This window comes from Vibrio sp. R11-SG3-ISO9 (assembly GCF_059834255.1).
The window spans coordinates 115343-173013 of record NZ_JCBDGU010000030.1 but is presented as its reverse complement, the minus strand read 5'-3'; the positions used below and the strand labels follow the sequence as shown (position 1 = coordinate 173013).

Here is a 57671-nt window from a genome sequence, read left to right as displayed (position 1 = left end):
GCGAGATAGCATCTTAGATTCAATCGCTTCACCCTCTTCCATACCGCTCTGGATAAGACCAGCCATACGGTCAGATGTGAAGATACGCAGTAGCGAGTCTTCCATTGATAGGTAGAAACGAGAAGAACCTGCGTCACCTTGACGACCAGAACGACCACGTAGCTGGTTATCGATACGACGGGATTCGTGACGCTCAGTACCGATGATGTGTAGACCACCGGACTCTAGTACTTTGTCATGAACCACTTTCCAATCTGCTTTGATCTTGTCGATCTGCTCTTGAGTTGGATCTTGTAGTTTTTCAACTTCTGCTTGCCAGCTACCACCTAACACGATATCGGTACCACGACCAGCCATGTTAGTTGCGATAGTCACTGCACTTGGCGTACCTGCTTGCGCTACGATTTCTGCTTCTTTTTCGTGGAACTTCGCGTTCAGTACGTTGTGCTTAATTTTTGCTTTTTTCAGAGCGTTCGACAGCAGTTCAGATTTCTCGATAGAAACCGTACCAACTAGCGATGGTTGACCTGCAGCAACGCGCTCTTTGATGTCTTCAATGATGGCATTGAACTTGTCAGCTTCAGTACGATAAACCACGTCAGGCATATCGTTACGAACCATAGGCTTGTTGGTTGGGATAACCACTGTTTCTAAGCCGTAGATCGATTGGAATTCGAATGCTTCTGTGTCTGCCGTACCTGTCATACCTGACAGTTTTTCGTATAGACGGAAGAAGTTCTGGAAAGTGATCGAAGCCAGAGTCTGGTTTTCGTTCTGAATCTTAACGCCTTCTTTCGCTTCAACCGCTTGGTGCAGACCTTCAGACCAACGACGACCAGGCATAGTACGGCCAGTGTGTTCATCAACGATAACCACTTCGCCTTCTTCAGTAACGATGTAGTCTACGTTTTTCTCGAACAATACGTGTGCACGCAGTGCCGCATTAACGTGGTGCAGTAGGCTGATGTTGGTTGGAGAGTAAAGCGTGTCGCCCTCTTCCATTAGACCATTTTTCACCATTAGCTCTTCAACAAATTCTTGACCGTTTTCAGTCAGGTGAACCTGTTTAGACTTCTCGTCCATGGTGTAGTGACCTTCACCACGGTACTCTTCTGAATCTTCTTTATCTTGAAGTTCCAGGTGAGGAATCAGTGTGTTGATTCGAGTGTAAAGATCTGAGCTATCTTCAGCTGGGCCAGAGATAATAAGAGGAGTACGAGCTTCATCGATTAGGATTGAGTCCACCTCATCGACAACTGCGAAGAAGCGTTCACGTTGTACACGATCTTCCGCGCGGAAAGCCATGTTGTCACGTAGGTAGTCAAAACCGAATTCGTTGTTTGTTCCGTATAGGATATCCGCTTGGTAAGCCGCTTTTTTCTCAGGTGGTGCCATGTTTGGTACGTTAACACCAACGGTCATGCCTAAGAATTCAAATAGAGGACGGTTTGTCTCAGCATCACGCTTCGCTAGGTAGTCGTTCACCGTTACAACGTGAACACCCTTACTTGGAAGTGCGTTTAGGTAAGCAGGTAGAGTCGCTGTTAGTGTTTTACCTTCACCAGTACGCATCTCTGCGATTTGACCAGCGTTAAGAACCATACCACCAATCAGCTGAACGTCGAAGTGACGCATGCCGTAAATACGCTTAGATGCTTCACGTACTGTTGCGAATGCTTCTGGTAGAAGTTGGTCTAGTGTTTCACCTTTGTCTAAGCGCTCACGAAACTCAACAGTTTTTGCTTTTAGCTCTTCATCAGACAGAGCCTCAAACGTTGGTTCGTAGTTATTAATTTCTTTTACAATCTTTCTAAGGCGGCGCAGTGTTCTGTCATTGCGACTGCCAATTACCTTTGTCAGCAGCTTAGTAATCATGTGCTTGGAATCTCTTCGTTCTCAGATCGTCCGCGATCTATTTTAAATGCCGTCAGTCTCTACCAGTTGTGAACTAGTGTTAGTTACGAACCAAGGATACTGAGATAAATCTAGTACCTCTGATATTGTGTTGGAGAGTAGAGTTTTCAAGGCTTGAGTTAAAATTATTGGCATCTAGTGTAAGTAATTTTCACCTCAACGACCATTTATGAGGTCATTTGTTTGATGTGGTTTGAACTTTTATTACCAATTGCCGATGGAATAAACAACCTCAAGGCTAGCCTAACGCTTATTCCAATGCTTTATCGCACTTTAGCTTTATTACAGATACAAAAAAACCAGGCGCATTGCCTGGTTTTTAAAATCTTTGATTGCAGTTTTACGCTAAAACCATTCCTGGTTCTGCAAAGGCAACTGGAGAGCCTGCTTCTTCTTCGAATGTTGCCCATTCCCAAGCTTCTGCATCAGCAAGAACTGCACGTAGAAGTTGGTTGTTTAGGCCGTGACCCGATTTGTATGCACGGAACTCACCAATGATAGCGTGTCCACACATGTAAAGGTCACCAATCGCATCCAGCACTTTGTGAGTAACAAACTCGTTATCAAAACGAAGACCTTCTTCGTTAAGAATACGGTACTCATCAAGCACGATAGCGTTATCAAAGCTACCACCTAGAACTAGGTTCTGAGATTGTAGGTATTCGATGTCACGCATGAAGCCGAAAGTACGAGCGCGAGAAATCTCTTTAACAAAACCTTGTGAAGAGAAGTCAAACAGAAGACGCTGCTCATCAGCTTCAATCGCTGGGTGGTTGAAGTCGATCTCGAAGTCCATACGGAAGCCGTTAAATGGTACAAACTCTGCCCACTTATCACCGTCTTCAAAGCGTACTGGCTTTTTGATACGAATAAAACGCTTCGCTGCATTTTGAGTTTCCACACCAGCTTGCTGGATTAGATACACAAACGGGCTTGAACTGCCGTCCATGATTGGAATCTCAGGAGCATCTACTTCAACAATGATGTTGTCGATACCCATACCTGCTAATGCTGCATTCAAGTGTTCAACCGTTGAAATACGCACACCTGCATCGTTTACAAGCGCTGTACACAACATAGTGTCACGAACTGATGCTGGATCAGCTGGAAAATCTACAGGAGGGTTTACATCGGTACGACGGTATACAATGCCTGTATTTGCAGCTGCCGGGCGAAGAGTAAGTGTGACTTTACGACCAGAGTGGAGACCCACACCAGTTGTTTTCACAATTTCTTTCAGAGTACGTTGTCTGATCATCTGCCTGCCTCTTATCAGTGCTACAAATCACGGCCAGTATTTACCGACCGCGAATTTTACCACTAAATTGACTATAGTCAAATATTGGTTGTTTGTTAATCAGCCTGACGTCGTAAGAATGCTGGAATATCTAAGTACCCACTCTCTTTTTCTGGCTTAGGTGCTACACTTTGGCTAGCGCCTGTACCTGAAGAAACAGGTGACGTTGTTGGCTGTGGTTTCACTTGAGGTTTAACCTCAGTTTTTTCTTGCAATGGCTGTGCCACTTTCTCTTCCACTTTTGGTGCAGCTTGTACTGCGGCTTGTGGTTGAGGAGCCGAAGCCACTTTTGCTTTACCACCAGCAACTAACGTAATGTCTGGCTTTCTCTCAGTGCCAATACCTGTGGCTACCACAGTTACGCGGATTTCGTCCGTCATATCTGGGTCTAGAGAAGTACCGATTACTACTGTTGCATTGTCAGAAGCAAAGGCCTTAACTGTGTTACCTACGGTTTCGAACTCGTCTAGACGCATATCTAGACCAGCTGTGATGTTAACAAGCACACCACGAGCGCCCGCTAGGTCGATGTCTTCTAGTAATGGGCTAGAAATTGCCGTTTCAGCCGCTTCCTCTGCACGGTCTTCACCTTTCGCGATGCCGCTACCCATCATTGCATGACCCATTTCCGACATTACAGTGCGTACGTCCGCAAAGTCGACGTTAATCATGCCTGGGCGAGTAATTAGCTCAGCAATACCTTGAACCGCGTTCTTAAGAACATCGTTCGCGCTTGCGAATGCTTCTAGTAGTGTTACACCACGACCCAGTACCTTCAGTAGCTTCTCATTTGGAATCGTAATCAATGAATCCACATGTTTAGAAAGCTCTTCAATACCTTGTTCAGCAAACGCTAGACGCTTTTTACCTTCGAAGCTAAATGGCTTAGTTACAACAGCGACTGTTAGTACGCCCAGCTCTTTTGCTACTTCAGCAATCACTGGAGCGGCACCAGTACCTGTACCACCACCCATACCAGCTGCGATAAATACCATATCGGCGCCAGTTAGAACTTCTTTAATTCTTTCTCGGTCTTCGAGAGCTGCATCACGGCCAACTTGTGGGTTTGCGCCAGCGCCTAGACCCTTAGTGATGTCACCACCAATTTGGATCACGCTGCTCACGCTAGTTTTGCGAAGTGCTTGAGCATCAGTGTTTACGCTAATGAACTCAACACCTTCAATTGACTCACGTACCATGTGCTCAACAGCGTTACCGCCACCGCCACCAACTCCAACGACTTTAATTACTGCATCGTCAGACATTTCCATCATCGGTTCAAACATGTGTTATCTCCGTTTTTCCTGCAACTCAGGTTAAAACTCTTTTTGTATCCAATTACGCAATTTACCAAACAAACCTGTCATCGAAGGCGCGCTACGCTTTGGCTCGCTGTAATCACCTTCATCGTTTATTTGGCAGTCTCTTGCGTAATGAAGTAAACCAACCGCCGTAGAATGATACGGCTCTTTAACATAATCGGTTAAGCCACTAACTTCTAACGGCTTACCCACTCGAACTTGATTGCGGAAAACGCGTTCCGCACACTCTACTAATCCTTCAATCTGTGCAGCACCACCAGTTAAAACTACACCGGCAGCAAGATGATGTTTAATACCCTCATCTCTTAACTGTAGTTGAACAGTATCAATAGTTTGGTTAACAAGCCCCATTAATTCTGTATAACGTGGTTCAATCACCTCAGAAAGTGTTTGTCTTTGCAAACTACGAGATGGTCGACCACCCACACTTGGGACGTTAACTGAGTCATCCTTGCTTACGAGTTCACTCAGAGCGCAACCGTGGTTTACTTTGATCTCTTCGGCATCACTTACTGGTGTACCGAATGCGAAGGCAATATCACTGGTTACTGCATTTCCTGCATAGGAAAAGACTTCTGTGTGTCGCAGTGCACCACCGGTCCAAATGGAGATATCCATTGTACCTGCACCAATATCGACCACACACACTCCAAGTTCTCTCTCGTCTTCAGTGATTACCGCATTACTTGAGGCAAGCCCTGAAAACACGATCTGCTCTACAGTGAGACCACATCGTTCAACAGCTTTAATAATGTTTCTCGCCATATCGCTGTGGCAAGAAATCAGGTGAACACTCACTTCCATTCGAACCCCAGACAAGCCAAGTGGATTCTTAATACCCTCTTGGTAATCGATGGTGAATTCTTGTGGAATCACGTGCAGAATTCTCTGCTCGTCACCTATTTTAATTGATTTCGCGGTATGGATTGCTCGATCCATATCGTCTTGTGACACTTCCTCATCCGAGATGGTGCCCATGCCTTTTTCAATTCGGCTTGCGATGTGCTTACCCGATAGTGAGATAAATACATTGCTGATTTGGCATTCAGCCATCAGTTCCGCTTGATCAATAGCACGCTGAACCGATTTCACTACCGACTCTAGGTCGTTAACACCGCCTTTATCCATACCTCTGGATGGGCTCTGCCCAGATCCAATGATATTGATTTGACCATCAGGCAGTACCTCACCTACTAGAGCTGATATGGTTGCAGTGCCTATATCAAGACCAACAATTATGTTGTCATCTGCGGCCTTAGTCATCTGTACTCTCTTCTAACTCTTGCTCTGGAAACCAGCCTACAGCGGCTCCCGTATCATACCTGAGGTCGATGTAGCTCACTCGATTCGCTTTATCACCTAACTCGTTATAAAGCGAAATAAAGCGCTCAACACGCTCATCTAAAGAATCTTTACCTAGCTCTAGGCGAATGCCGTTGTCTAGGATGATTTGCCATGCTCTACGTTCATTCAGAACCAATGAAGTGACACTCAATCCCACGCTATTGATCAACGGGGTAATCTGACGCCACTTGGCGATCACTTCTTGACTCGAATCTTGAGGGCCATAGAGTTTGACTCTGTCACCTTCAAGTTGGCCTATATCTCCATTAAACACATCGCCGTTTTCGTTTAACAGCATGTTGCCGTTCCAAATCGCGGCAGCTTGATGCTCAGTCAGAAAAACTTTAATCGTGTCAGGCCATTGCTTACGAATAGAGACAACAGATACCCAAGGAAGTGCCTCTAAACTGTCTTGTAACACATCAATGTCTTGAGACATGAAGGTTCCAATATGTTCAAGCTGGCTAAACGCATGCTGAACATCACTGGCGGAGACATATGTTAAGTCGCCTTGAAGTACAATTTTAGAGAGGGGCAATCGTTGATCGTCCCACATCCAACTCAGAGTGGTATAGAAAAGAAACCCAATGAAAAGCACTACCAAAATCAGAAAAGAACCACCAAGGGCGTGTTTCTTTAACGATGGTAAGCTGAATAGGTGGCGGTTTTCGCTGAAAGTACTTTCTACCAAAACCCGCAGTCCCTGTCGTTGGTTCGCAATTCTATTCCCTATCTTTTCGTAATAGAGGTAAAAGCACTTACTTTAACCTATGAATTATACTGAGCAAAATCAAACTATCAAACGTTGATAATCAGATTTTTGGTTAAATTTGGGTCAAGCGCAAGAAGTGAGCGCTCGACCACAGTATGTGATAACTTATTCTATTAAGCGCTCTGCATTTTATTAATGTCTAACTGCAGCGCTTCAAGCTGTTTCGCTACGCGGCCAACATCACCTGCGCCTTGTGTTAACACGAGGTCACCGCCTTGGATAACATTGGCTAATGTCGAAGGTAGCGCAGTAATGTCTGAGACAAAAATAGGGTCGATTTTACCGCGGCCACGAATGGTTCGGCTCAACGCACGGCCATCAGCGCCAGCAATCGGTTTTTCACCTGCTGAGTAGACATCAAGCAGGATTAAAACGTCAACCTGCTCAAGAACGTTAGCAAAATCATCAAACAGATCACGGGTGCGGCTATAACGGTGCGGCTGGAATATCATCACCAGACGCTTGTCTTCCCAACCGCTACGTGCTGCTTGGATAGTCACGTCGACCTCAGTTGGGTGATGACCGTAATCATCCACCAGCATTGCCACACCTTTACCAGTTTCGTATTCACCTAAATGATCAAAACGGCGACCAGTGCCTTGAGTGCCAGCCATTGCTTTTAGAATTGCTTCATCGCTGATGTCATCTTCTGTAGCCACTGCAATCGCAGCCGATGCATTCAATGCGTTGTGGCGACCCGGGATGTTAAGTGTGATATCAAGATTCGCTTTGCCTTCGCGAACTACCGTGAATTTGCCTTGCTGACCTTCTTGGCGGTAGTTCTCAATACGCACATCAGCATCTTCAGAGAAACCGTAAGTGATCACTTGGCGACTTACTTGAGGGATAAGCTCACGTACTACAGGATCATCAACACACATGACCGCCTGACCGTAAAACGGCAGGTTGTGTAGGAAGTCGATGAAGGTCTGCTTTAACGTTTCGAAGTCACCACCATAGGTATCCATATGGTCAGCTTCGATGTTGGTCACGATGCTTACCATAGGTTGCAGATGTAAGAATGATGCATCACTCTCATCAGCCTCTGCAATCAGAATTCGACTTGAGCCTAGACGAGCATTAGTGCCCGCGCTTTTTACCAGGCCACCGTTAACGAAGGTTGGATCAAGACCCGCTTCAGAGTAAATCTGTGTAACCAGAGCCGTCGTGGTTGTTTTGCCGTGCGTACCAGCCACTGCAATACCATGACGAAAGCGCATTAGCTCTGCGAGCATCTCTGCACGACGTACAATCGGTGTGCGTGCTTCACGAGCCGCAACGATTTCTGGGTTCTCTTCGTTGATTGCAGTCGAAACGACCACCACACTTGCGTTAGCAACATTACTCGCTTGATGGCCAATGTAGACCGTTGCACCCTTGCTAACCAAACGCTCTATTACTGGGTTTTGAGCAATGTCAGAACCTGTAATCTGGTAGCCTTCGTTTAGCAAGACTTCAGCAATCCCGCTCATACCTGCGCCACCAATACCGATGAAGTGGATAGATTTCACTCGGCGCATTTCTGGCACCATTGCACGGATCTGCGCTAAGTCTTGCGTATGTTCAATCGTCATCAAATTTATCTCGTTATTTTGCTAAAGCTTGAATGGCTTTAGCGACGGTCACATCAGCGTCCAGCTTCGCCGCTTGGCGTGCCTTTGTTGCCATCGTTTTTAATTCATTTCTGTCTAGCTGAGCGATGGTGTTCGCTAGCTTTTCTGCCGTTAGATCTGGCTGTTCGATCATCAACGCAGCGCCGCAATCAACTAAGTGGTCGGCATTAAGCGCTTGCTGGCGGTCTTTATGCATGAAAGGCACAAAAATAGAGCCAACACCTGCAGCAGAGACTTCAGACACTGTTAACGCACCTGAACGACACACTAATAGATCTGCCCATGCATAGGCTTGCGCTACATCATCAATAAATTCAGTCACTTGAACATTGTTCACAGAATGAGAATTATATTGTTCAATAACTTGCTGTTGATTGTTTTTGCCCGCTTGGTGCATCACTGTGAAGCCTTCACCAAGCAGCCCCAAAGCAACTGGCAAGGTGTCATTGAGGATCTTTGCACCTTGGCTACCGCCCATAACTAGGATACGGATATCACCGTCACGTTCCGCCATGCGCTCACTTGGCTCAGGCAATGCAACCACATCTTCACGTACTGGGTTACCCACAACATCCGCACTAGGGAATGCACCCGGGAATGCTTGAAACACCTTTTTCGCGATCTTAGATAGCCATTGGTTGGTTAAACCGGCCACTGCATTCTGCTCATGCAGAACCACTGGAATACCCGATAACCAAGCTGCGATGCCACCTGGACCACTCACATAGCCGCCCATGCCAAGCACCACATCTGGCTGCCACGCCTTAATGTGTTGCTTTGCTTGAAGTATGGCATTAATAATTAGGAAAGGCGCTTTAATTAACTTAGCGATGCCTTGGCCTCGCAGTCCTTTCACCTTAATGAAATCAATCTCGATACCGTGCTTTGGCACCAGATCCGCTTCCATACGATCAGCCGTACCTAGCCAGCGAATCTCCCAACCTTGTTGTTGTAGTTTTTTCGCGACCGCTAAGCCTGGAAATACGTGACCGCCGGTACCACCAGCCATCACCAATAATCTTTTGTTCTTTTTCATGCTGCTACTATTCATTTAATTCGTTCTGATGCTCAGCATCCTGTTGTTCTATTAGGCGACATTCATGGTCAATTCGCAGCAACATAGATACCGCGACTGACATGATGATCAAGCTGGAGCCACCATAACTGATCAGTGGAAGAGTCAGGCCCTTGGTCGGTACGATACCTGATGCCGCACCAACGTTAACCAAGGTTTGAAAAGCAAACCAAATACCGATGCCAAAAGCGAGGTAACCGCTAAACACCTGGTCGTTTTCAAAGGCTTTCTTACCAATAAAAATCGCTTTGAAAACCAAACTGAAGATCAGCATCAACACCAAGGTCACGCCCACAAAACCGAGCTCTTCTGCAAGTACAGCGAATACAAAGTCGGTATGCGCCTCCGGCAAGTACTCTAGTTTTTGAATCGAGTTGCCTAAGCCTTGCCCCATCCAATCCCCACGACCAAATGCCATCAGAGATTGTGTTAGCTGGTAGCCACTACCAAATGGGTCATTCCAGGGTTCCCAGAATGAGGTCACACGTCGCACACGGTATGGCTCTATCACAATCAAGCCAACAACCGCAGCCACACCAGCAACCATGAGAGCGATAAACTGCGACAGTTTCGCACCAGCAATGAACAGCATGCCAAACAGAGTCACCAGCATCACAACCACGGTACCTAAGTCGGGCTGACCTAGTAGCAACACTGCAAAGGCACCAAACACCATAATGGGTTTTGCAAAACCACCGAAGAAGGTCTTCCTCACTTCGTCTTGCTTACGAACCAAGTAACCAGCCATGAAGATAAACAGCGACAACTTTGCCACTTCGGCAGGCTGGAGGTTGAATAGCCCCAAAGGAATCCAACGCGATGCACCGTTAACCGACTTACCAACAGCCAATACCACGATCAACAAGAAGAAGGACAATCCCAGTAGGTACATACTGTATTGAAGCCAGCGCTTCATCGGGATTTGCAATATCACACTGGATACACCCAACGCGAGCAGCAAAAAGATCGCATGGCGGAACATAAAGTGAAAAGGCTGATCGGTTAAACGAGCACTGATTGGGAACGAAGCAGACGTCACCATTACCAACCCAGTCAGCATCAGCCCAAGCGCGATCCAGACCAATTGACGATCGTAAAGCGCCTCTGGCGTAGAGCGGTTAAGCCATTGCCAAATTGAGTGGTTGAGCTGTCTCACTTTCTGCACTGGGTTCCAGTCCTTTAACGATTAAGCGTACTTTTGAGCAAGCTCGGTGAATGCATCACCCCTTGCCATGAAATTACTAAACTGATCGAAGCTTGCACACGCAGGCGATAACATCACCATATCTCCAGCGACCAGCTGTGGTGAAATGGTTTCAATAATCTGCTGCATGGTGTCAAATTTTTGTGCCGATGAATGCAGAGGCTTAAACTGGTCAGCATCTTCACCAAAACAGCACAGTTGAACGCGTGCGATATTGTTGAGTACCGGTGCAAGCTCACTGAAGTCTGCGCCTTTACCCACACCACCGACTAACAAATAAAGTGTTCCTGCACACTCTAGACCAGACAAAGCCGCTAACGTGCTGGCAACGTTGGTTGCCTTAGAGTCATTAACCCACTTCACGTCGCGCTTGTCTGCGACGACTTGGCAACGATGAGTCAGGCCGTTATATGCTTTTAATGCATCAAGACTGTTGGTGTAGTCGATATTTGCCAGTTTAAGTAGTGCTAAAGAAACCAAGGCATTTGATACATTGTGTCGACCAACCAAGGTGAGGTCTTGGCTGCGAATAACCGGCACACCATGATCAATGAGCCACTCTTCGCCATTAATCACATCAACGCCGAACTCTTGGTTATCAAAGCCGAAGCTTACGACCGGTTGTGAATCGAGCGGATAGGTTTCGCGATCATCACGGTTTACTAGAGCGTATTGCGCATGTTTGAAGATACGGCGCTTAGCATCACAGTAGTCGGCCATGCCTTGATAACGATCCATGTGATCTTCAGAGAGGTTCAAGAATGCGGCTGCCGCTAATTTAAGACTTGATGTGGTCTCTAACTGGAAGCTCGACAATTCTAAGACGTAGAGGTCGGCATCTTGTTCAAGTAGATCCAATGCAGGAACACCGATGTTGCCACCAACGCCCACCTTAAGACCAGCAGCTTTGGCAAGCACACCCGTAAGGTCTGTCACAGTGCTCTTACCGTTAGAGCCCGTGATTGCCACGACAGGCTTCTCAACCGCCCAAGCGAACAATTCAATATCACCCACAACAGCACCGCCGCGTGCCAACACAGTTTGAATCTCTGGTGTTGCCAGCGCGATACCTGGGTTTGCCACCACAAGGTCGGCTTGTGCTAACCACTCGTTTTGCCAGCTCCCAGAATGCAGAGCAACACCATCAGGCAGTGACTCTTTGCCCGGAGGATTATCGCGAGTGTCGATCACTCTCACCGTGCAGTGAGGCTGATATTTTACAAGATGTTTAACGACAGAGAGCCCGGTAATACCGAGCCCTACAACCACTACATTTTGAATATTTTGCCAAGGTTCCATTTAAACAAGACGCTCTTAATGTGGATAAAGCCCCGTATTAACGAGGCTTAAAGTGGAATTAACGAACTTTCAGAGTCGCTAGACCAATCAAAACAAGAACCATTGAGATGATCCAAAAACGCACGATTACACGTGGCTCTGGCCAGCCTTTCAGCTCGTAGTGGTGGTGAATTGGTGCCATACGGAAAATACGCTGACCGCGCAGTTTGTAAGAGCCGACCTGTAAGATTACTGATAGCGTCTCCATTACAAATACACCGCCCATAATAACCAGTACCAACTCCTGGCGAACCAATACCGCGATAGTGCCTAAAGCACCACCGAGTGCTAGAGAGCCGACATCGCCCATGAATACTTGCGCTGGGTAGGTGTTAAACCATAGGAAACCAAGGCCAGCACCGACAATAGCGGTACATACAACAACCAGCTCAGACGTAAACGGGATATAGGGAATATGTAGGTATTCAGCAAAGTTAACGTTACCCGTCGCCCATGCAATAACCGCAAAGCCAGCAGCTACCATTACCGTCGGCATGATCGCGAGACCGTCTAGACCATCTGTTAGGTTAACCGCATTACTGGTACCCACGATAACAAAGTACGTCAACACAATGTAGAGTAAGCCAAGCTGTGGCATCACATCTTTGAAGAAAGGTACAACAAGCTGAGTCGCTGCCGTGTCTTGACCGTGTACATACAGTGCAAACGCCACAACCAGCGCAATCGCTGACTGCCAGAAGTACTTCCAGCGAGCAATTAGGCCATCGGTGTTCTTACGGACAACTTTGCGATAGTCATCAACAAAACCGACCGCACCATAACCGCCAAGAACTGCCATCACAGCCCATACATAAGGGTTAGAAAGATCTGCCCACAACAGAACAGTAATGATGATCGCAGCCAAGATCATCACACCACCCATGGTTGGTGTACCACGTTTGCTGAAGTGAGATTCAGGGCCATCATTACGAACAACTTGACCGATTTGCAGCATTTGCAGACGCTCGATTAAACGAGGTCCCATCCACAGTGACAAGCATAGAGCCGTTAAAATACTCGCGATTGCTCGAAACGAAAGGTATTCAAACAGGCGAAAAAACGAAAAGTGTGGCTGTAGCAGCTCTGCAAGCCAAATAATCATGAAAAGTTCTCCTTTAAAGCAGCGGCAATTTTACTCATTCCTGCACTGTTTGCGCCTTTAACTAACAGTGTGTGCGACGCATTATTTGGCAAGCTTAACTGCTGCTCTATATGTGCGATCATCGCTTGATGCGTGGCGAAGTGAATGCCGTTGCAGACCTCACTGATCACCTTTGTATCATCACCATAAGTGAGTACATGCTCAAAAGCGAATGGGGCAGCATATTCACCGACTTGACGGTGAAGTGCAAGGCTTTCATCGCCTAATTCAGCCATATTGCCTAAAATCAGCCAACGCTGCCCTTTAAAGCTAGACAACAGTTTTGCCGCCGCCTTCATCGCAGGCACGCTGGCGTTGTAGCTGTCGTCAATTAACTTAATTTGTTCACTCAGCTGTTGAACCTCAACACGGCCCTTGACTGAGTTCAAGTTTTTTAAACCAGTCTGAATGTCATTCAAACTCGCACCAAACTGGATACTCAATGCGGCTGCAGAAAGTGCATTTGCCACATTGTGTTGACCAATGATACCTAGCTCAATAGCGATATCCCCTTGTGGGGTGTGCATTGTGAAACAGGCTTTGCCTTGATCATTAAGCTCAACTTCGTCGGCAAAGTAATCGGCCTCAGGGTTTACATCTGAGAACGTAAGCACCGACTTATCTGCCAAGACTTCTTCCCAATATGCACCACCATTGCTCTCTAAGTTGACGATAGCGGTATCTCCAGCAGAGAGGCCTTGGTAGATTTCACCCTTAGCTTGCTTTACACCATCCATTGAACCAAAGCCTTCAAGGTGCGCTGCGGCAACATTATTTACCACCGCCACTTGCGGCTTGACCAGTTGTGTCGTGTAAGCAATCTCACCGATGTGGTTAGCACCAAGCTCAATCACAGCGAAGTCATCACTTGGCTCGCTGCGCAGTAACGTCAGAGGTACCCCAATATCATTATTGAAATTGCCCGCGGTAAACAGTACTTTTCCACGCTGTTGTAAAATGCTAGCGACCATCTCTTTGACTGTGGTTTTGCCACAGCTACCTGTGATAGCCATGGTTGGCACTTCACATTGAGCATGCACCCATGCACTCAACTGACCCAACGCAAGTTTAGTATCCTCAACAACTACTTGAGTAATATTTAGGTCAAGTTTTCGTTCGACTAACAACGCGCTGGCTTGTGCTTCGACCGCTTGATGGCAAAAGTCATGCGCATCAAATCGCTCGCCAACCAAAGCCACAAACAGAGCACCACTTTGAACGGTACGTGTATCTGTAGATACCGAATGAATCATGGTCGCTTTCCCTGCTTCCGTTGATTCAATTAGTTCACCATTAACGGCCTGACAGACCTGTTCTAGTGATACATCAATCATTGTGAATACCTAATAATTGCAGTGCTGACTCTCGATCAGAGTAGTGCACAGTTTCATCTTTTAATACTTGGTAATCCTCATGGCCCTTACCTGCCAGTAGGATAATGTCATTGTTACCCGCTTGCTCAAGGGCAAACTTCACCGCTTGATAGCGGTCATGCTCAACGTATGCAGCTTGAGGCTTCTTAAGTCCCACCAGCATATCTTTGACGATTTCCGCAGGGTCTTCGCTGCGAGGGTTATCATCAGAGATAATGATCTTGTCGGCGAACTGTTCCGCTGTCTCCGCCATCATTGGACGCTTGCCTTTATCTCTATCACCGCCGCAACCAAAAATAGCCCATAAGTTGCCAGAGCAATGCACGCGCAGCGCAGCTAATGCTTTTTCAAGTGCATCTGGCGTGTGAGCATAATCGACGACGACTTTGGCTTTTTGCGGCGCTTGGAATAGTTCCATACGGCCGATCACTGGCTGTAGCTTTGGTGCACTATCAATAAGTTGCTGTTTATCAATACCTAAAGCAAGCAGTGTTGCAAACGCCACTAATACATTTGATGCATTGAATTGACCGATCAAAGGTACCTGCAGTGACCCCGTGCCCCACGCACCATCGAAATCCATACAGATGCCAGTTTCAGCATAAGCCACGTTTGAGGCCCACACCGAATTGTCGCGATCAGTCATAGGATTAAGCGACACTGCAACGGCATCGGGTAATTCAGATAACCACGCCAAACCCACCGGGTCATCGGCATTAATGATGGCGTGCTGGCAGTGATGCTTGGTAAACAGACTCTGTTTGGCTAACGCGTACTCTTCCATTGTGCCATGATAGTCAAGGTGGTCTCGACTCAGGTTGGTAAAAACACCGGCTGCGAATTTGAGTGCTTTAACTCGGCCTTGAACCAAGCCGTGTGATGAGATTTCCATTGCAGTATAGGCCGCATTTTGAGCCGATAATTCACTCAAAGTACGTTGAATTTCAATCGCACTACCCGTGGTATTTTTTGCGGTTTGCAGGTCGTCAAGAAAACCATTCCCTGTCGTGCCCATAACACCAGAGCGCTGACCAACTAAATCAAGCCACTGAGCGATAAGTTGAGTAATTGTGGTTTTGCCATTAGTGCCTGTCACGCCAATCAGCTGAGTCGCATCTGATTGATAGACTCGACCAGCTAGAGCAGAGAGCTCTTGATTCAGATCTTGGACATAAGCGATAGCGACGGCATTATGTAACTCAACACTGCCATGAACATGCTCTTCGCACGCTTGAGCAATGACAGCGCTAGCACCCAACTCGATGGCTTTATCGATAAAACGGCGTCCATCAACAGCATGGCCAATAACAGCAACGAAAATGTCTCCCGAACTTACCGCTCGGCTATCTAACTCAAGGTGCGTGACTTCGACTTCCGCCAGTTCAGCACAGTCAAATGCCCCCCAAGGGCTCAGTAAGTTAGACAGTGTTAGGCTATTACTCATATTGAATCCTGATTCGTTCTATTCTTGAAACTTGTTTTCATCAGCTGGCACATTAAGAATCTGCAGTGCACCCTTCATGATTTCTGAAAATACCGGTGCAGCAACAGAACCGCCGTAGTAGAGATCGCCCTGCGGCTCATTCACCACTACAACCAGTGATACGCGAGGGTCGCTTACAGGTGCTACGCCTGCGGTAATCGCGATATACTCATCGCTATAACCACCCGCTTCCGCTTTACGAGAAGTACCCGTTTTAGCCGCGACGCGATAACCCGGTACCGCCGCGCGCGTTGCTGTGCCGCCTTTTTGGGTTACCCCTTCAAGCATCTCTAAAACAAGCTGCGCATTATCTCTATCAATGATCTGCTTAGAAAAATCTTGCTCGTTGTTTTCAATGATATGGATCGGCTCGTAAACACCTTTATTCGCCAGTGTTGCGTAAGCATGAGCCAATTGAATTGGGGTTACAGATAGGCCGTAACCAAAAGATAAGGTGGCGATTTCAAACTTTGACCAACGGCGTCGATTCGGGAAGATACCGGTTGTCTCACCGACTAAGTTCAAGCCAGACATTTCGCCTAAGCCAACCGAGCTATAAAGCCCTAATAGAGCTTCGAGCGGCATATCCAGTGCTAGCTTCGCAACACCAATGTTACTCGACTTCTTGAGGATCATGGCTAGGTCAGCCTTGCCGACTTTGGAGGTGTCACGCACGCGGCTACCGCCGATTTGCATGATGCCATTCCCGGTGTTGATCACGGTGTCTGGGGTTGCTGCACCATTTTCGAGTGCCGCCAATACAACAAATGGCTTAACGGTAGAGCCGGGTTCCATCGCATCCGTCAGTACTCGGTTACGCATCTTAAAGCTTTGCAGGTCGGCACGGTTGTTTGGGTTATATGACGGTGCATTGACCATGGCTAACACCGCACCCGTTTTAACATCGAGAAGAATTGCAGAGCCAGAAGTAGCTCGATGATCCGCTACCGCTTGCTTGATCTCACGGTAGGCGATCGCTTGTAAACGTTGGTCTATGGTCAAGGTAAGAGGTTTACCTTGCTCACGCTCTTCTAAGGCAATATTTTCAACTACGCGACCATAGCGGTCTTTACGAATCGTACGCTTACCCGCTTCACCGGTTAACCACTGGTCATAACTGCGTTCAACGCCCTCTAAGCCGTGACCATCAATACCCGTTACACCGATAAGGTGTGCGCTGATTTCACCCGCAGGGTAGTAACGACGAGATTCCGCTTTAAGGCCAACGCCCACTAGCTTGAGATCACGAATGTACTTCGCCATCGCTGGACTCACTTGCCTTTGGAGGTAGATAAAACGACGCTTTTTATTGGCTGAGATCTTATCGATCATCGATTGACGCTCTAGCCCCAATACATCCGCAAGGGCATACCAACGATCAATCTGAGCAAGGCCATCTTTATCAAAAATGGTTTTTGGGTCGGCCCATACCGCCTCAACAGGGACACTGACAGCAAGGGGTTCATCGTTTCGATCAGAAATAATACCGCGCGCAGAAGGGATCTCTTTGACGCGAACCGAACGCAAGTCACCTTGGCGAATCAAGTTATCAGGCTCGATGATTTGAATGTAAGCAACACGTGAGACCAGTGCTGCAAATGCGAGGAAGACAAACGCAATAACTAAGTTAAAGCGCCATTTGATCAAGATAGGATCAGAGTCCTTTCCATTCACTGCGGTTGCCTTGGAAGCGGCTGCTTCGGCTTTCTTCGCAGATGCTTTTTCCTTTTTAGCGGTCATTTCAGTGAGATCACAACTTCTTTGTCTGAGTCTGGACGCTTCATATCAAGCTCTTTAATTGCAGAAGCTTGAACTCGGCTGTGTTCGGCAAGCGCAGTCTCTTCGAGCATCAGATTTCGCCACTCGTCATCCAACTGCTCACGCTCCACCAAAGCCATATCTTTCTGAGTAATAGCTTGGCGAGACATGTGTGTAGTAAGAACGACCCCCATCGCGCTAGCGAAGATAGCAATGAGCAATAACAGTGGGACACGACCCACTGAAATCAGATCAAAGAAGATAATCTTGGCTAAGTTTGGCTTGGCGGTCTTCATTAATTACAGCTTTTCGGCTAGACGAAGTACTGAGCTACGCGAACGCGTGTTTTCATCCACTTCACTCTTTGAAGGCTTAATCGCTTTACCCACAGGTTTAAGAACTGCACTGCCTAGTGCTTTAATTTGCTCTTCAGTCAGAGGCAGACCGTGTGGTACTTGAGGGCCTTGGCTCTCTTTACGGATAAAACGTTTTACCATGCGATCTTCTAGGGAATGGAAGCTGATGACTGACAGACGACCTTGCGGAGCAAGAATGCTGGTTGCACCTTTTAGCGCAGTCGCGATTTCATCCAGCTCACTATTGATGTAGATACGAAATGCCTGGAATGCGCGTGTTGCTGGGTGCTTTTTCTCTTTGAAGCTCTTTGGTGCGACATCAGAGATAAGCTTAGCCAATTGACCCGTACGTGTTAGCGGTTCGTTCTCTTCGTTCTCACGGTAAGCCACGATGCCTTTAGCAATGCGGCGCGCATGCTTGTCTTCACCAAACTCACGGATAACCCAAGTGATGTCATCTAGCTCTGCATCCATTAGCCACTGTGAAACAGGCATGCCTGAAGTTGGGTCCATTCGCATATCCAACGGGCCGTCTTTCATAAAGCTAAAGCCGCGCTCTGCATCATCCAATTGTGGTGAAGACACACCTAAATCGAGAAGAACACCGTCTACTTTACCTACTAGGTCGTAGCGCTCAGCATATTCCGCCATGCCAGAGAATGGGCCATGGATGATAGTAAAACGAGGATCATCAATTTTTTGTGCTTCAGCGATCGCTTGTGGATCGCGGTCGATACTAAATAGTCGTCCATTCTCGCCCAGTTTAGACAGGATTGTACGGCTGTGACCACCACGGCCAAAAGTACCGTCAATGTAGGTACCATCAGGTTTGATCGCCAGTCCGTCAATTGATTCGTTAAGCAATACTGAAATATGTTTGAACGCTTCTGTCATAGTCTTCTCAGTGAGTGGATTAAGCCTTTAGTTCGGCTACAAATGATTCTGTTAACGTTTTAGTGTACTGATTTCGCACGTTATCTCCACTACATTGTGTGTAGCGAGTTGGGATTTTTAACCCAAGTCTTTACAAGAAAAGCGGATTTTAAGGAAATCTAAATAATTTACGTCAATATAAAGCAAAAAACCCATCACTACTGTTAAGTAATGATGGGTTCTTGGAATAGGTGGAGTCGACATATAAGCCGGGTTCTGTTCCGCTTGCGCGGTAGTAGCCATTCGTCTAGGCCAGCAATCGCTCACTGGCTCAAGCAACCTACCCGCCTCCTTACGCGAGCAACGCAATGTGGAGGCCTATTTGGTCTTGCTCCGGGTGGAGTTTACCCTGCAACGGACTATTGCTAGCCGTCCGGTGCGCTCTTACCGCACCCTTTCACCCTTACCTGTGCCCTAAGGCCATCGGCGGTCTTCTCTCTGCTGCACTTGTCGTGGGCTTGCGCCCCCCAGGCGTTACCTGGCACCCTGCTCTATGGAGCCCGGACTTTCCTCCCCTTTGTCAGTCTCCCGAAGGACGTCAACGCCAGTCTCCCAAAGGACTTCAGCGTCAGTCTCCCGAAGGACATCAACAAAGCAGCGACTACCCAGTCAACTCCGAGGGCGGATTGTATAGAGATTAAAGAGACGTGTCTAGCGAGATCACAAATATGATGCAATCAAGGTGTTAACTGGTGGGGAATTGAGCGAAAGAGCGGATACGAGTGACGAGATGCGAAGAGAATGAGGAGTAGATGCTGGTGGCGGGATGCGAGATTCGAAAAGATCTAAAAGAAGATAAGAGTAGTGAGGTTCGAGATGAGAAAAGAGTTAAAAACAAAGTAGAGATACAGATAAACGGCTTAGTATTCGTTTATCCATATCTTAACTGCGCAAACTAAAGAAGTATTAGTTATCTAGGTGCTCTAGACCCCATTTGTAGAGTGCGTTTTTCTTCAGGTTGTAGATCTCAGCAGCCATTGCCGCCGCTTTCTTGAGTGGTAGCTCTTTAGTCAGAATAGCCAGAGTACGCGTTGCTTCGTCCGGTAAGTCGGTTGTTGCTTCTTCGCGGTGGCCGTGAATCAATAGCACCATTTCGCCGCGTTTGCGATTAGCGTCTTCTTCAATCCACTCAATCAGCTCGCCTAGTGGCATACCTTGAATGGTTTCGAAGGTCTTCGTTAGCTCACGCGCTAGAACGACTTCACGCTCAGGGCCTAAGATATCTAGCATATCCTGCAGAGAGTCTGAGATACGGTGCGGTGACTCGTAGAAAATACAAGTACGCTCCGCTTTCGCAATCTCAAGGAACTTATCTTTACGACCTTTACTCTTAGGTGGCAAGAAGCCTTCAAAACTGAAGCGATCAGACGGCAGACCCGATGCACTTAACGCAGTGATGACAGCACATGCACCTGGAAGTGGTACAACTCTCACACCAGCCTGACGACATTGTGATACAAGGTGGTAACCTGGATCACTGATTAAAGGGGTTCCAGCATCTGAGACTAATGCGATAGACTGACCCTCTAATAATTTTTCTACTAGAACTTGCGCCTTAGTTTGCTCATTATGGTCATGTAAGGCGAACGTTCTGGTGGATATATTGAAGTGAGCAAGCAGCTTACCCGTGTGACGTGTGTCTTCCGCTGCAATAACATCGACGCTTGATAATACTTCAATTGCTCTTTGAGTGATGTCTCCCAAATTTCCGATAGGAGTCGGCACAATATAGAGAGTTGGGCTCTCTGTGAGCAAGGTTTTGTTATCTGTCATTTGTTTACCATCACTTCAACGATTAATATAGATACAAATTTATACGGAATTAAAAAGAACTCATGGCAACAATGAACCATAAGAGACTCAGTGTACCACGCTTACTAACTCCAATTGCATTAGCAATTTCATTGGCGGCTTGTTCTTCTACGCCACAAGCCCCGACGCGTGTTGATATTACACTTGATCCGACACAATCGACAGAAAGTTATATGATGCAAGCCGACAGCAGCCAAGGCAGTCTGCAAAATGACTGGCTGATCATGGCACTTAAATCGTCGGTGCAAGCGGGCAAAACCGATCAAGCGACTTTGCTGATCAAGCGTTTAGCAAAGCAACCACTCACAGAAACCCAACAGGCTGAGTGGCAATTAGCGCGTGCGCAACTGCTGTTCAACAATCAGCAGACTGAACAAGCGTACCAACAACTGAATTTCCAACCGTGGTGGAAGCTACCGAATGAGCAGTGGAAAGACTATCACAACCTGCGCGCTGATATTCTTGAGGTATTGAATCAATATTTTGAAGCGAGCCGTGAGCTCACCAAGCTTGAAGAGTTTGATGACAACCAAGACCAACAGTTGATCGCTGACCGTATCTGGCAAAATCTCAGCAGCTATTCTCAATATGAAGTGTTAGCGCTGAAAACGGCGCCAGACGAAGACGTCTTGGCTGGTTGGTTACAGCTTTCTATCTACCTGAAAACTCTTAACGGTAATCTGCCTGAACTACAAAGCACACTGCAAGATTGGTTGGCGGATAACCCGTATCACCCAGCAGCGAAGTATACACCGCAAGCGATCACTGACATCTTAGCGCTAGAGATCAGTAAACCAACCAGCACTGCCCTGCTACTGCCTTTGACTGGTAAGTACAGCAAGCAGGCACAGTTGGTTCGTGATGGCTTCATCTTTGCGATGATGAACGATAAAGAGCGTGAAGAAGACGCAACGCTAACAGTTTTAGATACCAACACGCAAAGCGCAGAAGAGATCAAACAGACCCTAGTTGATAACAAAGTCGACTTTATCGTCGGCCCACTGATTAAGAGCAATATTACTAAGCTGCAGGAAGCTCAGAAAGGTCACGAAGATGCCATTCCAGCTCTTGCACTGAACATTCCCGATCAATTAGAGGCAGATACTAAGCTCTGTTACCTTGCGCTATCACCAGAGCAAGAAGTAGCACAAGCTGCTAAACACCTCTTCACGCAAGGTTACAAATACCCACTTATCTTGGCGCCGAAAGGCCGATTAGGTGATCGTGTACAAGAAGCCTTCAAAGAAGAGTGGTCGAAATACAGCAGCAACGAGGTCGCGACCTCTTTCTTCGCTGACAAACGTCAACTACAACGCAATGTGAATCAGATATTTGGCCTGCAAGAGAGTCAACAGCGCATTGCTCAGATGGATAATTTGATCGACTTGCCATTAGAAACGGAACCACGCAGCCGTCGCGACGTCGACGCGGTATACATCGTGGCGAAGAACTCTGAGCTCACGCTGATCAAACCTTTCATTGAGGTAGCTATTAACCCGGATGCGAAACAGCCTGCGTTATTCTCGAACTCTCGCAGTAACAGTGGCGATAAGCAGTATGAAGACTTAACCGGCGTTTTCTACAGCGATATTCCTCTGCTTGTAGAGGGTAAAGGCGAGCTAAACAGGCAGCTAAACGAGCTTTGGCCATCACACTCTAATGGTCAAAAACGTCTACAAGCACTAGGTATGGACGCATACTACCTGATGGACGCGCTACCACAAATGAAAGCTGTTGAAGGACACAGTATTTCTGGTGAAACCGGTGTACTGACCATCGACAATAACTGTGTGGTACAGCGTCAAATCAGCTGGGCTGAGCATGGGGCTCTTTAGCCGAACCAAACTGATACAAAAACTCAACGCCCACAGACAAGTGGGCGATAGATACGAACGCGTGGCCAAAGAGCACCTCGAAGGCCACGGACTCTCTTTAATAGAGCAAAACTTCGTAGCAAAATGTGGTGAAATTGATCTTATAATGCACCACAACCAGACTATTGTGTTTGTTGAGGTCAAATACCGAAAACAGACACGTTATGGGCATGCAGCAGAAATGGTCACCGCCAGTAAGGCGAAAAAGCTGATCAACACAGCCAATCTATGGCTGATGGAGCAAGGCATGTCGGTACACTCGACTAACTTCCGGTTTGATGTTGTGGCTATTGAAGGGCCAAGTGAACAAATCAACTGGATAGAAAATGCAATTACCCAAGGATAAACATGCTAGATAGCATCAAAGAAAGTTTTACAGAAAGTATTCAGATCCAAATCGCGGCAGCAGAAGCCCTGCCAGATGCTATTACCCATGCCGCTCAAGCCATGGTTGCAACCTTGCTTAATGGTAATAAGATTTTATGTTGTGGTAACGGTGGCTCAGCTTCGAACGCACAGCAGTTTGTCTCTTGCCTACTTAACCGCTTTGAAACCGAGCGCCCTAGCCTGCCTGCAATGGCGCTAACCGCAGACAACACTACGCTAACTGCGGTTGCAAACGACTACCACTACGAAGAGATCTTCTCAAAACAGGTACGTGCTTTTGGTCAAACTGGCGATATCCTTCTTGCTATTTCGACCAGTGGTAACAGCAAAAATATCATCAAGGCGATGGAAGCGGCAGTAACCCGTGATATGACCATCATCGCTTTTACCGGTAAAGACGGTGGTGAGATGGCAGGTCTTCTAGGCGAACACGATGTAGAGATTCGAATCCCATCGCATCGCACCGCTCGTATCCATGAAGTTCATATGGTCACACTGCATTGCTTGTGCGATCTCATTGACCAAGTCCTATTCCCAGCTCACGAGGAGTAATTGGAGTAACATGAAGTTTTCTATTGTTAAGTTGCTCAGCGTTTCACTGCTGACACTATCATTGTCCGGATGTGCGGGGCTGTTCATTGCAGGTGCTGCAACGACAGCAAACCTAGTCACCGACACTCGCACTACCAAAGAGATTTGGAATGACAATAATATCGAGTTCGAAGTTGCAGCCATCACTAACAAGGCTCCATATCGCGGTAACGTTCGAATCACTGCCAGCTCTTACCGCGGCACAGTGGTATTGATGGGCCAAGCATCAACAGAGGCAGAGCGCCGCTCATTTGAGAGTGAGGCGAGAAAAGTAGCTGGTGTGAACAATGTCCATAACCAAGTACGCGTTAAACCACCATTGAGTGTGAGTGAGATCAGCAAAGACAGCTGGATCACGACTAAGGTAAAGTCCGCTCTACTGGCCAATGCCGAACTCAATGGCATCAAGGTTAAAGTTATCACCGAAGATGGTGAAGTGTTCCTACTCGGCCTTGTGACTCGTGAGCATGCTGATATTGCAACCGATGTTGCTCGCAATATCTCAGGGGTCAAACAAGTCATTCGAGCATTCGAATATGGTGATGAGGCAACGGTGAAGGCTGAAGCGGCCGCTGAAACTGAAGCAGAAACTGTCGTTAACTAACTTCATCCAAGTATGTAGACTCCATCAAAAATCGAGTTATAAAAAAAGCAGCGAATCATCGCTGCTTTTTTAATGTCGTTCGGTTACTTGATCACTCGAAGGCTTGGTCGGCCTTTAGTTGGGCGTGGTGGTTCAGGCTCAGGGTCTGAATCTTCCGCATCAACTTCTGCCGTTGCAACACTCAATGAAGGACCTTGTTCCGGAGCTTCAAATGGCCCCTCTTCAATCCCTTCTTCAAGCACATCCATGTAAGCCTCTTCAGGCTCGAACATGGTACCAGCGCCATTTTCACGAGCGTAGATCGCTTGAACAGCATAAAGCGGTACGATCACAGAGTGAGGACGTCCACTGAAGCGCGCACTGAATGTCACCGCTTCGTTGCCAAGCTCAAGGTTGCCTACCGCACGAGGAGCAATATTCAGGATGATTTGACCATCTTGAATAAACTCTTCTGGTACACGAACACCCGGCAATGTTGCTTCAACAACAAGGTGTGGTGTCAGTTCGTTATCAACCAGCCAATCATAAAATGCACGGAGCATGTATGGACGGCGTGGCGTCATCGTTGAGATATCCATAACGATTAACGAGCCAGTCGCATCTCGCGCTCAGCTTCTGTTAGAGAAGCTAGGAATGAATCACGCTCAAATACACGGTTCATGTAAACTTTCAGTTCTTTAGAACCTGGGCCAATTAGTTCGATACCTAGCTCAGGAAGACGCCATAGTAGCGGAGCAAGGTAACAATCGATTAGGCTGAATTCTTCGCTCATGAAGTATTCGTACTCTGCGAAGATAGGAGCCAAAGTTAGTAGGTCGTTACGCAGTTTAGTACGTGCTGCTTCAGATTCTTCTGCATTGCCTTTTACAATCTTCTCAGCAACTGAGTACCAGTTACGTTCGATACGGTACATCATTAGACGGCTGTTACCACGAGCAACAGGGTAAACAGGCATCAATGGTGGATGAGGGAAACGCTCATCTAGGTATTCCATGATGATTTTTGAGTCGTATAGAGCCAACTCGCGATCAACTAGAGTGGGTACTGATTTGTACGGGTTCAGTTCAACAAGCTCTGCTGGAAGATTATTTTCATCAACCAACTCAACTTCAACACTTACGCCTTTTTCAGCAAGAACAATGCGCACCTGATGGCTATACATATCAGAAGCACTTGAGAAAAGAGTCATCACAGAACGTTTATTGGCAGCTACAGCCATGGAGCCCTCCAGTACACTTTAAATAAAAACAATGGAGGCCTAAGCCTCCATTGTACATTAACATAATTTGGGAATTAGCACGGTATTATAGCACAATTAGTGCACATCACGCCAATACTCTTTCTTCAGTAGAATCACAACGATAGTGAACAATACTAAGAATGCCATTACCCACCAACCTAGAGCGTGACGCTCAAGTTGAACTGGGTCACCAGAGTAAACTAGGAAGTTAACCAAATCACGTACAGCTTCGTCGTACTCGCCTGAACTTAGTTCACCAGAACCGTCAGTTTCAGTACCTACAACCACTTCTACCTCTTCACCATCTACGATGTGAGTTTCGTAGATTGGCGTTGGGATGCCTTGTAGCTCTTCAAGCACATGTGGCATACCAACACTTGGGAAAACAATGTTGTTTACGCCAAATGGACGAGATGGGTCTTCGTAGAAAGTACGAAGGTAAGTGTATAGCCAGTCTGCGCCACGAACACGAGCAACCAGTGTTAGATCCGGTGGCGGAGCACCGAACCAGTTTGCCGCTTGTTTCGCAGGCATTGCATTAACCATTAGATCACCAATCTTCGCTTCAGGATCGAAGACTAGGTTCTCTTTCATCAGATCCACAGGGATCTCAAGGTCGTTAGCAACTCGCTCGTAACGCTGGTACTGCGTAGAGTGACAGCCAAAACAGTAGTTCATGAACAGCTTAGCACCGTTTTGCAGTGAAGCTTGGTCAGTTAAGTCATTGTTCGCTTTGTCTAGCGGAACATTTGCGCCCGCTGCCATAGCTAATGACGGCAACATAGCAAATAAAATTACAATCCATTTTTTCATTTGAATGTCACCCTTTCTGGTAATGGTTTCGTCGCTTCATTCTTACTGTAGAACCACAGTAGTACGAAGAACATGAAGTAACCTAAGCTAAATACTTGTGCAAGTATTGTGTACGTTGGTGTTGCTGGAAGCGCACCAAGAATACCAAGCGCAATAAAGCTTATTGTGAATTGGATGATGTTAATCAAATGCAGTTTGCTACGGTAACGGTACGAACGTACTTTACAACGGTCGAACCATGGCAGTAGGAATAGCACAACAATAGATGCGCCCATAGCTACAACACCTAGCAGCTTATCAGGAACCGCACGTAGGATTGCGTAGAACGGTGTGAAGTACCATACCGGAGCAATGTGCTCAGGAGTCTTCAGCGGGTTCGCAGCTTCAAAGTTAGGCGGCTCAAGGAAGAATCCACCCATTTCTGGGTTGAAGAACAGCACATAACAGAAGAAGAACAAGAAGCCAGCAACACCAACCATATCTTTCACAGTCCCGTATGGGTGGAAAGGAATAGAGTCAATGATGTCGTATTTCTTAGTGTAATCCTTGTGGAATGGGAACTGAGTTTTGTAGTCGTCGCCCATTGTGCCTTTAGGAAGCTTAGTCTCGATACCGTCTGGGTTGTTCGAACCTACTTCGTGCAGTGCTAGAACGTGAAGAACGATAAGCAGCAGAAGTACGATTGGCAGAGCAATAACGTGTAGCGCGAAGAAACGGTTAAGCGTTGCACCAGAGATGATGTAGTCACCACGGATCCAAAGCGTTAGGTCATCACCGATAACTGGAATCGCACCAAACAGAGAAATGATTACCTGAGCACCCCAGTATGACATTTGACCCCATGGTAGTAGGTAACCCATGAAGGCTTCAGCCATTAGCACTAGGAAGATCAACATACCGAAGATCCAAAGTAGCTCACGAGGCTTTTGGTAAGAACCGTAAATCAGACCACGGAACATATGCAGGTAAACAACAACGAAGAACGCAGATGCGCCCGTTGAGTGCATATAACGCAGCAGCCATCCGTATTCCACATCACGCATGATGTATTCAACAGAAGCGAACGCACCTTCACCAGATGGCACGTAGTTCATTGTTAGCCAAATACCTGTAAGGATTTGGTTAACCAAAACTAACATTGCTAAAGAACCAAAAAGGTACCAAAAGTTAAAGTTCTTAGGCATTGGGTATTCAGATAAGTGCTTTTTATAAGCATTCATCGCGGGTATACGTTTCTCTACCCAATCTAGTAGTCCTTGCATTATGCATCTCCCTCGTCAATACCGATCAGGATCTTGGTGTCACTTAAATACATATGCTTTGGCACAACAAGGTTTAGCGGTGCAGGTACGCCTTGGAATACTCGACCAGCCATATCAAATTTCGAACCATGACATGGACAGAAGAAACCAGACTTAACACCTTGTACTTGTTCTGCGAAAGAATCAGGTAGGTAAGTTGGAGAACAACCTAGGTGAGTACAGAAACCAACCGCAACAAAGAATTCCGGCTTAATTGAGCGGAACTCATTTTGAGCGTATTCAGGTTGTTGTTCAGCTTCCGATTGAGGATCTCGAAGTTGACCACCAATGGTTTTCAAGTTTTCTAGTACCGACTCAGCACGGCGTACAACCCATACAGGTTTACCTTGCCATTCGACACGAACCATCTGGCCAGCTTCTAATTTACTGACTTCCACTTCCACCGGCGCGCCCGCAGCTTTCGCTTTGGCACTCGGATTCCATGATTTAATAAAAGGCACGGCTACAGCAGCAGCCCCTAAACCACCAACAACGGCTGTTGTTGCGGTTAGGAAACGCCTGCGACCGTTATTTAAAGGCGCGTTGCTCATCCAAACATTCTCCCATTTGCTCCTTTTGGATTGAAATTATTCCGCTTAAAGAGCATGGCTAACAAAATACGTATTTAGTTCTATTTATTGACGGCAAATGATAAATAAAACCCTACTTTTTGACAAGATAAAGCTACCTTTTTGTAACAATCATGAGGCAAAGCGCACATTGGGTTACAAAAGCTATCAAAATATAAGAAATTGGAAATAAAACGAGGGGGGAAAAGCATTTAGCGGGGAGTAGAAAAACAAAAAGCCCGGCATATAGCCGAGCTTTGAACCACAATTCCAGTAATAAAACTGGGAGCGTGTATTTTCCGGTAAAGGAAAATTAACGCTTAGAGAATTGAGGTTTACGACGTGCTTTACGTAGACCAACTTTCTTACGTTCAACGCAACGAGCGTCACGAGTAACGTAGCCAGCTGCACGTAGAGCAGGACGTAGAGTTTCATCGTACTCCATAAGAGCGCGAGTGATACCGTGGCGGATTGCGCCAGCTTGACCAGAGATACCACCACCAGAAACAGTGATGTATAGGTCAAGTTTCTCAGTTAGTTCAACTAGCTCAAGAGGTTGCTTAACAACCATGCGAGAAGTTGGACGACCGAAGTAAACATCAAGGCTACGCTTGTTGATTACGATCTCACCAGAACCTGGTTTGATGAAAACACGAGCTGCTGAGCTTTTGCGACGACCAGTGCCGTAGTATTGATTCTCTGCCATTTTCATAATCCCCAATTAGATGTCTAGTACTTGTGGTTGTTGAGCAACATGGTTGTGCTCAGCACCAGCGTATACTTTTAGCTTACGGTACATAGCGCGGCCTAGAGGACCACGTGGTAGCATACCTTTAACAGCTAGTTCAAGAGCCATCTCTGGCTTACGGTCGATCAGCTTTTCAAAAGTGATAGACTTAAGACCACCAGGGAACTCAGAGTGACGGTAGTAAACCTTACCCTTAGCCTTGTTACCAGTTACAGTAACTTTCTCAGCGTTAACAACGATGATGTAATCACCAGTGTCTACGTGAGGAGTGTATTCAGCTTTGTGCTTACCGCGTAGGCGAGAAGCGATTTCACTTGCAAGACGACCTAGAGTTTTACCTTCAGCGTCTACAACATACCAGTCGCGTTTTACAGTTTCTGGTTTAGCAACGAAAGTTTTCATGCTAATAATTACCTATTAAAAAAATTTACACTTAAGGAATACTGAGTATTCCCACTGTCTAAGAGTCCCCATTCATCACCCCTTCGAGTGTTGGAAAACTCTTGGCATAACGTGATTTAACTCATCGTTAGAGGCCCGCAGTAACGGTAGGTCGCAGGATTATAGAGAAGAGCGAAGAAAAAATCACCTCTTTTTGAACAAAATCACGATTTTTTTCTTCCATTTTCTTAATATAGAATTCCCCGCCTAACTTAGGTGCTCTTTTGCTAGATAATCATGGCTCTGCATTTCAATTAAACGTGACTGACAGCGTTTAAATTCAAACTCTAACTGACCATGAGTGTAGAGTTCCTCTAGCGCAACTTCGGCAGAAATAATCAGCTTTACATTACGTTCGTAAAACTCGTCCACTAAAGCAATAAAGCGCCTGGCTGCGTCGTCAGAGGTCGCATTCATCTGCTTCACTTCAGCCAGTAACACCGTGTGATAGATCTTAGATAACTCAATATAGTCATTCTGGCTGCGCGCAGATTGGCAAAGTTGAGCAAAGGTGCCATGCAAAACACCATCACTCGCTTCAACCACATCCAGTTGACGATGGTTAACCTCAATCTGAGTTAATACCTCTTTACCCTCACCGACTAGCTGTTGGTAATAGGTACGTAAATTAATATCCGCTTGTGCATCTAACGGGTAGTGATAAATTTCTGCCTGCTCCAATGTACGTAGTCGGTAGTCAACGCCACTGTCTACATTCAAGATTCGACAATTTTCTTGGATCAGTTTGATCGCAGGAAGAAAGCGCGCGCGTTGCAAGCCATTTCGGTAAAGGTCTTCAGGTGGAATGTTTGAGGTCGCGACCAAGATAACGTTGCGAGCGAAGAGCTCTTGGAAAAGAGTACCCAGAATCATCGCGTCGGTAATGTCAGAAACAAAGAACTCATCAAAACAGATAATATCCGCTTCTTGCTTAAACTTATCGGCGACCAACGGCAAAGGATCACTTACCTCTCCCAGCGCTTTGAGTTCATCATGAACTCGGTACATAAAGCGGTGAAAGTGGACACGCATTTTACGTGATGTTGGTAGAGCATCGCAAAAGGTATCCATTAAGTAGGTTTTACCTCGCCCTACTCCGCCCCAGAAATAGAGCCCTTTTGGTGGCGTAGGCAGTTGTGTTTTTTTACCCATTAACTTTTGAAAACGCGTCAGCTGTGGCACTGGTGCATTTTGGTATTCTTGGAATTGGTGGAACAATTGGTCTAGTGCCTGTACGGCTTGCTCTTGGGCTGGATCTCTTTGAAATCCATGTTCTTTTATATCTTGTTCGTATTTTTTAACGGGATTCATGACGACATTTCCACAATGAAATCGATATCAACCAGAGAAGGAAAAAGGGCTTCAACAGTACAATAGGCGGGGGCTCAGCGCTGTATGTGCAGCTTCAAACTGATAGCTAGCGCACACGCATTTTTCTTTATACTGCTGCGTTCTCATAGTACCATGAAGCTGCATTATGTGTAACTAAGCAGTAACAAACATGTTAAAAAACAACAATAAGGAGCTGTTATGCCTTGGATGTATGCCGTTGGCGGTTTACTAATCGGAATTATCTTAGGGGTTGCTATTTCTCGCCTCACGACTCCTGAGTACAAGAAGCAAAAGAATGTTCAAAAAGAATTAGACACAGCAAAGTTTGCACTAGAACAGCAACGCCAAGAGCTTGCCGATCACTTTGCTAAAACAGCTGAAATGTTGGATACCTTAGGTAAAGACTACACCAAGCTTTACCAACATATGGAAAAGACCAGCGCTGAGTTAATCCCCAACTTACCAGAGCAGGATAATCCATTTGTAAAAACGGCTGCTGCACACTCAGATAAGTCATCAGAGAAAGCAGACAGCAAAGTATCAACTATTGATGAACAACCAAAAGATTACGCCAATGGCGCAACCGGTTTGTTCAGCGATGAGAAGAAAGAAGTCATTGAAGCACCAGAGGTTGTAACAGCGAAAGCTTCTTAAACAACTAAATTCAATGAACTTTACAAAGGTTTTTGAGTCATAACCTTCACTTGGGTCGTATAACACTTGGCGATAGTCCAACTTTATGTGTGTTACAAGGCCTTAACTAACGAGGAGTTTATGATGAAAAAACCTTTGCTTGCTTTATCGGTACTGACTTTAAGCTTAAGTTCCATCATCACACCGATTCAGGCAACTGCGGCACTACCATTAAGTGTCGACAACCAACAACTACCTAGCCTTGCACCGATGCTTGAAAAAGTTACCCCTGCAGTAGTCAGCATTGCTGTTGAAGGTAAACAAGTTCAACGTCAACGCATTCCAGAACAATTCCAATTCTTCTTTGGCCCAGAGCAAGCACAAGAGCGCCCATTCCGAGGTCTAGGCTCTGGTGTAATCATCGATGCCAAGAAAGGACATATCGTTACCAACTATCACGTTATCAATAACGCTGACGAAATCCGCGTAAAACTGCATGATGGACGTGAATACGATGCCGAGCTGATTGGCGGTGATGAAATGTCTGATATCGCCCTACTCAAACTCGAAAAAGCCAAAGACCTGACCGAGATTCGCTTCGCCGATTCCGACAAGCTTCGCGTTGGTGATTTCAGCGTCGCTATCGGTAACCCATTTGGTTTAGGTCAAACAGTGACATCCGGTATCGTCTCTGCACTAGGTAGAAGTGGCCTCAACCTTGAAAATTTTGAGAACTTCATCCAAACCGATGCGGCTATCAACAGCGGTAACTCAGGCGGTGCACTGGTTAACCTTAACGGTGAGTTGATCGGTATTAACACCGCGATTCTAGGCCCGAACGGTGGCAACGTAGGTATCGGCTTTGCGATCCCATCTAATATGATGCGTAACCTAACCGACCAAATCCTAGAGTTTGGTGAGGTCAAACGTGGCATGCTTGGTGTTCAAGGTGGCGAAATCACTTCAGAATTAGCCGAAGCACTGGGTTATGAATCAAGTAAAGGGGCATTTGTGAGCCAAGTGGTTCCAGACAGCGCTGCAGATAAAGCTGGCTTACAAGCAGGTGATATCATTGTGGCCATCAATGGCAAGCGCATTGATACCTTTAGTGAACTAAGAGCTAAAGTCGCGACTCTTGGCGCAGGTAAAGAGATAGAACTTGGTGTCGTTCGTGATGGTAAAAATAAAACCTTCGACGTGACACTTGGTGAATCAACTAACAGCAAGACTCAAGCAGAGAAGTTGCATGAAGGCTTAGCAGGTGCAGAGCTGACCAATACCAATGACAGCGATCCGGTGAAAGGCGTGAAGGTTTCAAGTGTAGCCAAAGGCTCACCAGCTGAGGCATACCAACTTCAACCAGACGACATCATTATTGGCGTGAACCGTCAAACGGTGAAGAACCTAGCGCAGTTCAGATCAATTGTTGAGAAGAACCCTGGTGTATTGGCACTCAATATCCAGCGTGGTCCAAGAACCATTTACCTAGTGATTCGCTAATAATTAATCACCGTTATTGAGGGCAGGTTGAACAAGTTCGTATAGAACTTAATCAGCCTGCCCTTTTATTTAGACGAATCAAAATGCTATGCTTCACAAGTAACTCAAACTGGTCACCCATGTGTGGAGGCTCAATACCTTACCTGTCGAAGAGGGAAACATGCTGTCCTTTCTATTTCGTTCTATTTCCCTTGGATTAGTATCAGCACTGATTATTCTTGTGGCTTTCCCACAGCTACGACCTAACTTCGTCTCTGAAGCGGCAAGTAAGCAGGTAAGCAACATCGGCTCACTGCAACTGTCATTCAATGATGCAGTTCGACGCGCAGCGCCTGCGGTCGTCAACATCTATAGCCGAAAATACGATGAATCCGATCGTAATAAACTGCTCACTCAGGGTTTAGGCTCTGGCGTTATTGTCAGTGAGAAAGGTTACATCATTACCAACTACCACGTGGTTGCTCAAGCAGACCAAGTTGTCGTCGCCCTGCAAGATGGTCGCGCTGCTGCCGCACAGTTAGTGGGTTCAGATAAAAGAACGGATATCGCCATACTACAAGTCAGTGGTGACAACCTTCCTGTGATTCCTTTGAATCCAAATTACGAGGCTAATGTCGGCGACATCGTGCTCGCGATTGGTAACCCATATAACCTAGGCCAGACGACTACGTTTGGCATTATCTCCGCGACTGGCCGCTCGTCGATCAGTGCCGACCGCCATCAAGCCTTCATCCAAACCGATGCTGCGATCAATGAGGGTAACTCGGGTGGTGCGCTCGTCAACTCGCAAGGTGAACTGGTCGGTATTAACACCGCCTCTTTCCAACAAGCGACAGACATGGAAACTTACGGCATCTCATTTGCTATTCCTTATGGTTTAGCCAACAAGATCATGCAGAAGATCATCGCTGATGGCCGTGTGATCCGTGGCTATATCGGTATCGATGGACAAGACATCAACTCGGTTACTTCCCGTTTACTGGGCAATAAAAACATTGGTGGCATTGTAGTGCTAGGTATCGATCCTGCAGGTCCTGCTGCTGATGCTGGATTCGAGGTTCAAGACATCATCATCAGTATCGATAACACCAAAATCAATGGACGCCAGAGCGTTATGGATATCGTTACCGACCTAAGACCTGGCACAGTGGTCGATGTGGGCATACTTCGTCAAGGTGAAAGCAAAACCCTCAAGGTGACGATTGCGGAAGACAAGCGCTAGTTAAATTAAGCGAATCTACGACTAACACTAAGTAGATTGCGAACAACAAAAAACCCAGCTCAAGGCTGGGTTTTTTATTATCTATAAAGCTGTTTATCAAAAGCTGCGATTAGTCGTCACTCTCAATATCGATGCGAGTAACACGCTGTAGGCCTCTTGGCAGTAGTCCACCACGACGACCACGCTCACCGCGGAAGTTATCCAGATCAGCCGGCTTCAAGCCAAGCTTACGCTTACCCGCATACAGCGTCAGTGTTGTTCCTTGAGGAATAGCCATTAGGTGTGAGACAAACTCTTCACGCTCTTTGGCCTTCGCTGATGGGATATTGATGATCTTGTTACCCTTACCTTTGCTCAATTGAGGCAGATCTTTAATTGGGAACAACAACATACGACCTTGGTTAGTAATCGCCAGGATCTCGTTGGTCTCAAGATCTTCAATCGGACTTGGTAGCATCACTTCAGACGCTTGAGGCAAGTTCACCAGAGCCTTACCGCTCTTGTTCTTCGATAACAGGTCACTGCCTTTACACACGAAGCCGTAGCCTGCATCGGAGCCCACCAGCCATAGCTGATCGTCTTCACCCATCACAACTTGTCGGATCGAGCTGCCAGCATTGATATTCAAGCGGCCAGTAATCGGCTCACCCTGGCTACGCGCCGAAGGCAGAGAGTGAGACTCAAGCGAGTAGCTGCGGCCATCACTGCCGAGGAATACTGCTTGTTGGTTGCTCTTACCACGCGCACTCGCAAGGTATTTGTCACCCGACTTGTAGTTCAAGCCTTCTGGATCCACTTCATGCCCTTTCGCATGACGAATCCAACCTTTCTCAGAAAGCACGACTGTGATTGGTTCACTTGGCACAAGGTCGCGCTCTGTCAGTGCTTTCGCTTCTGCACGCTCAACAAGTGGAGAACGACGATCATCACCGTACTTATCTGCGTCCGCTTGAATCTCTTTCTTAATCAGAGTATTCAGACGACGCTCAGAGCCTAGTAGCTTCTCTAGCTTTTCACGCTCTTTCTCTAGCTCATCTTGCTCGCCACGGATCTTCATCTCTTCCAGCTTAGCAAGATGGCGAAGTTTGGTATCTAGAATTGCGTCTGCTTGAATCTCTGTGATACCAAAGCGCTCCATAAGCACTGCTTTCGGATCGTCTTCAGTTCGGATGATCTCAATCACTTCATCAAGGTTGAGATAAGCAACCAAAAGACCTTCTAAGATGTGTAAGCGCGCTAGCACTTTATCAAGACGGTGCTGTAAACGACGACGTACTGTTGTACGACGGAACTCAATCCACTCTTTAAGGATCTGAACTAGGCCTTTAACTTGAGGACGGTTATCTAGACCGATCATGTTCAAATTAACACGGAAGTTCTTCTCAAGATCCGTTGAAGCGAACAGGTGACTCATCAACTGATCACAATCGATACGGTTCGAACGAGGAACCACAACGATACGCGTTGGGTTCTCGTGATCCGATTCATCACGAAGGTCGTCTACCATTGGTAGCTTCTTAGCACGCATCTGGTTAGCGATTTGCTCTAGAAGCTTAGCGCCGGATACTTGGTGAGGCAGAGCCGTGATAACAATATCAGAGCCCTCTTTGTGCCAAACAGCGCGCATCTTGATACTGCCACGACCTGTTTTGTAGATCTTCTCGATATCTGATTTCGGAGAAATGATCTCAGCTTCGGTTGGGTAATCAGGGCCTTTCACATGCTCCATCACTTCCGACAGTTCCGCTTTCGGGCTATCGATCAGTTTGATGGTCGCATCGGCGATCTCACGCACGTTATGTGGCGGGATATCTGTTGCCATACCTACCGCGATACCAGTGATACCGTTAAGTAGAATATGAGGCAGGCGCGCTGGCAGCATTTGCGGCTCTTTCATCGTGCCGTCAAAGTTTGGTTGCCACTCAACTGTGCCTTGGCCTAATTCGCCAAGCAAAACCTCAGCAAACTTAGACAGTTTCGCTTCGGTATAACGCATCGCAGCGAATGATTTCGGATCATCCGGAGCACCCCAGTTACCTTGGCCATCTACCAATGGGTAGCGGTAAGAGAACGGTTGTGCCATCAATACCATGGCTTCGTAACACGCCGAGTCACCGTGTGGATGGTACTTACCCAATACATCACCAACGGTACGTGCCGACTTCTTGTATTTTGAAGCTGCTGACAAGCCAAGCTCAGACATCGCGTAAATAATACGACGCTGTACTGGTTTGAGGCCGTCACCAATGTAAGGCAATGCACGATCCATGATCACGTACATTGAGTAATTTAAATAGGCATCTTCGGTGAACTTGCGCATTGGCAATTGTTCAACGCCATCAAAAGTAATTTCGTTAGACATTCATTATACCTCGGCCAAATCACCGTTGTTTTGTAGCCATGAACGGCGATCATCAGCACGCTTCTTACCTAGCAGCATGTCCATCATTTCGTTGGTCGCTTCACTGTCATCAATCGTTAGCTGAACCAGACGACGAGTATTTGGATCCATGGTGGTTTCGCGTAGCTGAAGTGGGTTCATCTCACCCAGACCTTTGAATCGTTGTACGTTGATCTTGGCTTTCTTCTTCGATAAGCGCTCTAGCACACCATCTTTCTCATCGTCATCAAGGGCATAGAACACTTCTTTGCCACAGTCGATACGATATAGAGGCGGCATCGCCACATAGATATGACCTTCTTCAACCAAAGAGCGGAAGTGACGAGTAAACAGAGCACACAGCAGCGTCGCAATGTGTAGACCATCCGAGTCCGCATCGGCAAGGATACAGATCTTACCGTAACGTAAGCCAGATAGGTCATCGTTGTCTGGGTCGATACCCAAAGCCACCGAGATATCGTGTACTTCTTGAGATGCAAGAACTTGGTCAGCCGATACTTCCCACGTGTTAAGAATCTTACCACGCAGTGGCATCACTGCTTGGAACTCACGGTCACGAGCTTGTTTTGCTGAACCACCCGCCGAGTCCCCTTCCACGAAAAAGATTTCAGTGCGGTTTAAGTCTTGAACTGAACAATCTGTCAATTTACCTGGTAATGCAGGGCCTGATGCCACTTTCTTACGTACCACCTTCTTGCTGGCACGCATACGACGGTGCGCATTGGCAATACAGGTTTCCGCTAGCTGTTCAGCCAGTTGTGGTTTTTCATTAAGCCACAAGCTGAACGCATCTTTTACAACGCCAGATACGAACGCAGCTGTTTGACGAGAAGAGAGGCGCTCTTTCGTTTGACCTGCAAACTGAGGATCCTGCATCTTCACCGATAACACGTATGAACAGCGATCGAAGATGTCATCACCCGTTAGCTTGACGCCACGCGGCAACAGGTTACGGAATTCACAGAACTCACGCATTGCATCCAATAAACCTTGGCGTAGACCGTTTACGTGAGTACCACCTTGTTTGGTTGGTACTAGGTTCACGTAACTCTCAGTGATCATCTCACCGCCTTCTGGCTGCCAGATCACGGCCCAGTTTGCCATTTCGGTTTCTGCTGTAAACTCACCGATGTACGGCTCTTCAGGTAGTAAGGTGTAACCCTTCACGCCCTCTGCAAGGTAGTCTTTTAGACCATCTTCGTAGAACCATTTATGTTCTTCGTTGTTCACCTTATCGCTAAAGGTGATCTCTAGGCCTGGACAAAGAACTGCTTTCGCGCGCAGGTTGTTCACCAAGCGCAGCACAGAGAATTTAGAGCTGTCGAAGTACTTCGCATCCGGCCAGAAATGTACTGATGTACCGCTGTTACGCAGGCCACATGAGCCAGTAACAGTTAGGTCGGTAACAGCAACGCCGTTTTCAAATGCAATTTCATGGACTTGACCATCACGACGGACAGTAACTTCAACGCGTTTTGAGAGTGCGTTCACCACCGAGATACCTACACCGTGTAGGCCGCCTGAGAACTTATAGTTATTGTTTGAGAACTTACCACCTGAGTGGAGCTTAGTTAAAATCAGCTCAACACCTGAGATGCCTTTCTCTGGGTGAATATCGACAGGCATACCACGACCATCATCCACCACTTCTAGAGATTGGTCAGCGTGCAAGACCACTTTGATCTTCTTCGCGTGGCCAGCCAATGCTTCATCTACAGAGTTATCGATAACTTCTTGGGCTAAGTGGTTTGGCCTTTCAGTCTCAGTATACATCCCCGGACGGTGTCGAACCGGGTCGAGACCTTCAAGAACCTCGAGGTCTTTTGCATTATATTGTTCAGTCATAATACGGAGTTTACTCAAAAAATTTACGTCTGTTCGCTGGGCTCTAATTCGATATAACCGTGTTAGTTGCCGTGAACCCTCACAGCAGAGCGAACGAGCGAAAGTATTGGGGAATATAGTCTGGAAGCAGGGGTTTGATGTCAAGCACGTTCAAAAACTATGACACCAAACTATGATATTTCACCACTGACAGATGAAATAACAGGCAAAAAAGATAAGATGTTGCGGCTGAAGTTAAACCTTATAAGGCTAGAAATTCAATTATCTTTTGAGGGTAACGTTCAAAATCGACAAAGCTGTGGTCGCCGCCCTCTTCTACAGTCTGCTTCGCTCCTTGAAACTTAGCCACCGCTTGGCGGTAATCTAAAACTTCATCTTCTGTTTGCTGCAATAACCAAAAATCACTTGGCTCGGAAATAGAGGCCACATCGAGCTGCTTGAGCTCATCAATGTGTTTTTCCTCTAAAACATAATGTTCATTGGTGTATGGGTTAACCTGTTCACCGAGGTAGTCGGTCAACAACTCATAAGGTTTCACTGCTGGATTAACCACAGCCGCTTTAAACCCATAATGCGCATTTAGCCACGTCGACAAATAACCACCTAACGAACTACCCACCAGCGCAATTTGGTACTGCTCTTTGTGCTCTTCGACAACGCTCTTAAGATACGCTGCTGCCAGAGCGGGAAAGCTAGGAAGTTGTGGCGTCACTACCTTGATATCAGGACGATGCTCAGCACAGTACTCAGCCATGACATTGGCTTTGTGCGAACGCGATGAGCTATTAAAACCGTGGATATAGAGCAACATTGAAGGCTTTGTTTGTGGCGTAGCAGCTGACATTAGTAACCCTCGGCGTTGAAGTCAGGGGCAAATGCACCGCGCTCAAGTCGACGTACTTCTGTCGTAATCTCACCGTTCGGCTTCAATTCAAGCTCTCGCCAGCCCGGGCTGAGCGTATCAAGCGCAAAGTCGTCTGAATTTGGCTTGAACTGAACACAAGTCGATGGCGTCGCCATAACCTGTACACCTAGGTGCTCACGATTCATATCTTGATGCACGTGGCCACATAAAACGCCACGAACATTGTTGTGTTGTGACACGACATCCCAGAACTGATCCGCATCTTTTAAACTGTGTTGATCAAGCCAAGCACTACCCACCAGTAGTGGGTGGTGATGCAACAAAACTAACGTGTGCTTTTGCGGATATTCCGCCAATTTCTGTTCTAATAGTTCGAGCTGTTGATCGCTTAAGCGACCATGTGGCACACCGACAACTTGCGAGTCGAGCAGAATCATCTGCCAATGTTCCCCCAACAGCACGTGCTCAACACACTGTATTTGAGCTGAAGGGATAACGCTGCCCATATTGGGTTTATAGTCGTGGTTACCTGGCAACCAGTAACAAGGCTTCTCTAAAGGCTGAATGCCAGCCTCAAATTTTTGGTAAGACTCTGCGCTGTGATCTTGAGAGATATCACCAGTCGCCAGAACCGCTTCATATTCATAACCTTGGTTCACAATGCCATCGACAACAGCACGAAAGCTATCTTCTGTGTTGATGCTCAGCAGGCTACCATTACTTGGCGCAAAGAGGTGCGTGTCGGTCAGTTGCACTAACTTAATGCTGCTCTCATCTAATTTTGAAGTGTGTGATAATTCCAAAATAACAAATCCAGATACGTTACTGTTAGATCTTCAAAGTATTCAAACGTACGCTAACTCAGCGTAATAGGTGTGCGACTGATTCCATTTTTTAAACAAAACGTTAACCATTCGCCAAGAAACTTATTGAGTTGAAATTTCTCGTCTTTTTGCAAAAGTTTAGTGTTTGGGTAGTCGTATTTCGCTTTGACTCTTGAGAAGTCCCCACTGGCACACACTTCTGCAACGCGAGCGTCGTGATATAGCCTGACAGACATTTTTGGCAAAGGGAATACTGGCATCGCATCACTCTGACATATATCTATTAATGTGGTGTATTTTGTGACCTCATTCACTGTCAATTGATACACCATATTAACCGCTTGATAACAACGCACGTCGCCGACCTGATGTCCCACAGGCAGCAGCGCGTTCAATTTCGCGTAATTTGTCTCATAGACTCGCATCAATTCAGCAAGATCAACATGATACGGCTTTTTCACCGCTATATTCGGCATAGCGTTACTCTTTCCACTTTGACTGTAAATCTAGGTAGTTCAGTTGCAACCATTGCAAAGCAATAATAGTAGCACCATTTTCGAACACACCTTGCTGTACCAGTTGATAAGCTTGTTCACGACTCATCACTTGAACACGAATATCTTCACCTTCGTAGTCAAGCCCATGGACACCTTTCGCCGTGGTCGCATCAACGCAGCCAACCATTACATCCAGCTTCTCAGAGCAACCACCCGATGATGGGTAATATGAAGTGATCGGCAAGACATGAGTCACTTCAACACCAGCCTCTTCAACCGCTTCTCGACGAGCGACTTGTTCCGGTGATTCATCGGTATCGATGATTCCCGCGACAATCTCATATTGCCAAGGGTTCTCGTGCTCAAGGGCACCAACTCGGATCTGCTCGACGATCACTACTTCATCTCGAATAGGATCGTAAGGTAGCAGTGCAGCAGCATGTCCACGCTCAAACATTTCGCGTTCTATCGGCTTACTCCACCCGCCTTCAAACAACTTATGTCGAAAGGTGTACTTAACCATTTTGAAAAAACCACGAAAGAGCGTTTCTTTTGAGACAATTTCCACATCTTGTGGAGTAAACTCATGTTGTTGATTGTCATACTGTTGCATTTAGCACCTCACTAAGTGATCTTTATAGTTTACTCATTGTACGAGTTAACTACCAAGGTCTAGGTTCAACTTTTTATACAAAATTTATAATTAAATTTAAGTATCCGAAAATAAATATTGCACAAGTGGACAGTTAAATGTAAAAAAGTGCAAAGTTTCGAGTAAATTACCACCAAACTGAGTTAAACTCTGTAAAGAAAAATTCTATTAAGGCAGGAATAGGAAAATGAGAAAACTGCTTCCACTATTTATCAGTGCAGCAATTGGCAGCCTGAGTTCATCAGCTTTCGCTGATACGCTAGCCGAAGTATATGACCAAGCAAAACAAAACGATCCAACACTTCTTCGTTCAGCTGCGCAGCGTGATGCCGCTTTTGAAGCAGTCACTTCTAGCCGTAGTGCACTACTACCGCAAATCAACCTAACTGCGAACTACGACATCAACCGTGGTGACCGTGATTATGATGCAGGCAACAGCGCCAACCTCGACAATAACAATTGGGGTGTTGGTGTAGGGTTCACGCAAGAGCTTTACCAACGCTCTTCTTGGATCACACTAGACACGGCTGAGAAAACAGCACGCCAAGCTGATTCAGCTTACGCGGCAGAGCAACAAGGTCTAATCCTTCGTGTTGCGACGGCTTACTTCGAGGTACTGCGTGCTCAAGACAACCTTGAGTTCGTTCGCGCAGAGAAAGCTGCCGTTGCTCGTCAATTAGAGCAAACTAAGCAACGCTTTGAGGTCGGTCTATCGGCAATTACTGACGTACATGACGCGCAAGCGCAGTACGATGCAGTACTGGCAGACGAAGTTCTAGCTGAAAACACACTGACTAACAACTACGAAGGCCTTCGTGAAATCACAGGTCAAGAGCACTCTAACCTAAGTATTCTTGATACTGACCGCTTCTCAGCAAGCAAGTCTTCTGAGTCTGCTGTAGCGCTGGTTGAGCAAGCTCAAGAGAAAAACTTAAGCCTATTGGCTGCACGTATCTCTCAAGACATCGCGAAAGATAACATCTCGCTAGCAAGCTCTGGTCACCTTCCAAGCCTAACGCTTGATGGTAGCTACTCGCTAGCAGATCAATCAAATAGCTCTGATGATTACGATCAAGACAACCTAAACCTTGGCCTAAACCTAGTTGTGCCACTATACACTGGTGGTAACACGACCTCGCTAACTAAGCAGGCTGAATACAACTACGTAGCAGCAAGTGAAGATCTTGAAGCAACTTACCGTAGTGTTGTTAAAGACGTTCGCGCGTTCAACAACAACATCAGCGCATCGATCGGCGCACTACGTGCTTACGAGCAATCGGTAGTTTCAGCTCAATCTGCACTTGAAGCGACAGAAGCAGGTTTCGATGTAGGTACTCGTACTATCGTTGACGTACTTGATTCAACTCGTCGTCTATACGATGCGAACAAGAACCTATCTGACGCTCGTTACAACTACATCCTAAGCGTACTGCAACTGCGCCAAGCGGTAGGTACACTAAGCGAGCAAGACATTGTTGACGTAAACGCAGGTCTAAAACCAGCGAGCTAATCACTCAACACGCTGTCTGATAGAGAGCGAACTTATCGCTCTCTACATATGCAGATACAAAAATGCCGCTCATTGAGCGGCATTTTTATTTATCGGATATCAAATCAATTAAGGCGCTTATCCACGACCGCCTTTGATCGCTTCAATGATCTCTGTGGTTGAGCAGCCATCTTCAAAGTTAAGCACTTTCACTTCACCGCCTGCAGCAATCACTTCTGCACCACCAGCGATCTCTTCTGGCTTGTAATCACCGCCCTTAACTAGGATGCTCGGCAGAACTTCAGAGATTAGACGCTGTGGCGTATCTTCAGAGAAAGGAACAACCCAGTCTACTGCACCCAAGCCAGCAAGAACCGCCATACGACGATCAGTTGGGTTTACAGGACGACCAGGGCCTTTCAAGCGTTTAACAGACTCATCGGTATTTACAGCTACAATCAGGCGGTCACCTAGCTCAGCTGCGTGGTTCATGTAAGAAACATGGCCCGCATGAAGAATATCGAAACAGCCGTTAGTCATAACTACTTTCTCGCCTTTAGCGCGAGCTCGTTTCACCGCTTCAATCAGAGCAGCCTCTGAAATCACGCCGTAATCTGTATCTTGGCTACCGTGTACTGCTTCTGCTAGCTCAATCATAGAAAGCGTTGAAGTACCCAGCTTACCAACAACAACACCTGCCGCTGCGTTTGCCAGTGCACACGCCTCATCAAGAGGCTTACCTGCAGCAACAGAAGCCGCAAGTACAGAAATAACAGTATCGCCCGCACCCGTTACGTCGTACACTTCTTTCGCTTGTGTCGGCAGGTGGAACGGTTCTTGGCCTTTACGCAGTAGCGTCATACCGTGTTCACTGCGAGTAACAAGTAACGCTTCAAAATCAAATTCTTCAATCAGAGCTAAACCTTTCGCCACTAGCTCCTCTTCAGATTTCACTTTACCCGCAACTAGCTCAAATTCAGCCATGTTCGGCGTCAGCAGTGTTGCACCACGGTAGCGTTCAAAATCCGCACCTTTCGGGTCAATAAACACTGGAACATTTGCTGCACGCGCTTTCTGAATAAAGCGTTGAACATGCTCAAGCGCACCTTTTGCGTAATCAGACAGGATCACAGAGCGCACGTTCGGTAGCGCTTGTTCCATACGAGACAGAACCAACTCAGGGTCAGTGTTCTCAAATTTGTCTTCAAAATCTAGACGAATCAACTGTTGACCACGGCTCATCACACGTAGCTTCGTGATGGTTGGGTAATCTTCTAGCTCAACAAAATCACAATTAACTTTAAGTGCACTCAGTGTGTTCTTAAGTACTTGTGCAGGCTCATCTTTACCCGTTAAACCAACGATATGCGCATGGCCGCCTAATGATGCAATATTCATTGCCACGTTAGCTGCACCACCAGGACGCTCTTCGTTATTCTCTACTTTTACTACAGGTACTGGCGCTTCTGGTGAAATACGACCGGTAGGGCCATACCAGTAACGGTCTAGCATCACATCACCGACAATCAACACACCCGATTGGCTGTAGTCAGGTAGAATAGGTTTCATTAGGGATCTCCAAAAATCGAATCTGGATAGAGTCTAGCACACTGATAGTAGTGGCTAAACCATAGAAAAAGACAATGAAGCGGTTTAAGCCACCGCTTCACATTCTAGACAGTTACGCTGGTACAAGGTTCCCGCTATTCAGCGAGCATCCACTGCTGCCAAGCCTGAGTGACGAGAGCTCTCTCTTGCTCAAACTTATCCATCGCAACATCAGCATCGAGGTTAAGTAGGTTACGGTGATGAATTTCATCACGCAGTGTGGTGTAGGCGTGAGTGAGTGCCATCGCTTGTGGTTCTTCCATAATACCCTGTGACATCAAGCTCTCGAAGATGCGCACATTATCACACCAACGTGTCAACTTCGGTTTCTCATGGCTGTATCTCAGTACCAGGTATTGAGCAAGAAACTCAACATCGGTAATGCCACCATTGTCTTGTTTAAGCATAAAGCGATCGCTTTTCTTGCCGCCAAGGTGGTCACGCATTTTTTCGCGCATCTTAACTACCTCTTGCTTGAGGCTTTCACCATCACGCTCAAGACACAACACCTCATGACGCGTCTTGTTAAACGCCAATGCCAAAGGCTCATCACCATAGATCATGCGTGCGCGAGTCAATGCCTGATGTTCCCACGTCCACGCTTCACTGTGCTGGTACTCGTCAAAAGCATCGGTTGGACTTACTAATAAGCCTGATGCACCAGAAGGTCTCAGGCGCGTATCAACCTCATAAAGAATGCCTGAGGCAGTGCGAGTCGAGAAGATATGAATAATGCGCTGAGCCAATCGTAGATAGAACTGACGACCATCGATCTCTTTCTTGCCGTCGGTATAAACATGCACTGGACAGTCATGCATGAAGACGATATCTAGGTCCGAATTGTAACCTAGCTCCCAACCACCGACTTTGCCATAACCAACGACCGCAAAGCCGCGTCCATCACGATCTTTGATGTGTGTTGGCTCACCATATTTAGCCGCTACCTGCAGCCAAGCTTGATTCACACCTGCTTCTACAATCGCCTCTGCTAGATAGGTTAAGTGATCACTCACCTTCATCACAGGTAGCACACCTGCAATATCCGCCGCTGCAATTCTCAAGATGCAGGTCTGCTTAAACTGACGCAGCCCTTCCATCTGCTGCTCCATATCATCCTCAGGAATGCGCGCCAGATAATCACGCAACTCAGTTTTGTAGGACTCTAGTGGTACTGGGTTATACAACTGCTGAGGATCAATCAGTTCATCAAGCAGGATTGGGTAACGCCCTAGCTGTTCTGAGATCATTGGACTCGCGGTACACAGGCGTACCAACTGAGTCAGAGCCGCTGGGTGCTCATCGAGCAGTTCAAGGTACGTTGTTCGCGTGACGATTTTATGCAGCAGGTGCAGCACACGCGACAACCCAAACTCTGCATCTTTATTGGTATATAAAGCTTGGAACACTTTCGGCATCAAACGGTTAAGAACTTCACGTCCTCTTGGGCCTAACGTTTTCTTCGCGATATCAGCCTTAAACTGAATAATGGTATTGGCGGCTTTCTGTGGGTCGACGGCATCAATGTCTGTCTCCAAGACATGCTCAATCACATCCGGCTTATGTGCCATATCCCACAGCTCACTGAAGTGGCTCGCGATTGGATTCGCTTCCTCCTCTTCCACACCGATAAGCTCTTCAAACACCACATGAACATTAGCCATGTGCTGACGGGTCTCATCAATCAGTGCCTGCCAGCTTTCAAACTGCATCGCTACCGCCAGTTGGAGCTGCTCTTGCTCATTATCAGGCAGGGTTTGAGTCTGCTTGTCGGCCATCGCTTGCAGTAGGTTCTCTAAACGGCGAAGGAATAGGTAAGCGTCTCTGAGGTGTGCAACTTCACCTGACTCTAAAAGCTTCAAGCTGTCGATGGCTTCAAGGGTGTTCAATAGACCACGGTCTCGCAGGCTTGGTTCACGCCCACCGCGAATCAACTGGAAGACCTGCGCAATAAATTCCACTTCACGAATTCCGCCAGGGCCAAGCTTAATATTGTTGGATAAGCCACGACGACGAACCTCGCTACTGATCATCGATTTCATTCGACGCAAAGATTGAATAGCACTGAAATCAATATAACGACGGAACACAAACGGGCGCAGCATTTGGCGCAGCTCTTGATACTCAGGGTACATCTCACTCCCCATCACCCGAGCTTTCACCATGGCATAGCGCTCCCAATCGCGCCCTTGCTCTTGATAGTAATCTTCTAGCGCAGCGTAACTCATCACCAATGGACCGCTTTCACCAAATGGGCGCAGTCGCATGTCAACGCGGTAGCAAAAGCCATCAAAGGTTTGTTGGTCGAGCGCCTTGATAATGCGCTGTCCAAGGCGCGTGAAAAACTGCGCATTAGCGATACTGCGGCGTGCACCTTGTGTCTCGCCATTCTCAGGGTAGGTAAAAATAAGGTCGATATCTGAAGAGAAGTTCAACTCACCACCGCCGAGCTTGCCCATGCCGATGATCAGCATAGGTTGAGCTTCTCCCTGCGCATTACAAGGCGTGCCCCACTCTTTGCAACAGATGTTGTATTGCCACTGATAGGTTTCAAAGATCATGGCTTCAGCGAGCATTGAAAGGTGGCTGAGGCTCTGCTCTAGAGGCCAAGACGCGGTAAAATCACGCCACGCGATATAAGACATTTCGCGATTACGAAACTGACGCAACACACGCTGACCGCTCACCTCATCTTGGCATTCAGTCAACAGGTTAGCGAGTCTCTCTCGATAACCTTCGGCACGCTCTTCACACTCGAGCATTTTAGGTAGCACTTTTGCTAGCTCACTATCACGTTGCAAGCAATCGCCGACAAAACTGCTCAGCCCTAAAACGTAGTTAAGTTGCTCTTGATATTGAGGAGACCAAGTCGAAATCGCTTCGCCTTGATGTTCAAGCAGGTTTTCTAAAGCCGATTGAGAGTGCTGAGTAAGTGAAGCAGGCAATTGCATTTTTCTTCCTTGTTTGACTAAGCGCATACTGTCTCTATTTATATCAAACTTATGCCAATAAAAAACGCCCACATCAGGAATGTGGGCGTTTTATCGGATTAGAAATCAAACCTAAGCTTGTAAAGCCTACTTAGACCTTGAATTGCTTGATCTTACCATCCAGCTCTTCAGCATTGGTTTGCATGATTTGTGAGGTCTCAAGAAGCTCACCGACCACTGTGACCGAGGCTTCGACCAGCTCACGAACATTGGTTAGATTGACACTCATCTCTTCGGCGACGCTACTTTGTTGACCAGCTGCTGTCGCGATTTGGAAGTTCATATCATTGATTTGGTTTACTTGGTTCACGATGCCATCAAGCTCTGAGCCTGCGTTGGTGACCAAATCAACGCCTTCAGCTGCTTCGACAACACTCTTCTCCATCAGCTCAACCGCAGAGTTAGCACTGGTTTGCAGATGAGTGATCATATCTTGAATTTCGACCGTGGCTTGTTGAGTGCGTTGCGCTAGGTTACGCACTTCATCAGCAACAACCGCAAAGCCACGACCCGCCTCACCTGCACGTGCCGCTTCGATTGCCGCGTTCAATGCCAGAAGGTTAGTCTGCTCAGAAATACCTTGGATAGTACCCACTACGCTTCCAATTGAGTCCACACGCTCTTCAACTTGGTTTACCGCCGCCGCTGATGCTGCGATATCAGTCGAGAGCTCACTCATCTTAGACACAGAGCCTTGCACAAACTTTTGCCCCGTCAGGGCTTGGCCTGATGCTTGTTCCGTGAGAGAAGAGGCATTCTGTGCGTGCTCAGCCACCGTTTGAACCGTTGATGTCATCTCACTCATTGCAGTCGCTAGCTGATCAATCTCGTTGAACTCTTCCTGCGCTGACTCTTTGGTTTCTGACATACTGATCGTCATCACCTCGGTCAGTGCAAACAGTTCATCAGATGAAGCCACTTGCGTTTTAATCATGTCATTCAGTTGAACGCGAGTTTTCTCAAGCTCACGAGCAACATCACCGTACTCATCTTTACAGTCCATATGGATTGGCACTGACAGATTTTTATCCGCCATCGTTTTAATGGCTTCACTCAGATACTGAGTCTGGCGCAGCATCACACGTGCCGCTGCCATCAGAAGAACCACAAACACCACAATCATCAAGCCAGTTTGCCAAGCCACTTGTACTAGGTACGTTTCGTAGTGCTCTTGTGCTACTTGTGCGTTGTTCGTTGCTGCAAGCAGTGAATCATGGAATGTGCTTGCATCCCACAGCTGCTTGGCAATGATCAAAATGGTACTGAATACCATCAGCATGATCATTTTTGGAACGAGACGAACGTCAGAGATTACCCTTTCCCACGGCTTGAATGACAGTTTGGTCATTGTCAGTTCTCCATTAAGTCTTATATATTGGACGCTTCCATATCCGCGCAATAGCAACGATTTGCTAAAGATTGCGATTTATTTCGAGCTTCGTATGAATGTTAGATAGTACCAAAGACACACCCAAGCCAATGAGCTTATTATCACTGATTCTCTCTTTCTTAGCGTTATTTGTGATCTCTGGCTTATTGTTCGCGCCTATCGATAACGAATCTAAACAAGTTCTTATCGGCCTCGATTTTATAATCTGTAGTGTTTTTCTTCTGCAGCTCACTATTGATCTATTTCGAGCGGAAAGTAAAACATCATATTTAAAGATCCACTGGATAGATTTCCTTGCCAGTATCCCGATGATAGAACCACTACGCTTCGCACGTATCTTTCAGATATTACGGGTTATTTTGGTTTTACGCTCAAGCAAACGTATTTTTAGAGAGCTGTTTCGCAATCGCAAAGAAACCACACTCGCCTCCATCATTTTATTGCTAGTGCTGTTGCTCACCATTGGTGCCGGTACGATTCTATTACTTGAGCATAAACAGCCAGGGGCAAACATTACCACTGGCCACGACGCACTGTGGTGGGCGTTTGTGACGATTAGTACCGTAGGCTATGGCGATCACTACCCAGTGACAAACTCAGGAAAACTGGTCGCCTCTTTGGTGATCATTTGTGGTGTGGGTGTATTCGGTATGATTTCAGGTTTGGTGACGTCCTTAATTACCGAGCCAACCGATTTACAAAATCAAAAGCTGGAGAACAACGACAAAAAACTCGACCTTATTTTGGAACAACAGCAACAAATCCTTGAACGGTTAGATAAGCTAGAACAGCAGACAAAAAAATAGGGCGCAATGCCCTATTTTCATGTTCTATTTGGTTATTGTTAGTCTTGCCAATATGGCTCAACTTCGACGCTGATCTGACGCGTCTGCTCCATCGCATGCAGGATAGATACCTCTTGGCGAGCCAACCAACGCTCCAGTTGATCCTTCTCATCACCCTCTAACTTGTCAGTTAACGGGGCAAGCGTTCTTAGCATCAATAGGTCATCAATGCCTTGGATCATATCTGCCCACGGTAGACGGAAGCTGTTACGTTCATCAGCATCATACAAGCTGGCAAACCCAACACCTGAATATAGGTTGCGCATCAGGCGGTACTGCTGATCGATGTAAGCTTGGCTGGTCATGACACGTTCAGGCGGGAAAGCTTCCATTAGCTCAGCCCAAGTGCGATCTAATTGCTTAACCGAGAACCACTCAATGCCACGAGCCATTTGTTCACGCGCTTTCTCATCAAGGAATGGCTGCCAACCGCGCGATAGGATCCAACGGCTCAAATCAAGCAGCAAACCTGTATAACGCGCAGAGCTCAAAAGAGTGAGTAATTCTTCACGATCTGGAAGCTGCTCTTGCATCTCTTTAAGTTCAGCAACCAAGAACTTACGAGCATCTAGCTTACGTAAAACGTGGCCTTTATCTTCTAGCAAGTCTTCTAGATGGTCGTAGCTCTTAAGCCACTCTAGTTCTTGCTCTAACCATTTAAGCTCTTGGCGGAGGATCGCACTCGCACGACGTGGGACAATGCCACCATAAATAGTAAAGGTTTGACGGATAAAGCTCAGAGAATGGCTGATCTCATGCAGGGCTTCAATTGATTGGCGCTCAGTGAAGATCTGCTCATGGTAATGCCAGTGAGATAGAGCATGTTCTAGAGACTGAATAAAACAAGATTCAACCGTGTCATTCTTATCGGTATCGACCAATGCCAGTGGTTTAACTTCATCACCTTGGTAACCCTGCGCCAAGCGATAGCCTTTTGCTGCTTTGCTCAGATTGCCCAAACGCATCCCGCCCTGTTCACAGAACTGTCGCGACAGTGTGAATAGTGCATCGGCCTGTCCAGATTTAAGCTCTAACTCAACCTCACAGATTGGCTCTTGTTTGTCACCAGACTCAACAAAGCCTTGGTCAAACGCCACCTCAATCTGACTGCCATCAGGCATCCCCACCAGCCATTGTTCGCGAGTGAAGTTAGTCGAAAAAAGAGGAATCAGTTCAGATTGCAGTGTCTCGATATCCTTACCGTCTGGCCAAATATCGCCAGGGTGAAGAGATAGATTCGGTTGATTGCTATCATGCTCCGCATTGTACTCTGGTCTCTGGTGCAAACCTGCAACCACGCGACCCGCTGTTTTTACGGTTTGTACAAATACGTCATCAAAGCGTCGAATGCGCAAGCCAGTATCGTGCTCACGTAGCCAGTTGTCCGGCGTATCAAAGTAGATGTTACCTAGCTCTCGACAACTGTGCTGAAGTACCTTCGTTTCAGCAATTTTATTGCGTAAAGTCTCTGAAAATTCAGGAGAAACAAAAAACTTCAGTTCTATCTCGGTTTCCATAGTTATACCTTTCTGGGAAGATAGGAACAGGATATTGCCAATTTTAGAACTCGGCAAGTCAGAAATATCGCCCATATGATGATCTAAAACAGTTTTAATGAGAGATTGATTAGGTTAACATGCGCGACTTTATAGCCATCGCTTAACATTTCACCACGAACATGGTGTATGTTTTTTTTAAGGTTATTATTTATTAGGTTGGACAACCATGCCAGTAAATACAATTATGGGGTTATTTGCAAAGTCCCCAATTAAACCTTTGCAACGTCACGTTGTGTGTGTGAACGAATGTTGTTCTCACCTAGTTAACTTCTTTGAAGTATCTTCAAAGGGTGACTGGGAAAAGGCAGCTGAAATTCGTGCGCAGATTTCTCATCTTGAAAAAGAAGCAGACGTACTAAAACGTGAAATCCGCCTTAAACTTCCTCGCGGTTTGTTTATGCCGGTTGATCGCACCGATATGTTGGAGCTATTAACTCAGCAAGACAAACTTGCAAACCTAGCGAAAGACATCGCTGGCCGCGTTTACGGTCGTCAGCTTGTCATTCCTGCTCCTCTACAAGAGAATTTCATCGCTTACGTTAAACGTTGCCTAGATGCAGCGAACCAAGCACAAAACGTAATCAATGAACTAGATGAATTACTTGAAACTGGCTTTAAAGGCCGTGAAGTAACACTCGTTGCTGAGATGATTCATCAATTAGATGTAATCGAAGATGATACAGACGCGATGCAGATCGAGCTACGCCAACAACTAATGGCAATTGAAGCGGATCTAAACCCTGTCGACATCATGTTCTTATACAAGATTCTTGAATGGGTCGGTGGTATTGCAGACCAAGCGCAGCGTGTTGGCGCTCGTCTTGAAGTAATGCTTTCTCGATCTTAAATCAAACGTTAACTATATAACGAAGAGCACTTTTTAACCAAAACCACTTATGCGTTGAGTATTTCTCTCGCTGAGCGGTTTTTTGCGTCTAAATTTGCTCCGCTTGTTATCAAACAACTAGGTATTACGATGGATATCCTTGCTAACTACGGCACTGTCCTGATTCTTATTGCAGCAGCTTTCGGTTTCTTGATGGCTATTGGTATTGGTGCGAATGACGTTGCGAACGCAATGGGCACTTCAGTAGGCTCAAAAGCTCTAACCGTTAAACAAGCGATCATTATCGCAATGATCTTTGAATTTGCTGGTGCTTATCTTGCTGGCGGTGAAGTTACCGATACTATCCGTAAAGGTGTTATCGAGACATCTCTATTTGCACACCAACCTGACGTACTTGTATTCGGCATGATGTCAGCACTACTTGCTGCTGGTACATGGCTACTACTTGCTTCTTACATGGGCTGGCCTGTTTCAACAACGCACTCAATCATCGGTGCTATCATCGGTTTCGCTTGTGTGTCTGTTGGTACTGAAGCGGTGGACTGGGGCAGCGTTCAAGGTATCGTAGGTAGCTGGATCATTACGCCTGTTATCTCTGGTTTCTTCGCTTACGTTATCTTCGTAAGTGCTCAGCGCCTGATCTTTGATACTGAGAACCCACTGTTCAACGCTAAGCGTTTTGTTCCTGTGTACATGTTCATCACAACGATGGTGATCGCGCTAGTAACAATCAAGAAAGGTCTAAAGCACGTTGGTCTTCACCTAAGCAACACTGAAGCTTGGGTTTGGGCTGCTAGCGTTTCTGCGATCGTTATGGTTGGTGGCTACCTATACATCCAGAAGAAATTCGCTAACCGCGAAGAAGACCACAGCTTTGCTGGCGTAGAAGGTATCTTCTCTGTTCTTATGGTTATCACAGCGTGTGCGATGGCATTTGCTCACGGTTCAAACGACGTAGCTAACGCGATTGGTCCACTGTCTGCTGTTGTATCAACAGTTGAACACATGGGTGAAATCACAGGTAAGAGCACCATCGCATGGTGGATTCTACCTCTAGGTGGTTTTGGTATCGTTGTTGGTCTTGCAACACTTGGCCATAAAGTAATGGCAACAGTTGGTACTGGTATTACAGAACTAACACCAAGCCGTGGTTTTGCAGCACAACTTGCAACAGCATGTACCGTAGTTCTTGCTTCTGGTACTGGTCTACCAATCTCAACCACACAAACACTTGTTGGTGCGGTATTGGGTGTTGGTTTCGCTCGCGGTATCGCAGCTCTAAACCTTGGCGTAGTACGTAACATCGTTGCTTCTTGGATTGTAACACTGCCAGCAGGTGCACTGCTTGCGGTTGTATTCTTCTACGCAATTCAAGGTATGTTCATCGGCTAACCCTATTTCAGGGGCTGAATGCACGTCAGAAAATTGTGAGTTTCAGTAACGATATGTAAATCTCATGTCATTATTGACTCAAATACACAGAAAGGGAGGCTCAGCCTCCCTTCTTTGTTGCACCCTACCGAGAAACTAAATACTATCTGCTAACTGAGGCTGACTTATTGCCCACCCCAATTGAAATCGTTAAGGGATTTACTGTGAAAAAACTGATTAGCTTCGTTTTGTTCGCAATGCTTGCAGCCCCAGCTGCGTTTGCACAAGACCGTTATATTGCTGATAAACTATTTACTTATATGCACTCTGGCCCAAACAATAGCTACCGTATTATTGGTAGTGTCGATGCCGGTCAAAAAATCACATTCCTACAAGCAAATAAGCAAACTGGTTATACCCAAATTCAAGACAACCGTGGCCGTAAAGGCTGGGTTGAGAGCAAGTTTGTCACTTCTCAAGAGAGCATGGCACTGCGCATGCCTAAGCTAGAAAAAGAACTAGCAGAAGTGAAAGCTAAGCTGGCTAACGCTCGTCAAAGCGCAGATAGCGAAAAAGCGGGCCTAATCAGCTCTCTTGATTCTCGCAACACGCAAATTTCTGAGCTAGAGCAGAACTACAGCGAAATCAGCCAACAGCTGACAAGCGTTCAAACTGAAAACCGCGAACTACGCGCTAAGTTAGACACGCAAAAAGATGACCTACTGCTGAAGTACTTCATGTACGGCGGCGGTGTCGCAGGCCTAGGTCTGTTGTTTGGTCTGATTCTTCCGCACCTAATCCCGCGCAAGAGAAAATCACCAAACGGTTGGGCGTAATCGCAACAAATCAAAAAAGGAGCACTCATGTGCTCCTTTTTGTTTTTCTAATGTTCAATCGCTCCAGCGATTAACCTTGCCACTCATAAAGCGCTGGGATTTCGATAGCCTGCTCTTCAAACTCCACCACAATAGATTGCGGCTTCACTTCTATTAGCTGCACTTCAGGAGTTATCCAATCCCCTTGTGCCACCTCTTTGTCGTTAATTTTAACCCAGCGCCTCTCTGCACTGCTTGAGTACATATGCGTTTGCAGGTTCAGGCTTGGTAAACGACCACTTAAGCTCTGGGTATGCGACTCCAGCTGGACAGTCGGTTGAGGTCGGTATTGGTCAATGTCCACCTCAGACGGTGAATCACTGTTATCAAGAATCGACTCAATCTTGAGGGCTAACTCAGGAGACAGCTCGGTAAGATCCAGTCCTTGTAACAGGTCACCTTCCATAGCTTCATTACCTGCACTACTAGTGCTTTGCTTCACTTGCGGATTGTTTGATTCATCGGCCAGTTGTTGCGGTTCATCCTCGAAATCAACCTGAGCCAATACAGAGTCGTCTTGTTCGTTCGATACTTGTGTCTCTTGCTCATCATTGTTAACTGCTTCAGCGTTAACCGATGCATAGTTCATTTGACGAGGCAAAGCTTTCAGTTCACCCACCTGAGGTGCAGGGCGAATGCTAAACAGCTCAGAATCTGCGTTACTCACCACCAACTCAGCGTCGAGTTCTAGGGCTTCTGGAGCAGGAACCGACTCCGGCGTGACCGACTCGACCACACTTGCTGACTCTGTTAGTGCAACTGCACTCTCTTGCTCTTTAGAGGTTCGCTCTTGATAAAGCAAGCCTCCTGCAACAAGTAGCGATGGTACCAATAAGATCAATAGGCTCAACGCGATTGATGCACCACGATGCGAACGCAACTTAGGAGCTTGAGTCGACACCAGGTGCTGCTGGAACCCGGGCATTTCCGATTTTTGTAAACGGCTCATTGTTCGAGACATTACCCTCTCTCCTCATCAATGCTCATCAGGATAGGTGAATCTAACTGAGCGATTCGTTGTAGACGCGCAAGCGTTCTTTTTCCTGCAATGCCATCGACTGACATTCCTTGCCAGATCTGAAATGCTTCGACCTTACGCTTGAGCTCGTCATCAAACAGCTCTTGTCCCGTTACATTTTCTCCTAATGCTTCAGACAGTAGCAAATCAAGCAATGCGACCGCTTCTCCGGAATCCCCCTCTCTAAGTGTCTCTCTCAGAGGTTGTTTCCATATCGCAACATAATCGCCCTGCCACAAGGTTTCTAATGCTGAAACCGGGATTTGAACTAAAGATTGATTCACTAATAATTCAACCGACTCGTCAGAAAGACCATACAGCACTGCATGATAAGACTGTTCCTCAAAGGTCAGGTTTAATACTACTGGTGAGTTGAGTTGAATCAGTTCACGCAGTGTCGCTTGCCCTTCAACACACACAAACACACTCTGTGGTTCACTCAAACATAAGCCATCTCGAAGTGAAGATTGATAACCCCACAACTGATACAGGTCTTGGATGGCAGAAGCTCGACTTGTGCCCTGCGTGAGCTGTTGAGCAATATGTTCAGGCAGCAGAGGGGCTGTTGTTTCAGCTTGAATCTCTATGGGAACCTGCATCGCCGTTTTAATTTGAGGTTCAAGGTCAGACGCCACCTGTTCATTGACAAGCCACTTGTCGATGTTTTGCGGTAGGTACGTAAACGTCCCCCAAGCGAGTCCTAAGCCCAGCACACTCAACGCGCTGTATTGCACCAGTTTCGGCCAAACTGCCGACTGCTGTTTAACCGGCGCTTGATACACCTCAGCTTGGAACGACATGATCTGCTGACACGCTTGCTCAACGGTAGCTTGAGATGGTGTTTTTTCGCCTTGATGAAAGCTCAATTGAAGGGCCTTGTCACACACAAGGTTAATCAATCTCGGTATGCCATGGGTGTATTGGGCGATGGATTTCACTGCGCGATTAGAGAACAGCATCTGCTGTGCACCCGCAGTCTCCAATCTAAACGCAATGTACTTACCCGCCTCTTGGGCATTGAGAGGCAGCAGGTGATAACGCCCTGTGATACGTTGTGCTAGCTGTCGAAGTTGATTAGTTTGCAAATGTTGTTGCAGCTCGGGTTGCCCCACCAGCAGCACTTTCAATAATTTACGGCTGTCTGTCTCTAAGTTGGTCAGAAGTCGCAACTGCTCCAATACATCAGCGGCGAGATGCTGCGCTTCATCAATCACCAGCAGAGTTTGAATCCCCTGCTCATGGCTGTCCAACAAGAAACTATGAATAGCCTGGCTCAACTGCTTGAGTGAAGCCTGTTCTGGGTAATCAATCTCAAACTCATCACACACCGCTTCGAGCAGCTCAATGTTAGAGAATGTCGGATTCAGTATAAGGCCTGCTTGAGTTTGATCATCCAAAGATGCCAACATCGCCTTAGCAACGGTCGTTTTACCAGTTCCCACTTCACCTGTCAGCATGGCAAAACCACCACCGTCACCCAATCCAGCTTGCAGGTTCTGCATTGCTTCCTGATGACGCTGACTTAAAAACAAGTAGCGAGAATTTGGTACAATCGAGAATGGCATCTCTACGAAGCCAAAATATTCCTTATACATGGGCTGCCCTATAATTACGATAAATGGAAATTACCATTGCTCGCCATAAAGTCCAACAGTGATAAAAGATTTCGAGGTGATAAGTTGCAAAACTACGATGGCTTACCAATACACCAGAGCCTAAACAGATATTTAGTAGGTGGTGCAGTACGCGACCAATTACTGGAAATTGCGAGCTACGACAAAGATTGGGTTGTCGTCGGCAGTACGCCGCAGCAGATGGAAGAACTTGGGTTTACCGCCGTTGGTAAAGAGTTTCCAGTTTTCTTGCACCCAAAAACTAAAGAAGAGCACGCACTAGCACGAACTGAGAAAAAGTCTGGCTCTGGCTATACAGGTTTTGAGTGCTATTTTGCACCTGACGTTACCCTCGAAGAAGATCTCATGCGTCGCGACCTAACCATCAACGCTATCGCACAAGATGAACAAGGTACACTCTACGACCCCTATCATGGTCAACAAGACCTAGAGAACCGCGTCCTAAGGCACGTCTCAGAAGCCTTTGTCGAAGATCCACTTCGCGTGCTGCGCGTGGCTCGTTTCGCCGCCAAGCTTCATCACTTGGGTTTTACCATCGCGCCAGAAACACTAGAGATGATGCAACGTATCGTTGAGTCAGGTGAATTAGAACATCTAACAGCAGAACGAGTCTGGCAAGAGTGGCACAAATCACTGAGCACACCACACCCTGAGATCTTCTTATCAACCTTAAGGGAGTGCGGTGCCCTAGCCGTGGTACTCCCAGAGTTGGACGCGCTATTTGGCGTCCCGCAGCCTGAAAAGTGGCATCCTGAGATCGACACTGGTATTCACACCTTGATGGTTGCTCAACAAGCAGCACTATTAAGCTCTTCACTACCCGTGCGTTTTGCAGCCCAAGTTCATGACCTTGGTAAAGGCGTGACTCCGCCAAGTGAGTGGCCAAGCCATAAGATGCACTGTCACACGGGTCTCAAGCTGATCAAATCCCTGTGTGAACGAGTACGTGTGCCGAATGAATTTCGAGATTTAGC

49 protein-coding genes and 1 other RNA gene (2 of these 50 running past the window's edge) are annotated in these 57671 nt (G+C 46.7%); 13 read left to right on the top strand and 37 right to left on the bottom strand.

Annotation, left to right across the window (positions count from 1 at the left end):
* The 17 genes from secA to rsmI form a co-directional block, all read right to left on the bottom strand.
* Nucleotides 1-1875 carry the 5' portion of a preprotein translocase subunit SecA gene (gene secA, locus AC6R05_RS09705; RefSeq protein ID WP_500647242.1) on the bottom strand. The gene continues 852 nt to the left of window position 1, outside the view, so the window shows 1875 of its 2727 coding nt (coding positions 1-1875); the start codon lies at nucleotides 1873-1875; its stop codon lies beyond the left edge, outside the window.
* A 379-nt stretch (nucleotides 1876-2254) separates the two neighbouring features.
* A complete protein-coding gene (lpxC, locus tag AC6R05_RS09700; RefSeq protein WP_032553123.1) occupies nucleotides 2255-3172 on the bottom strand; it encodes a UDP-3-O-acyl-N-acetylglucosamine deacetylase in 918 nt (305 codons plus the stop codon).
* Nucleotides 3173-3267: 95 nt separating this feature from the next.
* Nucleotides 3268-4497, bottom strand: a complete 1230-nt coding sequence (ftsZ, locus tag AC6R05_RS09695) for a cell division protein FtsZ (protein ID WP_500647241.1) — start codon at nucleotides 4495-4497, stop codon at nucleotides 3268-3270.
* A 30-nt stretch (nucleotides 4498-4527) separates the two neighbouring features.
* Nucleotides 4528-5796, bottom strand: a complete 1269-nt coding sequence (gene ftsA, locus AC6R05_RS09690) for a cell division protein FtsA (RefSeq protein WP_032553121.1) — start codon at nucleotides 5794-5796, stop codon at nucleotides 4528-4530.
* Nucleotides 5789-6568: a cell division protein FtsQ/DivIB gene (locus AC6R05_RS09685; RefSeq protein WP_032553120.1), complete on the bottom strand. Its 780-nt coding sequence runs from the start codon at nucleotides 6566-6568 to the stop codon at nucleotides 5789-5791. Before AC6R05_RS09685 ends, ftsA begins: the two co-directional genes overlap by 8 nt.
* A gap of 194 nt (nucleotides 6569-6762) precedes the next feature.
* A complete protein-coding gene (murC, locus tag AC6R05_RS09680) occupies nucleotides 6763-8223 on the bottom strand; it encodes a UDP-N-acetylmuramate--L-alanine ligase (RefSeq protein WP_500647240.1) in 1461 nt (486 codons plus the stop codon).
* Nucleotides 8224-8236: 13 nt separating this feature from the next.
* A complete protein-coding gene (gene murG, locus AC6R05_RS09675; protein ID WP_500647239.1) occupies nucleotides 8237-9298 on the bottom strand; it encodes an undecaprenyldiphospho-muramoylpentapeptide beta-N-acetylglucosaminyltransferase in 1062 nt (353 codons plus the stop codon).
* Between the two features lie 7 nt (nucleotides 9299-9305).
* Nucleotides 9306-10493 carry a cell division protein FtsW gene (gene ftsW / locus AC6R05_RS09670; protein ID WP_373417284.1) on the bottom strand — a complete coding sequence of 396 codons (1188 nt, stop codon included), beginning with the start codon at nucleotides 10491-10493 and terminating at the stop codon, nucleotides 9306-9308.
* A 30-nt stretch (nucleotides 10494-10523) separates the two neighbouring features.
* Entirely contained in the window at nucleotides 10524-11840 is a 1317-nt protein-coding gene (murD, locus tag AC6R05_RS09665) for a UDP-N-acetylmuramoyl-L-alanine--D-glutamate ligase (protein ID WP_500647238.1), read from the bottom strand.
* Between the two features lie 58 nt (nucleotides 11841-11898).
* Nucleotides 11899-12981, bottom strand: coding sequence for a phospho-N-acetylmuramoyl-pentapeptide-transferase (mraY, locus tag AC6R05_RS09660; RefSeq protein WP_372064058.1), 1083 nt, complete (start codon nucleotides 12979-12981; stop codon nucleotides 11899-11901).
* A complete protein-coding gene (murF, locus tag AC6R05_RS09655; RefSeq protein ID WP_500647237.1) occupies nucleotides 12978-14354 on the bottom strand; it encodes a UDP-N-acetylmuramoyl-tripeptide--D-alanyl-D-alanine ligase in 1377 nt (458 codons plus the stop codon). Before murF ends, mraY begins: the two co-directional genes overlap by 4 nt.
* A complete protein-coding gene (gene murE, locus AC6R05_RS09650; RefSeq protein ID WP_500647236.1) occupies nucleotides 14347-15837 on the bottom strand; it encodes a UDP-N-acetylmuramoyl-L-alanyl-D-glutamate--2,6-diaminopimelate ligase in 1491 nt (496 codons plus the stop codon). Before murE ends, murF begins: the two co-directional genes overlap by 8 nt.
* A gap of 18 nt (nucleotides 15838-15855) precedes the next feature.
* Nucleotides 15856-17616 carry a penicillin-binding transpeptidase domain-containing protein gene (locus AC6R05_RS09645; protein WP_150870878.1) on the bottom strand — a complete coding sequence of 587 codons (1761 nt, stop codon included), beginning with the start codon at nucleotides 17614-17616 and terminating at the stop codon, nucleotides 15856-15858.
* A complete protein-coding gene (ftsL, locus tag AC6R05_RS09640; protein WP_150870876.1) occupies nucleotides 17613-17930 on the bottom strand; it encodes a cell division protein FtsL in 318 nt (105 codons plus the stop codon). The genes AC6R05_RS09645 and ftsL overlap by 4 nt, the downstream gene beginning before the upstream one ends.
* Before the next feature lie 3 nt (nucleotides 17931-17933).
* Nucleotides 17934-18884 (bottom strand): 16S rRNA (cytosine(1402)-N(4))-methyltransferase RsmH, encoded by a 951-nt coding sequence (rsmH, locus tag AC6R05_RS09635; RefSeq protein WP_032553111.1) that lies wholly within the window; start codon nucleotides 18882-18884, stop codon nucleotides 17934-17936.
* A 228-nt stretch (nucleotides 18885-19112) separates the two neighbouring features.
* Nucleotides 19113-19540, bottom strand: an RNA gene (gene rnpB, locus AC6R05_RS09630) — RNase P RNA component class A.
* A gap of 289 nt (nucleotides 19541-19829) precedes the next feature.
* Nucleotides 19830-20696, bottom strand: a complete 867-nt coding sequence (rsmI, locus tag AC6R05_RS09625) for a 16S rRNA (cytidine(1402)-2'-O)-methyltransferase (protein WP_150895845.1) — start codon at nucleotides 20694-20696, stop codon at nucleotides 19830-19832.
* A gap of 62 nt (nucleotides 20697-20758) precedes the next feature.
* Here rsmI and AC6R05_RS09620 point away from each other — a divergent pair, with 62 nt between their 5' ends.
* Genes AC6R05_RS09620 through AC6R05_RS09605 form a run of 4 tightly spaced genes read left to right on the top strand, consistent with a single transcriptional unit; the run spans nucleotide 20759 to nucleotide 24191 of the window.
* On the top strand, nucleotides 20759-22570 hold the full coding sequence (locus tag AC6R05_RS09620; RefSeq protein WP_150870869.1) for a penicillin-binding protein activator: 1812 nt from the start codon (nucleotides 20759-20761) through the stop codon (nucleotides 22568-22570).
* Nucleotides 22557-22955, top strand: coding sequence for a YraN family protein (locus tag AC6R05_RS09615; protein ID WP_500647235.1), 399 nt, complete (start codon nucleotides 22557-22559; stop codon nucleotides 22953-22955). The genes AC6R05_RS09620 and AC6R05_RS09615 overlap by 14 nt, the downstream gene beginning before the upstream one ends.
* A 2-nt stretch (nucleotides 22956-22957) precedes the next feature.
* Nucleotides 22958-23548 (top strand): phosphoheptose isomerase, encoded by a 591-nt coding sequence (locus tag AC6R05_RS09610; RefSeq protein ID WP_004729817.1) that lies wholly within the window; start codon nucleotides 22958-22960, stop codon nucleotides 23546-23548.
* Between the two features lie 10 nt (nucleotides 23549-23558).
* Nucleotides 23559-24191 carry a BON domain-containing protein gene (locus tag AC6R05_RS09605; protein ID WP_152468138.1) on the top strand — a complete coding sequence of 211 codons (633 nt, stop codon included), beginning with the start codon at nucleotides 23559-23561 and terminating at the stop codon, nucleotides 24189-24191.
* An 83-nt stretch (nucleotides 24192-24274) separates the two neighbouring features.
* Here AC6R05_RS09605 and sspB read toward each other — a convergent pair whose 3' ends face one another.
* The 8 genes from sspB to zapE form a co-directional block, all read right to left on the bottom strand.
* Entirely contained in the window at nucleotides 24275-24769 is a 495-nt protein-coding gene (gene sspB, locus AC6R05_RS09600) for a ClpXP protease specificity-enhancing factor (protein WP_263641627.1), read from the bottom strand.
* Nucleotides 24770-24774: 5 nt separating this feature from the next.
* Nucleotides 24775-25410: a stringent starvation protein SspA gene (sspA, locus tag AC6R05_RS09595; protein ID WP_032553106.1), complete on the bottom strand. Its 636-nt coding sequence runs from the start codon at nucleotides 25408-25410 to the stop codon at nucleotides 24775-24777.
* Nucleotides 25411-25506: 96 nt separating this feature from the next.
* Nucleotides 25507-26244 carry a cytochrome c1 gene (locus AC6R05_RS09590; RefSeq protein WP_032553105.1) on the bottom strand — a complete coding sequence of 246 codons (738 nt, stop codon included), beginning with the start codon at nucleotides 26242-26244 and terminating at the stop codon, nucleotides 25507-25509.
* A complete protein-coding gene (locus AC6R05_RS09585; RefSeq protein ID WP_032553104.1) occupies nucleotides 26241-27506 on the bottom strand; it encodes a cytochrome b in 1266 nt (421 codons plus the stop codon). Before AC6R05_RS09585 ends, AC6R05_RS09590 begins: the two co-directional genes overlap by 4 nt.
* Complete coding sequence (gene petA, locus AC6R05_RS09580) at nucleotides 27506-28096, bottom strand: ubiquinol-cytochrome c reductase iron-sulfur subunit (RefSeq protein ID WP_032553103.1); 591 nt, start codon at nucleotides 28094-28096, stop codon at nucleotides 27506-27508. Before petA ends, AC6R05_RS09585 begins: the two co-directional genes overlap by 1 nt.
* Nucleotides 28097-28427: 331 nt before the next feature.
* Nucleotides 28428-28820 (bottom strand): 30S ribosomal protein S9, encoded by a 393-nt coding sequence (gene rpsI / locus AC6R05_RS09575; RefSeq protein ID WP_004740758.1) that lies wholly within the window; start codon nucleotides 28818-28820, stop codon nucleotides 28428-28430.
* Nucleotides 28821-28835: 15 nt separating this feature from the next.
* On the bottom strand, nucleotides 28836-29264 hold the full coding sequence (gene rplM, locus AC6R05_RS09570; protein ID WP_032553102.1) for a 50S ribosomal protein L13: 429 nt from the start codon (nucleotides 29262-29264) through the stop codon (nucleotides 28836-28838).
* Nucleotides 29265-29510: 246 nt separating this feature from the next.
* Entirely contained in the window at nucleotides 29511-30614 is a 1104-nt protein-coding gene (zapE, locus tag AC6R05_RS09565; RefSeq protein ID WP_500647234.1) for a cell division protein ZapE, read from the bottom strand.
* A 219-nt stretch (nucleotides 30615-30833) separates the two neighbouring features.
* On the opposite strand from zapE, the gene zapG reads away from it, so the two are divergent.
* The 3 genes from zapG (at nucleotide 30834) to degS (ending at nucleotide 33990) form a co-directional block, all read left to right on the top strand.
* Complete coding sequence (zapG, locus tag AC6R05_RS09560) at nucleotides 30834-31289, top strand: Z-ring associated protein ZapG (protein WP_032553100.1); 456 nt, start codon at nucleotides 30834-30836, stop codon at nucleotides 31287-31289.
* A 123-nt stretch (nucleotides 31290-31412) separates the two neighbouring features.
* Nucleotides 31413-32768 (top strand): DegQ family serine endoprotease, encoded by a 1356-nt coding sequence (locus AC6R05_RS09555; RefSeq protein WP_032553099.1) that lies wholly within the window; start codon nucleotides 31413-31415, stop codon nucleotides 32766-32768.
* Between the two features lie 160 nt (nucleotides 32769-32928).
* Nucleotides 32929-33990, top strand: coding sequence for an outer membrane-stress sensor serine endopeptidase DegS (gene degS, locus AC6R05_RS09550; protein ID WP_150870861.1), 1062 nt, complete (start codon nucleotides 32929-32931; stop codon nucleotides 33988-33990).
* A gap of 109 nt (nucleotides 33991-34099) precedes the next feature.
* On the opposite strand, the gene parC is transcribed toward degS, so the two are convergent.
* The 6 genes from parC to nudF all read right to left on the bottom strand — a co-directional run bounded on the left by parC (nucleotide 34100) and on the right by nudF (nucleotide 41035).
* Complete coding sequence (gene parC, locus AC6R05_RS09545; RefSeq protein WP_150870859.1) at nucleotides 34100-36352, bottom strand: DNA topoisomerase IV subunit A; 2253 nt, start codon at nucleotides 36350-36352, stop codon at nucleotides 34100-34102.
* Between the two features lie 3 nt (nucleotides 36353-36355).
* A complete protein-coding gene (gene parE, locus AC6R05_RS09540; protein ID WP_500647233.1) occupies nucleotides 36356-38236 on the bottom strand; it encodes a DNA topoisomerase IV subunit B in 1881 nt (626 codons plus the stop codon).
* A gap of 241 nt (nucleotides 38237-38477) precedes the next feature.
* Nucleotides 38478-39080, bottom strand: coding sequence for an esterase YqiA (gene yqiA / locus AC6R05_RS09535; RefSeq protein WP_500647232.1), 603 nt, complete (start codon nucleotides 39078-39080; stop codon nucleotides 38478-38480).
* Nucleotides 39080-39904, bottom strand: coding sequence for a 3',5'-cyclic-AMP phosphodiesterase (gene cpdA, locus AC6R05_RS09530; protein WP_390519932.1), 825 nt, complete (start codon nucleotides 39902-39904; stop codon nucleotides 39080-39082). The genes yqiA and cpdA overlap by 1 nt, the downstream gene beginning before the upstream one ends.
* A gap of 53 nt (nucleotides 39905-39957) precedes the next feature.
* Nucleotides 39958-40401: a DUF1249 family protein gene (locus AC6R05_RS09525; protein ID WP_032553092.1), complete on the bottom strand. Its 444-nt coding sequence runs from the start codon at nucleotides 40399-40401 to the stop codon at nucleotides 39958-39960.
* A 4-nt stretch (nucleotides 40402-40405) separates the two neighbouring features.
* Complete coding sequence (gene nudF / locus AC6R05_RS09520; RefSeq protein ID WP_032553091.1) at nucleotides 40406-41035, bottom strand: ADP-ribose diphosphatase; 630 nt, start codon at nucleotides 41033-41035, stop codon at nucleotides 40406-40408.
* 226 nt (nucleotides 41036-41261) lie between these two features.
* Between nudF and tolC the strand changes: the two genes are divergently transcribed.
* Nucleotides 41262-42584 carry an outer membrane channel protein TolC gene (gene tolC, locus AC6R05_RS09515; RefSeq protein ID WP_152468131.1) on the top strand — a complete coding sequence of 441 codons (1323 nt, stop codon included), beginning with the start codon at nucleotides 41262-41264 and terminating at the stop codon, nucleotides 42582-42584.
* A 117-nt stretch (nucleotides 42585-42701) separates the two neighbouring features.
* Here tolC and hldE read toward each other — a convergent pair whose 3' ends face one another.
* The 3 genes from hldE to AC6R05_RS09500 form a co-directional block, all read right to left on the bottom strand.
* Nucleotides 42702-44132, bottom strand: a complete 1431-nt coding sequence (gene hldE / locus AC6R05_RS09510; RefSeq protein ID WP_032553089.1) for a bifunctional D-glycero-beta-D-manno-heptose-7-phosphate kinase/D-glycero-beta-D-manno-heptose 1-phosphate adenylyltransferase HldE — start codon at nucleotides 44130-44132, stop codon at nucleotides 42702-42704.
* 134 nt (nucleotides 44133-44266) lie between these two features.
* A complete protein-coding gene (glnE, locus tag AC6R05_RS09505; RefSeq protein WP_500647248.1) occupies nucleotides 44267-47119 on the bottom strand; it encodes a bifunctional [glutamate--ammonia ligase]-adenylyl-L-tyrosine phosphorylase/[glutamate--ammonia-ligase] adenylyltransferase in 2853 nt (950 codons plus the stop codon).
* 130 nt (nucleotides 47120-47249) lie between these two features.
* Nucleotides 47250-48506 (bottom strand): methyl-accepting chemotaxis protein, encoded by a 1257-nt coding sequence (locus AC6R05_RS09500; protein WP_150870849.1) that lies wholly within the window; start codon nucleotides 48504-48506, stop codon nucleotides 47250-47252.
* 98 nt (nucleotides 48507-48604) lie between these two features.
* On the opposite strand from AC6R05_RS09500, the gene AC6R05_RS09495 reads away from it, so the two are divergent.
* A complete protein-coding gene (locus AC6R05_RS09495; protein ID WP_500647231.1) occupies nucleotides 48605-49354 on the top strand; it encodes a potassium channel family protein in 750 nt (249 codons plus the stop codon).
* 38 nt (nucleotides 49355-49392) lie between these two features.
* Here AC6R05_RS09495 and AC6R05_RS09490 read toward each other — a convergent pair whose 3' ends face one another.
* Nucleotides 49393-50910 (bottom strand): CYTH and CHAD domain-containing protein, encoded by a 1518-nt coding sequence (locus AC6R05_RS09490; RefSeq protein ID WP_150870846.1) that lies wholly within the window; start codon nucleotides 50908-50910, stop codon nucleotides 49393-49395.
* 208 nt (nucleotides 50911-51118) lie between these two features.
* Here AC6R05_RS09490 and AC6R05_RS09485 point away from each other — a divergent pair, with 208 nt between their 5' ends.
* The 3 genes from AC6R05_RS09485 to AC6R05_RS09475 all read left to right on the top strand — a co-directional run bounded on the left by AC6R05_RS09485 (nucleotide 51119) and on the right by AC6R05_RS09475 (nucleotide 54006).
* Nucleotides 51119-51799, top strand: a complete 681-nt coding sequence (locus AC6R05_RS09485; protein ID WP_032553084.1) for a TIGR00153 family protein — start codon at nucleotides 51119-51121, stop codon at nucleotides 51797-51799.
* Between the two features lie 129 nt (nucleotides 51800-51928).
* Nucleotides 51929-53191: an inorganic phosphate transporter gene (locus AC6R05_RS09480; RefSeq protein ID WP_285467778.1), complete on the top strand. Its 1263-nt coding sequence runs from the start codon at nucleotides 51929-51931 to the stop codon at nucleotides 53189-53191.
* A 203-nt stretch (nucleotides 53192-53394) separates the two neighbouring features.
* Complete coding sequence (locus AC6R05_RS09475; RefSeq protein ID WP_032553081.1) at nucleotides 53395-54006, top strand: TIGR04211 family SH3 domain-containing protein; 612 nt, start codon at nucleotides 53395-53397, stop codon at nucleotides 54004-54006.
* Nucleotides 54007-54076: 70 nt separating this feature from the next.
* Here the strand turns inward: AC6R05_RS09475 and AC6R05_RS09470 are convergent, their stop codons facing one another.
* Complete coding sequence (locus AC6R05_RS09470; protein ID WP_500647230.1) at nucleotides 54077-55006, bottom strand: general secretion pathway protein GspB; 930 nt, start codon at nucleotides 55004-55006, stop codon at nucleotides 54077-54079.
* Nucleotides 55006-56658, bottom strand: coding sequence for an ExeA family protein (locus tag AC6R05_RS09465; RefSeq protein ID WP_500647229.1), 1653 nt, complete (start codon nucleotides 56656-56658; stop codon nucleotides 55006-55008). The genes AC6R05_RS09470 and AC6R05_RS09465 overlap by 1 nt, the downstream gene beginning before the upstream one ends.
* Before the next feature lie 36 nt (nucleotides 56659-56694).
* Between AC6R05_RS09465 and AC6R05_RS09460 the strand changes: the two genes are divergently transcribed.
* A protein-coding gene (locus AC6R05_RS09460) for a multifunctional CCA addition/repair protein (protein ID WP_500647228.1) crosses the window boundary here: on the top strand, nucleotides 56695-57671 show its 5' portion. 331 nt of this gene lie beyond the right edge of the window; the window shows 977 of its 1308 coding nt (coding positions 1-977); it begins with the start codon at nucleotides 56695-56697; its stop codon lies beyond the right edge, outside the window.

What these genes read in the sequence shown, in the direction of transcription:
- lpxC (WP_032553123.1), bottom strand. Translation starts at nt 3,172, where the DNA reads ATGATCAGACAACGTACTCTGAAAGAAATTGTGAAAACAACTGGTGTG.
- ftsZ (WP_500647241.1), bottom strand. Translation starts at nt 4,497, where the DNA reads ATGTTTGAACCGATGATGGAAATGTCTGACGATGCAGTAATTAAAGTC.
- ftsA (WP_032553121.1), bottom strand. Translation starts at nt 5,796, where the DNA reads ATGACTAAGGCCGCAGATGACAACATAATTGTTGGTCTTGATATAGGC.
- murC (WP_500647240.1), bottom strand. Translation starts at nt 8,223, where the DNA reads ATGACGATTGAACATACGCAAGACTTAGCGCAGATCCGTGCAATGGTG.
- murG (WP_500647239.1), bottom strand. Translation starts at nt 9,298, where the DNA reads ATGAAAAAGAACAAAAGATTATTGGTGATGGCTGGTGGTACCGGCGGT.
- murD (WP_500647238.1), bottom strand. Translation starts at nt 11,840, where the DNA reads ATGGAACCTTGGCAAAATATTCAAAATGTAGTGGTTGTAGGGCTCGGT.
- mraY (WP_372064058.1), bottom strand. Translation starts at nt 12,981, where the DNA reads ATGATTATTTGGCTTGCAGAGCTGCTACAGCCACACTTTTCGTTTTTT.
- murF (WP_500647237.1), bottom strand. Translation starts at nt 14,354, where the DNA reads ATGATTGATGTATCACTAGAACAGGTCTGTCAGGCCGTTAATGGTGAA.
- murE (WP_500647236.1), bottom strand. Translation starts at nt 15,837, where the DNA reads ATGAGTAATAGCCTAACACTGTCTAACTTACTGAGCCCTTGGGGGGCA.
- AC6R05_RS09645 (WP_150870878.1), bottom strand. Translation starts at nt 17,616, where the DNA reads ATGACCGCTAAAAAGGAAAAAGCATCTGCGAAGAAAGCCGAAGCAGCC.
- ftsL (WP_150870876.1), bottom strand. Translation starts at nt 17,930, where the DNA reads ATGAAGACCGCCAAGCCAAACTTAGCCAAGATTATCTTCTTTGATCTG.
- rsmH (WP_032553111.1), bottom strand. Translation starts at nt 18,884, where the DNA reads ATGACAGAAGCGTTCAAACATATTTCAGTATTGCTTAACGAATCAATT.
- rsmI (WP_150895845.1), bottom strand. Translation starts at nt 20,696, where the DNA reads ATGACAGATAACAAAACCTTGCTCACAGAGAGCCCAACTCTCTATATT.
- AC6R05_RS09620 (WP_150870869.1), top strand. Translation starts at nt 20,759, where the DNA reads ATGGCAACAATGAACCATAAGAGACTCAGTGTACCACGCTTACTAACT.
- AC6R05_RS09615 (WP_500647235.1), top strand. Translation starts at nt 22,557, where the DNA reads ATGGGGCTCTTTAGCCGAACCAAACTGATACAAAAACTCAACGCCCAC.
- AC6R05_RS09610 (WP_004729817.1), top strand. Translation starts at nt 22,958, where the DNA reads ATGCTAGATAGCATCAAAGAAAGTTTTACAGAAAGTATTCAGATCCAA.
- AC6R05_RS09605 (WP_152468138.1), top strand. Translation starts at nt 23,559, where the DNA reads ATGAAGTTTTCTATTGTTAAGTTGCTCAGCGTTTCACTGCTGACACTA.
- sspB (WP_263641627.1), bottom strand. Translation starts at nt 24,769, where the DNA reads ATGGATATCTCAACGATGACGCCACGCCGTCCATACATGCTCCGTGCA.
- sspA (WP_032553106.1), bottom strand. Translation starts at nt 25,410, where the DNA reads ATGGCTGTAGCTGCCAATAAACGTTCTGTGATGACTCTTTTCTCAAGT.
- AC6R05_RS09590 (WP_032553105.1), bottom strand. Translation starts at nt 26,244, where the DNA reads ATGAAAAAATGGATTGTAATTTTATTTGCTATGTTGCCGTCATTAGCT.
- AC6R05_RS09585 (WP_032553104.1), bottom strand. Translation starts at nt 27,506, where the DNA reads ATGCAAGGACTACTAGATTGGGTAGAGAAACGTATACCCGCGATGAAT.
- petA (WP_032553103.1), bottom strand. Translation starts at nt 28,096, where the DNA reads ATGAGCAACGCGCCTTTAAATAACGGTCGCAGGCGTTTCCTAACCGCA.
- rpsI (WP_004740758.1), bottom strand. Translation starts at nt 28,820, where the DNA reads ATGGCAGAGAATCAATACTACGGCACTGGTCGTCGCAAAAGCTCAGCA.
- rplM (WP_032553102.1), bottom strand. Translation starts at nt 29,264, where the DNA reads ATGAAAACTTTCGTTGCTAAACCAGAAACTGTAAAACGCGACTGGTAT.
- zapE (WP_500647234.1), bottom strand. Translation starts at nt 30,614, where the DNA reads ATGAATCCCGTTAAAAAATACGAACAAGATATAAAAGAACATGGATTT.
- zapG (WP_032553100.1), top strand. Translation starts at nt 30,834, where the DNA reads ATGCCTTGGATGTATGCCGTTGGCGGTTTACTAATCGGAATTATCTTA.
- AC6R05_RS09555 (WP_032553099.1), top strand. Translation starts at nt 31,413, where the DNA reads ATGAAAAAACCTTTGCTTGCTTTATCGGTACTGACTTTAAGCTTAAGT.
- degS (WP_150870861.1), top strand. Translation starts at nt 32,929, where the DNA reads ATGCTGTCCTTTCTATTTCGTTCTATTTCCCTTGGATTAGTATCAGCA.
- parC (WP_150870859.1), bottom strand. Translation starts at nt 36,352, where the DNA reads ATGTCTAACGAAATTACTTTTGATGGCGTTGAACAATTGCCAATGCGC.
- parE (WP_500647233.1), bottom strand. Translation starts at nt 38,236, where the DNA reads ATGACTGAACAATATAATGCAAAAGACCTCGAGGTTCTTGAAGGTCTC.
- yqiA (WP_500647232.1), bottom strand. Translation starts at nt 39,080, where the DNA reads ATGTCAGCTGCTACGCCACAAACAAAGCCTTCAATGTTGCTCTATATC.
- AC6R05_RS09525 (WP_032553092.1), bottom strand. Translation starts at nt 40,401, where the DNA reads ATGCCGAATATAGCGGTGAAAAAGCCGTATCATGTTGATCTTGCTGAA.
- nudF (WP_032553091.1), bottom strand. Translation starts at nt 41,035, where the DNA reads ATGCAACAGTATGACAATCAACAACATGAGTTTACTCCACAAGATGTG.
- tolC (WP_152468131.1), top strand. Translation starts at nt 41,262, where the DNA reads ATGAGAAAACTGCTTCCACTATTTATCAGTGCAGCAATTGGCAGCCTG.
- hldE (WP_032553089.1), bottom strand. Translation starts at nt 44,132, where the DNA reads ATGAAACCTATTCTACCTGACTACAGCCAATCGGGTGTGTTGATTGTC.
- glnE (WP_500647248.1), bottom strand. Translation starts at nt 47,119, where the DNA reads ATGCAATTGCCTGCTTCACTTACTCAGCACTCTCAATCGGCTTTAGAA.
- AC6R05_RS09500 (WP_150870849.1), bottom strand. Translation starts at nt 48,506, where the DNA reads ATGACCAAACTGTCATTCAAGCCGTGGGAAAGGGTAATCTCTGACGTT.
- AC6R05_RS09495 (WP_500647231.1), top strand. Translation starts at nt 48,605, where the DNA reads ATGTTAGATAGTACCAAAGACACACCCAAGCCAATGAGCTTATTATCA.
- AC6R05_RS09490 (WP_150870846.1), bottom strand. Translation starts at nt 50,910, where the DNA reads ATGGAAACCGAGATAGAACTGAAGTTTTTTGTTTCTCCTGAATTTTCA.
- AC6R05_RS09485 (WP_032553084.1), top strand. Translation starts at nt 51,119, where the DNA reads ATGCCAGTAAATACAATTATGGGGTTATTTGCAAAGTCCCCAATTAAA.
- AC6R05_RS09480 (WP_285467778.1), top strand. Translation starts at nt 51,929, where the DNA reads ATGGATATCCTTGCTAACTACGGCACTGTCCTGATTCTTATTGCAGCA.
- AC6R05_RS09470 (WP_500647230.1), bottom strand. Translation starts at nt 55,006, where the DNA reads ATGTCTCGAACAATGAGCCGTTTACAAAAATCGGAAATGCCCGGGTTC.
- AC6R05_RS09465 (WP_500647229.1), bottom strand. Translation starts at nt 56,658, where the DNA reads ATGTATAAGGAATATTTTGGCTTCGTAGAGATGCCATTCTCGATTGTA.